Annotated in this window: 50 protein-coding genes, 1 tRNA gene and 1 pseudogene (1 of these 52 cut by a window edge); 33 read left to right on the top strand and 19 right to left on the bottom strand. The window is 71.8% G+C overall.

What is annotated here, in order from left to right; genetic code table 11:
- The 3 genes from D455_RS0120355 to D455_RS0120345 form a co-directional block, all read right to left on the bottom strand.
- On the bottom strand, positions 1-333 hold the 5' portion of the coding sequence (locus D455_RS0120355) for a fatty acid desaturase family protein (protein WP_017572546.1). Its footprint begins 729 nt before the window's first position; 333 of the gene's 1,062 nt are visible here — the first part of the coding sequence; the start codon lies at positions 331-333; its stop codon lies off the left edge, out of view.
- Complete coding sequence (locus D455_RS0120350) at positions 323-1,216, bottom strand: DUF5994 family protein (protein ID WP_017572545.1); 894 nt, start codon at positions 1,214-1,216, stop codon at positions 323-325. Before D455_RS0120350 ends, D455_RS0120355 begins: the two co-directional genes overlap by 11 nt.
- A gap of 313 nt (positions 1,217-1,529) precedes the next feature.
- Positions 1,530-1,907 (bottom strand): MerR family transcriptional regulator, encoded by a 378-nt coding sequence (locus D455_RS0120345; protein WP_017572544.1) that lies wholly within the window; start codon positions 1,905-1,907, stop codon positions 1,530-1,532.
- Between the two features lie 505 nt (positions 1,908-2,412).
- Between D455_RS0120345 and D455_RS0120340 the strand changes: the two genes are divergently transcribed.
- The 4 genes and pseudogenes from D455_RS0120340 (at position 2,413) to D455_RS31135 (ending at position 7,933) form a co-directional block, all read left to right on the top strand.
- The gene (locus D455_RS0120340) at positions 2,413-4,041 is read left to right on the top strand and encodes a pyridoxal phosphate-dependent decarboxylase family protein (RefSeq protein ID WP_017572543.1); all 1,629 of its coding nucleotides are present in this window, start codon (positions 2,413-2,415) and stop codon (positions 4,039-4,041) included.
- Positions 4,038-5,477 (top strand): lysine N(6)-hydroxylase/L-ornithine N(5)-oxygenase family protein, encoded by a 1,440-nt coding sequence (locus D455_RS0120335; RefSeq protein ID WP_017572542.1) that lies wholly within the window; start codon positions 4,038-4,040, stop codon positions 5,475-5,477. The genes D455_RS0120340 and D455_RS0120335 overlap by 4 nt, the downstream gene beginning before the upstream one ends.
- On the top strand, positions 5,474-6,103 hold the full coding sequence (locus tag D455_RS0120330) for a GNAT family N-acetyltransferase (RefSeq protein WP_017572541.1): 630 nt from the start codon (positions 5,474-5,476) through the stop codon (positions 6,101-6,103). The genes D455_RS0120335 and D455_RS0120330 overlap by 4 nt, the downstream gene beginning before the upstream one ends.
- Positions 6,100-7,933 (top strand): annotated as a pseudogene (locus D455_RS31135) (IucA/IucC family protein). Before D455_RS0120330 ends, D455_RS31135 begins: the two are co-directional and overlap by 4 nt.
- Positions 7,934-8,151: 218 nt before the next feature.
- On the opposite strand, the gene D455_RS0120320 reads toward D455_RS31135, so the two are convergent.
- The 3 genes from D455_RS0120320 to D455_RS0120310 form a co-directional block, all read right to left on the bottom strand.
- On the bottom strand, positions 8,152-8,931 hold the full coding sequence (locus D455_RS0120320; RefSeq protein WP_017572540.1) for an alpha/beta hydrolase: 780 nt from the start codon (positions 8,929-8,931) through the stop codon (positions 8,152-8,154).
- A gap of 384 nt (positions 8,932-9,315) precedes the next feature.
- Positions 9,316-10,269: a dTDP-glucose 4,6-dehydratase gene (rfbB, locus tag D455_RS0120315; protein WP_017572539.1), complete on the bottom strand. Its 954-nt coding sequence runs from the start codon at positions 10,267-10,269 to the stop codon at positions 9,316-9,318.
- 13 nt (positions 10,270-10,282) lie between these two features.
- Positions 10,283-11,350: a glucose-1-phosphate thymidylyltransferase gene (locus D455_RS0120310; protein ID WP_026122814.1), complete on the bottom strand. Its 1,068-nt coding sequence runs from the start codon at positions 11,348-11,350 to the stop codon at positions 10,283-10,285.
- A 253-nt stretch (positions 11,351-11,603) separates the two neighbouring features.
- Here D455_RS0120310 and D455_RS0120300 point away from each other — a divergent pair, with 253 nt between their 5' ends.
- Genes D455_RS0120300 through D455_RS0120230 form a run of 14 tightly spaced genes read left to right on the top strand, consistent with a single transcriptional unit; the run spans position 11,604 to position 29,798 of the window.
- Positions 11,604-12,956 carry an aspartate aminotransferase family protein gene (locus D455_RS0120300; protein ID WP_017572537.1) on the top strand — a complete coding sequence of 451 codons (1,353 nt, stop codon included), beginning with the start codon at positions 11,604-11,606 and terminating at the stop codon, positions 12,954-12,956.
- Complete coding sequence (locus D455_RS0120295; RefSeq protein ID WP_017572536.1) at positions 12,953-13,975, top strand: ABC transporter ATP-binding protein; 1,023 nt, start codon at positions 12,953-12,955, stop codon at positions 13,973-13,975. Before D455_RS0120300 ends, D455_RS0120295 begins: the two co-directional genes overlap by 4 nt.
- Complete coding sequence (locus tag D455_RS0120290; protein ID WP_017572535.1) at positions 13,972-14,787, top strand: ABC transporter permease; 816 nt, start codon at positions 13,972-13,974, stop codon at positions 14,785-14,787. Before D455_RS0120295 ends, D455_RS0120290 begins: the two co-directional genes overlap by 4 nt.
- Positions 14,784-15,581, top strand: coding sequence for an ABC transporter permease (locus D455_RS0120285; protein ID WP_017572534.1), 798 nt, complete (start codon positions 14,784-14,786; stop codon positions 15,579-15,581). The genes D455_RS0120290 and D455_RS0120285 overlap by 4 nt, the downstream gene beginning before the upstream one ends.
- A gap of 5 nt (positions 15,582-15,586) precedes the next feature.
- Positions 15,587-17,053, top strand: a complete 1,467-nt coding sequence (locus tag D455_RS0120280) for a hypothetical protein (protein WP_017572533.1) — start codon at positions 15,587-15,589, stop codon at positions 17,051-17,053.
- 14 nt (positions 17,054-17,067) lie between these two features.
- Complete coding sequence (locus tag D455_RS0120275; protein WP_040685010.1) at positions 17,068-19,221, top strand: glycosyltransferase; 2,154 nt, start codon at positions 17,068-17,070, stop codon at positions 19,219-19,221.
- Entirely contained in the window at positions 19,214-20,338 is a 1,125-nt protein-coding gene (locus tag D455_RS0120270; protein ID WP_017572531.1) for a sugar phosphate nucleotidyltransferase, read from the top strand. Before D455_RS0120275 ends, D455_RS0120270 begins: the two co-directional genes overlap by 8 nt.
- On the top strand, positions 20,335-21,273 hold the full coding sequence (locus D455_RS0120265; protein ID WP_017572530.1) for a carbohydrate kinase family protein: 939 nt from the start codon (positions 20,335-20,337) through the stop codon (positions 21,271-21,273). The genes D455_RS0120270 and D455_RS0120265 overlap by 4 nt, the downstream gene beginning before the upstream one ends.
- Entirely contained in the window at positions 21,270-24,146 is a 2,877-nt protein-coding gene (locus tag D455_RS33125; RefSeq protein ID WP_017572529.1) for an HAD hydrolase family protein, read from the top strand. The genes D455_RS0120265 and D455_RS33125 overlap by 4 nt, the downstream gene beginning before the upstream one ends.
- Positions 24,146-26,311 (top strand): 4-alpha-glucanotransferase, encoded by a 2,166-nt coding sequence (malQ, locus tag D455_RS0120250; RefSeq protein ID WP_017572528.1) that lies wholly within the window; start codon positions 24,146-24,148, stop codon positions 26,309-26,311. The genes D455_RS33125 and malQ overlap by 1 nt, the downstream gene beginning before the upstream one ends.
- A complete protein-coding gene (locus D455_RS0120245; RefSeq protein ID WP_017572527.1) occupies positions 26,283-27,491 on the top strand; it encodes a sedoheptulose 7-phosphate cyclase in 1,209 nt (402 codons plus the stop codon). Before malQ ends, D455_RS0120245 begins: the two co-directional genes overlap by 29 nt.
- Positions 27,488-27,865: a cupin domain-containing protein gene (locus D455_RS0120240; RefSeq protein WP_017572526.1), complete on the top strand. Its 378-nt coding sequence runs from the start codon at positions 27,488-27,490 to the stop codon at positions 27,863-27,865. The genes D455_RS0120245 and D455_RS0120240 overlap by 4 nt, the downstream gene beginning before the upstream one ends.
- Positions 27,865-28,869 carry an ROK family protein gene (locus D455_RS0120235; RefSeq protein ID WP_017572525.1) on the top strand — a complete coding sequence of 335 codons (1,005 nt, stop codon included), beginning with the start codon at positions 27,865-27,867 and terminating at the stop codon, positions 28,867-28,869. Before D455_RS0120240 ends, D455_RS0120235 begins: the two co-directional genes overlap by 1 nt.
- The gene (locus D455_RS0120230) at positions 28,866-29,798 is read left to right on the top strand and encodes an SDR family oxidoreductase (protein WP_017572524.1); all 933 of its coding nucleotides are present in this window, start codon (positions 28,866-28,868) and stop codon (positions 29,796-29,798) included. Before D455_RS0120235 ends, D455_RS0120230 begins: the two co-directional genes overlap by 4 nt.
- Before the next feature lie 80 nt (positions 29,799-29,878).
- Here the strand turns inward: D455_RS0120230 and D455_RS0120225 are convergent, their stop codons facing one another.
- On the bottom strand, positions 29,879-31,348 hold the full coding sequence (locus D455_RS0120225) for a glycoside hydrolase family 43 protein (protein ID WP_026122812.1): 1,470 nt from the start codon (positions 31,346-31,348) through the stop codon (positions 29,879-29,881).
- Between the two features lie 59 nt (positions 31,349-31,407).
- A complete protein-coding gene (locus tag D455_RS0120220; protein WP_206539280.1) occupies positions 31,408-32,292 on the bottom strand; it encodes a helix-turn-helix transcriptional regulator in 885 nt (294 codons plus the stop codon).
- Positions 32,293-32,401: 109 nt separating this feature from the next.
- Between D455_RS0120220 and D455_RS0120215 the strand changes: the two genes are divergently transcribed.
- Together D455_RS0120215 and D455_RS0120210 are read left to right on the top strand one after the other, a co-directional pair.
- Positions 32,402-33,286, top strand: a complete 885-nt coding sequence (locus D455_RS0120215; protein ID WP_026122811.1) for an aldo/keto reductase — start codon at positions 32,402-32,404, stop codon at positions 33,284-33,286.
- 11 nt (positions 33,287-33,297) lie between these two features.
- Entirely contained in the window at positions 33,298-34,287 is a 990-nt protein-coding gene (locus D455_RS0120210; RefSeq protein ID WP_017572520.1) for an aldo/keto reductase, read from the top strand.
- Between the two features lie 125 nt (positions 34,288-34,412).
- On the opposite strand, the gene D455_RS0120205 is transcribed toward D455_RS0120210, so the two are convergent.
- The 6 genes from D455_RS0120205 to D455_RS0120180 form a co-directional block, all read right to left on the bottom strand.
- Positions 34,413-34,486 (bottom strand) — tRNA-Pro (locus D455_RS0120205).
- 98 nt (positions 34,487-34,584) lie between these two features.
- On the bottom strand, positions 34,585-36,444 hold the full coding sequence (locus tag D455_RS0120200) for an outer membrane protein assembly factor BamB family protein (protein WP_017572519.1): 1,860 nt from the start codon (positions 36,442-36,444) through the stop codon (positions 34,585-34,587).
- A 142-nt stretch (positions 36,445-36,586) separates the two neighbouring features.
- Positions 36,587-37,891, bottom strand: a complete 1,305-nt coding sequence (locus tag D455_RS0120195; protein WP_017572518.1) for an erythromycin esterase family protein — start codon at positions 37,889-37,891, stop codon at positions 36,587-36,589.
- 36 nt (positions 37,892-37,927) lie between these two features.
- Positions 37,928-38,587 (bottom strand): dienelactone hydrolase family protein, encoded by a 660-nt coding sequence (locus D455_RS0120190; RefSeq protein ID WP_017572517.1) that lies wholly within the window; start codon positions 38,585-38,587, stop codon positions 37,928-37,930.
- A 93-nt stretch (positions 38,588-38,680) separates the two neighbouring features.
- Positions 38,681-39,355, bottom strand: a complete 675-nt coding sequence (locus tag D455_RS31130; RefSeq protein WP_241480292.1) for a phosphoribosyltransferase — start codon at positions 39,353-39,355, stop codon at positions 38,681-38,683.
- A 235-nt stretch (positions 39,356-39,590) separates the two neighbouring features.
- The gene (locus D455_RS0120180; protein ID WP_017572515.1) at positions 39,591-40,208 is read right to left on the bottom strand and encodes a TetR/AcrR family transcriptional regulator; all 618 of its coding nucleotides are present in this window, start codon (positions 40,206-40,208) and stop codon (positions 39,591-39,593) included.
- Positions 40,209-40,325: 117 nt separating this feature from the next.
- Between D455_RS0120180 and D455_RS0120175 the strand changes: the two genes are divergently transcribed.
- Positions 40,326-41,861: an MFS transporter gene (locus tag D455_RS0120175; RefSeq protein WP_017572514.1), complete on the top strand. Its 1,536-nt coding sequence runs from the start codon at positions 40,326-40,328 to the stop codon at positions 41,859-41,861.
- A gap of 58 nt (positions 41,862-41,919) precedes the next feature.
- Here the strand turns inward: D455_RS0120175 and D455_RS0120170 are convergent, their stop codons facing one another.
- Positions 41,920-42,285, bottom strand: coding sequence for a VOC family protein (locus tag D455_RS0120170; protein WP_017572513.1), 366 nt, complete (start codon positions 42,283-42,285; stop codon positions 41,920-41,922).
- A 170-nt stretch (positions 42,286-42,455) separates the two neighbouring features.
- On the opposite strand from D455_RS0120170, the gene D455_RS0120165 reads away from it, so the two are divergent.
- The 5 genes from D455_RS0120165 to D455_RS0120145 all read left to right on the top strand — a co-directional run bounded on the left by D455_RS0120165 (position 42,456) and on the right by D455_RS0120145 (position 45,970).
- Entirely contained in the window at positions 42,456-43,052 is a 597-nt protein-coding gene (locus tag D455_RS0120165; RefSeq protein WP_017572512.1) for a TetR/AcrR family transcriptional regulator, read from the top strand.
- 114 nt (positions 43,053-43,166) lie between these two features.
- Positions 43,167-44,381, top strand: a complete 1,215-nt coding sequence (locus D455_RS0120160; RefSeq protein WP_169552650.1) for an MFS transporter — start codon at positions 43,167-43,169, stop codon at positions 44,379-44,381.
- A gap of 110 nt (positions 44,382-44,491) precedes the next feature.
- On the top strand, positions 44,492-44,884 hold the full coding sequence (locus D455_RS0120155; RefSeq protein WP_017572510.1) for a DUF2267 domain-containing protein: 393 nt from the start codon (positions 44,492-44,494) through the stop codon (positions 44,882-44,884).
- A gap of 280 nt (positions 44,885-45,164) precedes the next feature.
- Entirely contained in the window at positions 45,165-45,494 is a 330-nt protein-coding gene (locus D455_RS0120150; RefSeq protein WP_017572509.1) for an ArsR/SmtB family transcription factor, read from the top strand.
- Positions 45,491-45,970, top strand: a complete 480-nt coding sequence (locus tag D455_RS0120145) for an SRPBCC family protein (protein ID WP_017572508.1) — start codon at positions 45,491-45,493, stop codon at positions 45,968-45,970. Before D455_RS0120150 ends, D455_RS0120145 begins: the two co-directional genes overlap by 4 nt.
- 25 nt (positions 45,971-45,995) lie before the next feature.
- Here D455_RS0120145 and D455_RS0120140 read toward each other — a convergent pair whose 3' ends face one another.
- A complete protein-coding gene (locus D455_RS0120140) occupies positions 45,996-46,820 on the bottom strand; it encodes a universal stress protein (RefSeq protein WP_017572507.1) in 825 nt (274 codons plus the stop codon).
- A 41-nt stretch (positions 46,821-46,861) separates the two neighbouring features.
- Between D455_RS0120140 and D455_RS0120135 the strand changes: the two genes are divergently transcribed.
- Positions 46,862-48,334 carry a potassium/proton antiporter gene (locus D455_RS0120135; protein WP_026122808.1) on the top strand — a complete coding sequence of 491 codons (1,473 nt, stop codon included), beginning with the start codon at positions 46,862-46,864 and terminating at the stop codon, positions 48,332-48,334.
- Between the two features lie 84 nt (positions 48,335-48,418).
- Here D455_RS0120135 and D455_RS0120130 read toward each other — a convergent pair whose 3' ends face one another.
- From D455_RS0120130 to D455_RS0120120, 3 genes are all read right to left on the bottom strand, one after another.
- A complete protein-coding gene (locus D455_RS0120130) occupies positions 48,419-49,288 on the bottom strand; it encodes an urea carboxylase-associated family protein (protein WP_017572505.1) in 870 nt (289 codons plus the stop codon).
- Between the two features lie 8 nt (positions 49,289-49,296).
- Positions 49,297-50,031: a GntR family transcriptional regulator gene (locus D455_RS0120125; protein WP_017572504.1), complete on the bottom strand. Its 735-nt coding sequence runs from the start codon at positions 50,029-50,031 to the stop codon at positions 49,297-49,299.
- A 294-nt stretch (positions 50,032-50,325) separates the two neighbouring features.
- Positions 50,326-51,327 (bottom strand): LacI family DNA-binding transcriptional regulator, encoded by a 1,002-nt coding sequence (locus D455_RS0120120; RefSeq protein WP_017572503.1) that lies wholly within the window; start codon positions 51,325-51,327, stop codon positions 50,326-50,328.
- Between the two features lie 151 nt (positions 51,328-51,478).
- On the opposite strand from D455_RS0120120, the gene D455_RS0120115 reads away from it, so the two are divergent.
- From D455_RS0120115 to D455_RS0120095, 6 genes are all read left to right on the top strand, one after another.
- Positions 51,479-52,018 (top strand): TRAP transporter small permease, encoded by a 540-nt coding sequence (locus tag D455_RS0120115; RefSeq protein WP_051064670.1) that lies wholly within the window; start codon positions 51,479-51,481, stop codon positions 52,016-52,018.
- Positions 52,015-53,289 carry a TRAP transporter large permease gene (locus D455_RS0120110; RefSeq protein WP_017572501.1) on the top strand — a complete coding sequence of 425 codons (1,275 nt, stop codon included), beginning with the start codon at positions 52,015-52,017 and terminating at the stop codon, positions 53,287-53,289. Before D455_RS0120115 ends, D455_RS0120110 begins: the two co-directional genes overlap by 4 nt.
- Positions 53,290-53,354: 65 nt before the next feature.
- Entirely contained in the window at positions 53,355-54,362 is a 1,008-nt protein-coding gene (locus D455_RS0120105; protein WP_017572500.1) for a sialic acid TRAP transporter substrate-binding protein SiaP, read from the top strand.
- Positions 54,363-54,392: 30 nt separating this feature from the next.
- Positions 54,393-55,697 carry a TIM barrel protein gene (locus D455_RS31125; protein WP_449289313.1) on the top strand — a complete coding sequence of 435 codons (1,305 nt, stop codon included), beginning with the start codon at positions 54,393-54,395 and terminating at the stop codon, positions 55,695-55,697.
- A complete protein-coding gene (locus tag D455_RS35525) occupies positions 55,651-56,280 on the top strand; it encodes a VOC family protein (RefSeq protein WP_241480289.1) in 630 nt (209 codons plus the stop codon). The genes D455_RS31125 and D455_RS35525 overlap by 47 nt, the downstream gene beginning before the upstream one ends.
- On the top strand, positions 56,277-57,140 hold the full coding sequence (locus tag D455_RS0120095) for a shikimate dehydrogenase (RefSeq protein WP_017572499.1): 864 nt from the start codon (positions 56,277-56,279) through the stop codon (positions 57,138-57,140). The genes D455_RS35525 and D455_RS0120095 overlap by 4 nt, the downstream gene beginning before the upstream one ends.
- Positions 57,141-57,160 lie beyond the last annotated feature (20 nt).

The following is a 57,160-nucleotide window of genomic DNA, read 5'->3' as shown; positions in this document are numbered from 1 at the left end:
CAGGTTGCCGTGGATCCGTCCGATCAGGGTGTTGATCCGCCGGTTCGCGGAGATCTGCTGGTGTCCGGCGTCGTGTCCGATGAAGGCCGTCTGGGTGAAGAGCACCGCGAGCGGCACGGCCGTCAGCAGCTGCCACCAGGAGGGGCCGATCAGCACGAAGACCGTCCAGGCCGCGATGAGCAGGAGCAGCGTGATACCGATGCGTACCGTGTAGTGGCCCGGGCGCGTTCCCAGCAGTCCGTGCTCGCCCACGGTCCGGGCGAGGACGGCGAAGTCGCTTCCCCGCCGCTGCTGCGTTCGTGTGGCGGGGCTCGTCTTCTCATCACCAGGCATGGGACAGGGCTTCCTCCACTGTGGTGTGAACCGGTGGGAGCTTGTACGGCCCGGTGTGTTCCAGGAGCCAGCGCACCCGTGCCGACCGTGTGACCAGTCGCAGGTCCATGCCCACCAGTTCGGCCCGGGCTCGGGCCGCCGTCAGGAGGGAGATACCCGCCGAACCGCAAGAACTCACGCCGGACAGGTCGACGACGACCTTGTCGGCGTCCGTGTGGAACACGTCGAACAGGGGATCCCAGCGTTCGGGCTCCGTCGTCACGTCGATCTCGCCGGAGATCCGGACGAGCACCTGTTTCGGACCGGCCGGTTCCACCCGCAGGGCGAACGCGTCCGTCCCGCGCCTCACGGACGTCCGTGGGGGAACCCCGTCCTCGTGGAACCACGCGCTCTCGGGGTCCCCGTCCGACTCCACGGACGTTCTGGGCGGAGGCGGCAGCAGGCTCGCGATGTCCATGACCTCCGAGGCCCGCGCGGTGTTCGTGGTCAGGGCCGCCAGATCCAGGGCGGACCACGCGGTGAACGCCCCCACGCCGGGGGGCACCACCAGCAGGCGGGTGCGTGAACCGTTGCGGCCGACCGCGACCAGGAGGTCCGGCGGCATGTCCGGGGACCAGGAGATGTGGACCGCGCGACCGGCCACCGCGAGCAGGTCCGGCCTGTTCCGCCAGCCCGTCACCCCCATTTCGAGTCGGTGGACGGGGCCCCGGCGGTCGTCGAGGGCCAGGATCAGCCCGGGAAGTTCCGCGACGGGATCGCCGGATCTGGGCCACCACCCCCCGGCCAGGATCGCGCCGCGGTGCGGGATGGCGTTCAACCTCAGTCTGGGAACCGAGGGAGGGGTGTCGGAGACGGCGGGTGGGTGGTGCGTGAAAGGAGCCATGGGTGAGAGGTGCTCCGCAATCCCCGAAGCGGGCGGGCGTGCGTACGCCGCTTCGGACGAGGAAACGTGAGCGCGGTACGCGCGTCACGGCATGCGGGAGAGGACACGGTCTCCGGGCCCGTACCGGAAGGGCACGGCGCCCTGGGTCTCGCGGCCCGAATCGTGCGTGGTCGTCACGCCCCGGGCCGGCGGTCCGGGCTCTCCCGGAACGGGTTGTCGTCTCCGCTGTCCTCCAGCCTACACGCACGCCCCCTCCCCGCCCGGGCGTGACCGTGAGCGGAGGGGAGGGGCCTGTGGGAGGCGTGTGGGGCGATCAGGCCGGAACACCCGACCGCAACTGCTCCCGGTAGGCGCGGGCCTTGGCCATCAGGTCGTCGAGCACGTCCCGCGTACGCACCAGGTCACCGATGTGCTCGGTGAGGCGGTCGCGTTCCTGCTCCATGCGTTCCAACGCCGCGTCGGAGTTGCGCTCACTGGGCGCGTCGGCACAGGGCAGCAGTTCGTAGATGGTGCGGCTGGAGAGCCCGGCGGCGTACAGCTGCTGGATGAAGGTGACACGCGCGACCTGGGCGTCGGTGTAGTGCCGCTGCCCGCTGGCGCTGCGGCTGCTGGTGAGCAGGCCCTGCTCCTCGTAGTAGCGCAGGGACCGGACGCTCACGCCCGTCCGTGTCGCGAGCTCTCCGATACGCACGCTTCCTCCCCCGTGGTCCGCACTGCCGCGCTCGTCTCTCACACTGATGTCAGGTTTCAGCGTAGCCGCTGGCGCGGCTCTTCCGGCCGTCTCCGGGAAGGGCCGCGCCAGTGCGTGGTGCGCGTCGGGCCGCGGCGACGCAGCGACGATGGGCCCCTCGGCACCGACTGGGCGGTCGCCCCCTGGGCAGCGCGGCGACCAGGCGCGGCGACCCGTGTGCCCCCTCCCTCTTCCGGACACGTTCCCCGCGACTTTCACGACCGCTGAGCGCCCCGGAACTCCCCCCACGACCGGAGTTCGCGCTGGCCAGACCCCCTACTACCACTCCAGGTAGCCAAACATGCCGCTCCTGTAATCCTCCTCACACTGTACGAGTTCGATCAGTTAGGCTAGCCTCCCCTTAGTTAGGGCGCCCTACATCAGTGTGTTCGCGACACTTCCTACCCCCATGCCCGCATCCGGTTTCCGGATGCTGTCGTCATGCCCGTTTCCAGGAGGATGATCCATGAACTCCCTCGCGCGGTCCGTACAGGACCCGCCGTACGGGGACGCCGGTGCCGCCGACACCGAACCCGAGCCGACGCCTTCCCTCGGCTCTGGCCCCGGGCCCGACCTCGACGCCGGGCCCGCCCACCCGTCCCCCCTCTCCCACCTGTTCGACGGTGGGAGCACCGAGCGCTACCGCGACCTGACCGGCGACGCCGTGGACCGCGTCGCCCGGCGGATCGCCCGGGTGGAGCGCCCCCTCACCGGTGCCACGGCCGAGGACCTGCGCCCCGCGATCGGCAAGGTCGACCTGGACGACCCCCTCCGCGATCCGGCCGCCGCGCTGGACGAGCTCGAACACCTCTACCTCGACGACGCCGTCTACTTCCACCACCCCCGCTACATGGGCCACCTGAACTGCCCGGTGGTCCTGCCCGCCCTCCTCGGCGAGACCGTCCTGTCCGCCGTCAACTCCTCCCTCGACACCTGGGACCAGAGCGTCGGCGGCACCCTGATCGAACAGCGCCTGATCGACTGGACCCGCGAGCGCATCGGCTTCGGCGACACCTCGGACGGGGTCTTCACCAGCGGCGGCAGCCAGTCCAACCTCCAGGCCCTGCTCATGGCACGCGACGAGGCCTGCCAACGCGCCGGAACCGGCTCAGGAAACGGCTCCGGGAGCGCCCGCATGGCCGACCTCCTGCCCCGGATGCGCGTCCTGACCTCCGAGGCCGGGCACTTCAGCGTCGCGAAGTCGGCCGCTCTGCTCGGCCTGGGCTACGATTCCGTCATCACCGTGGCCTGCGACGACAGGCGGCGCATGCGCCCGGACGCCCTGGCCGCCGAGCTGCGCGGGTGCCGCGCCGAGGGGCTCGTCCCCATCGCCGTCGTGGCCACCGCCGGGACCACCGACTTCGGCAGCCTCGACCCGCTCCCCCAGATCGCCGACCTGTGCGAGCAGCGCGGCGTGTGGATGCACGTCGACGCCGCCTACGGCTGCGGCCTGCTGGTCTCGCGCCACCGCCACCTGCTCAACGGGATCGAGCGCGCCGACTCGGTGACCGTGGACTTCCACAAGTCCTTCTTCCAGCCCGTCAGCTCCAGCGCCATCGTGGTCCGCGACCGCGCCGTGCTGCGCCACGTCACCTACCACGCCGACTACCTCAACTCGCGCTCGGACGGCAGCACGCCCCTCCTCTCCCCCAACCAGGTCGACAAGAGCCTCCAGACCACGCGCCGCTTCGACGCCCTCAAACTGTGGCTCACCCTGCGCGTCATGGGCGCCGACGGCGTGGGCGCGCTCTTCGACAGCGTGCTGGACCTGGCCGCCAGCGCCTGGTCGCTGCTGGACGAGGACCCCCGTTTCACCGTCGTCACCCGTCCCACGCTCAGCACCCTGGTGTTCCGGTGCGTTCCGCCCGGCGCCGGCCCCGAGCTCACCGACGCCGCCAACCGGTACGCGCGCGAGGCCCTGATGGCCTCGGGCCGGGCCTTCGTGGCGCGCACGACGGTCGACGGACGGCCGCACCTGAAACTCACCCTGCTCAACCCGAGAACCACGCTCGAGGACGTCGCCGAGGTCCTGGACCTGCTCGCCGACCACGCCGACCGCTTCGTGTCCGCGCCCACCCCCGGGAGTGCCCGTTGACCGCCGACATCCGCCCCAACCAGGCCACCGTCTCCGACCGGATCCACGACTTCGCCGCCGTCGGCGTCGGCCCCTTCAACCTCGGGCTGGCCTGCCTGACCGAGCCCATCCCCGATCTGGACGGCCTCTTCCTCGACGAGAAACCCGAGTTCGCCTGGCACACCGGCATGCTGCTGGAGGAGGCCGAACTCCAGACCCCCTTCATGTCGGACCTGGTCACCCTCGCCGACCCCACCTCGCCGTTCTCCTTCCTCAACTACCTCAAGGAGACCGGGCGGCTCTACCCCTTCTACATCCGCGAGCGCTTCTACCCCCTGCGCGCGGAGTACGACGACTACTGCCGCTGGGCCGCCCGGCGGCTGGGTGACACCGTCCGCTTCGGCCAGCGGGTCGAGACCGTGGAGTACGACACGCGGGAGTCCCTCTACCTGCTGCACGCCACCGACACGGCGACCGGGGAGCGGCACACGCACCGCGCGCGGCGGCTGGTGCTGGGCACCGGCACACCGCCCCACGTGCCCGAACCCTGCCGGGAGCTGCCCGACGACGCCGTGCACAGCTCCGGCTACCTGCCCGCGAAGGCGGGGCTCCAGGGCAGGCGGAGCGTGACGGTCGTCGGGAGCGGGCAGAGCGCCGCCGAGATCTTCCACGACCTGCTCCAGGACCTGGACGGCCACGGCTACGAGCTGAACTGGGTCACCCGGTCCCCGCGCTTCTTCCCGCTGGAGTACACCAAGCTCACGCTGGAGATGACCTCCCCGGAGTACGCCGACCACTTCCACGCGCTGCCGGGCCCCACGCGCGACCGGCTCGTGGCGTCGCAGAAGAGCCTGTACAAGGGGATCGACTCCGACCTGATCAACGCGATCTACGACCTGCTCTACGTCAAGAGCCGTCTGGGCCCGCCGCCCGTGCGCATGCTGACCAACACCGAGGTCACCGGCGCCCGCCACGACGCGGAGCGCGGCGAGTACGTCCTGGACCTGCGCAACACCGACCAGGGGCGCGACTTCACGTTCACGACCGAGGGCCTGGTGCTCGCCACCGGCTACCAGTACCGGGTGCCGCGCTTCCTGGACCCCGTCGCCGACCGGCTGGACTGGGACGGTTCGGGACGCTTCGCGGTGCGCCGCGACTACCGGATCGACCGCCTCGACCACCAGGATCCGGACACCGACGGGAGCGGCGGCGCGGGGTGCCCGCCGGGCGCCGTCTTCGTGCAGAACGCCGAGCTGCACACGCACGGCTTCGTCGCCCCCGACCTGGGCATGGGCGCCTACCGCAACTCCTGCATCCTGCGCGCGATGCTGGGCCGGGAGCCCTACGCCGTCGAGCGGTCGATCGCCTTCCAGGAGTTCGGCGCGCCACCGCAGGACCCGCAGGACTCCCCTGCCTCCGCGGACTCCGGCGAGGCGCTGGAGGTCGCGCACCGATGACCGGCCAGGCACGACCCGGGCCCGGAGCCGACCGCGGCCCCGCACCCGTCTTCACCCGCACCGACCCCCGGCTCGGCGAGTTCCGCGTCCGGCCCGTCGACCCGGAGACCGACGTCCCGCTCCTGCACGGCTGGCTCACCCACCCCCGGTCCCACTTCTGGATGATGACCGAGGCCAGCGAGGACGACGTGGCCCGCGAGTACCGGAGGATGGCCGCCTCCGAACACGAGCACGCCTACGTCGGGGAGTGGCGGGGCGGCCCGTGCTTCCTGGCGGAGCGCTACGACCCCGGCCACAGCGAGCTCGCCGCGCACTACCCGGTGCTCCCCGGCGACACCGGGATGCACTTCCTGGTGGCGCCCCCGGACACCCCCGTGCACGGCTTCACGCGCGCCGTGATCACCACCGTCATGGAGCTGCTGTTCTCCGATCCGGGGACCGAACGCGTCGTCGTCGAACCGGACGTGCGCAACCACGCCGTCCACGCGCTCAACGCCGCGACGGGGTTCCGCGTCGACGCGACCGTCGCGCTGAAGGACAAGGACGCCCACCTGAGCACATGCACCCGAGCCCAGTTCCGGGCCGCCCTGGCGGCGGCCCCGACCACCGGAGGAGCCAGCAGATGACCACGAGCGCGCACGGACCCGGAACCGGGGCGCCCAGGGACCCCCGGGACGCGGCCGCCCACCTGTCCCCCGAGTCGTGGAGCCGCGCCAACCGGCTGCTCGTCCGCAAGGCGCTGGCCGAGTTCGCCCACGAGCGGCTGCTGAGTCCCGAGCCCGGCCCCGACGGGCTGTTCTCCGTACTCAGCGACGACGGAACCACCGAGTACCGGTTCGCGGCCCGCGTCATGGCCCTGGACCACTGGCGGATCGACGCCGACAGCATCGTCCGGCGCGACCTGCGCCACGACGGCGCGCCCCTGCCCCTGGACGCGCTCGACCTGGTCCTGGACCTGCGCGAGACGCTCGCGCTGAGCGAGGACGTCCTGCCCGTCTACCTGGAGGAGATCACCAGCACCCTGGCGAGCAGCGCCTACCGCATGTCGGGCGCGCGGCGGAGCGCGGCGGAGCTGGCACGCGCCGGGTTCCAGGAGATCGAGGCGGGGATGACCGAGGGCCACCCGTGCTTCGTCGCCAACAACGGCCGCCTGGGGTTCGACGCCGAGGAGTACCGGGCCTACGCCCCCGAGGCCGCAGCTCCGGTGCGGCTGGTGTGGATCGCCGCGCGGCGCGAGCACACGACGTTCAGCTGCTCGGCCGACCTCGACCGCGACGAACTGCTGCGGAGCGAGCTCGGCCCCGAGGTCCTGGACGTCTTCACCGCGCAGCTGTCCGGGCTCGGCCTGGACCCGGACGACTACCACCTGATCCCGGTCCACCCGTGGCAGTGGTGGAACCGGNACCTTCGCCGCCGACGTGGCCCGCCGCGACCTGGTGTGCCTGGGGTACGGCCCGGACGAGTACCGCGCGCAGCAGTCCATCCGCACCTTCTTCAACACCTCGGCGCCCGAACGCCACTACGTGAAGACGGCGCTGTCGGTGCTGAACATGGGCTTCATGCGCGGACTGTCCGCCCGGTACATGGAGGCCACCCCGGCGATCAACGACTGGGTCGCCGGGCTCGTGGCGGACGACCCGGTCCTGCGGGGGACGGGGGCCGAGATCCTGCGCGAGCGGGCGGCGGTGGGCTACCGCACCACGCACTACGCGCGGGCCACTCCGGAGGGTTCGCCGTACCGGAAGATGACGGCGGCGCTGTGGCGGGAGAGCCCGGTGGGGCGGCTGCGGTCGGGTGAGCGCCTGGCGACGATGGCCTCGCTGCTGCACACCGACGCGGAGGGCGGTTCGTTCGCGGGGGCGCTCATCGACGAGTCGGGGCTGGAGCCGACGGACTGGCTGCGCCGCTACCTCGACGCCTACCTCGTCCCCCTGCTGCACGCGTTCTACGCCCACGACCTGGTGTTCATGCCGCACGGGGAGAACGTCATCCTCGTCCTTGGGGACGGGGTGCCGCGGCGGATCCTGCTCAAGGACATCGCCGAGGAGATCGCGGTGATGAGCGCGGACGCGGAGCTGCCCGCCGAGGTGGAGCGCATCCGCGCCGAGGTGCCCGAGGACATGCGGGTACTGTCGCTGTTCACCGACGTCTTCGACTGCTTCCTGCGCTTCCTGAACGGCGTCCTCGCCGGTGAGGGGCGCGTGGAGGAGGCCGACTTCTGGCGTACCGTGGCCGCCTGCGTCGCCGACTACCAGGCGTCGGTGCCCCATCTCGCCGACCGGTTCGCACGCGACGACCTGTTCGCGGAGCGGTTCGCGCTGTCGTGCCTGAACCGGCTCCAGCTGCGCGACAACAAGCAGATGGTCGACCTCCAGGACCCGTCGGGAGCCCTCCAGTTGGTGGGCACGCTGGAGAACCCGATCGCCGGTTTCCGTCCGGAGGGCGGGCCCCGGTAGCGCGGTGACCGGAAAGGCCCCAGTCCGCCGTGATCTTGTACTTATAGCGCATCTCGGCGCTCCAACCTCGCTATAAGTACAAGATCAGCGCAGGTCAGAACCCATGCGGTTCCGGCCAGCCCGGTGGGGCTTCCGGGGGGACCGGCGGCGGGAACGCTCCCCGGCCCGGTGTCGGTGGCACCGGGCCGGGTCGCGTTCCCGGTCAGCGTGGGAGGGCGTCAACCGTCCAGGAAGCCGCTCATCACGTCGGCCAGGCGATGGTGGGCCTCGTCGTCGCTGATGGCGGCGGGGTTGTCACCGGCCTGCTCGCCGTAGGCGCCGAACTGGGCGTGGTTCATCCCCGACACCTCGTACATGAGCGCGTCGGACGGCAGATGGGCGCGGTTCTCCTCGATCGTCGCCGGGTCGGACAGGCCGTCGCGGCTGCCCGAGACCGAGATGACCGCGAGGTCCTCACGCCCGGCCAGGCCCGCGCCCTCGGTGGCGTAGGAGCCCCACAGGACCAGCCCGACGACCGTGTCGTCCGTGCTCTCCCCGAGGTGGGAGGCGGCCATCGCGCCGCCCAGCGAGTGTCCGCCCACGTACCACTCGTCGACGCCTCCGTCGTGCTCGGCGATGGCGCGGTCGGCGCGGTCAGCGTCGAACACCGCGAGGTTCAGCGGCATCCGGGGGATGACCACCCGCACCGCGCTGTCGGCGGCGATCTCCGCCCAGGGCGCGGTGTAGGCCTCGGGGGCGACGCGCCCGCCCGGGTAGAACACGATCCCGGTGTCCGGCGGTGTGTGGGTGGAGGTGACGACCACGGCCTCGTCGGTCGTGCTCACCTCCACTCCGGGGGTGTCCAGCGCCTCCCGCAGGGCGCGCGGCTGCGCCTGGTGGGGGTTGAGCGCCCAGACGGCGAAGCCGCCGACCGCGAGGACCAGCAGGAGCGCCAGCACGAGCGCGGTGATCCCCAGCAGCCGCTTCGCATGGCCGCGTTTCCGGTTCTTCTTCTGCACGCTTTCCAAGATACTTGCTTACTGAGGGAACTTGGGAACCGGCGACACGGAGCGGCGGACGAGCCAGTGAGGACGCCACCGGAGAAGGCGGGGAGTCATGCACTTGGCACCACTTTTCCCTTACACCACAGCGGCCGAACCGGACCCTGCACAGCGACGCCCAGCTCATCCTCGTCCCGCCCCCGGGAAGTTCAACTCGCTCGTCCCGGAGCTGGTGCTGGCCTCCGCCGCCGTCGCGGCCTGGGCCGTCGGGTCCCTGCTGGAGTCGCTGGCCGTGGCGGACGCCTCCCCGTCCCGGGCGTTCCCGGCGTCCCTGCGCCCAGTCGACCGCGACGCACCCCTGCCCCTCTCGGGCCGCGACCGCGCTGGACACGGCGAGGGCACTCAGCAATACCAGTCGAAGGTGCGTTTCAGGCCGTCCTCGAAGGACACCCGGGGCCAAAAGCCCAGTTCCTCGGAGATCTTCGTCGCGTCGACCGCGTAACGCCGGTCGTGCCCCTTGCGGTCCGGCACGTGCTCGATCCTCTCCCGGCCGGTCCCGAAGCGGGCGATCAGCCGACGCGCCAGCTCCAGGTTGGTCATCGCCTCCGTGCCGCCGACGTTGTAGACCTCGCCCGGAGCGCCGAAGGAGCGTACGGCCTCCAGCGCACGAACGTGGTCGTCCACGTACAACCAGTCGCGCGTGTGCCGCCCGTCCCCGTAGATCGGCAGGTTCCCGCCCTCCAGGAGCCTGGTCAGCAGGATCGGGACGAGTTTCTCCGGGTACTGGCGCGGCCCGAAGTTGTTCGCGCAGCGGGTGACGCGCACGTCCAGGCCGTGGGTGCGGGCATAGGAAAGGGCGACCAGGTCGGCGGAGGCCTTGGACGCGGAGTAGGGCGAACTCGGGCGCAACGCCGCGTTCTCGTCGGCGGCCCCCTCCGCCAGGGAACCGTAGACCTCGTCCGTCGAGACCTGGAGGAAGAGCTCCGCGCCGTGGCGGACGGCCGCGTCGAGCAGGGTCTGCGTACCGAGGACGTTGGTGCGCACGAACGCGCCGCCGTCCCGGATCGAGCGGTCCACGTGGGATTCGGCTGCGACGTTCACGATCTGGTCGTGCCGTGCCACCAGACCGTCCACGAGGTCCGCGTCGCAGACGCACCCCCGGACGAACGCGAAGTCCGAATGGTCCCACACGGCGCTCAGGTGATCGGTGCTGCCCGCGTAGGTGAGCCTGTCCAGAACGGTGACGGCCGTGCGGCCGTTCCCCCCGGGGCCGAGCAGGGCGTCGACGTAGGCCGAGCCGATGAAACCCGCGCCTCCGGTCACCAGGATCCGGGTGGTGTCGGTGTCCCTTCTCATTCGGTGTCCCTCCTCATGAGGCCAGCCACACCCTGCTGTGGTCGCCGAGGACGAGACGGTGTCCGCCCCCGCCCGTGGACGGGCCGGAGACCACGGCTCCCCGGCCCAGGAACGAACCCGTCAGCGCGTTCACCCGCTCCACGGACGCCTCCGCCATGACGACCGAGGCGCCGACGCGGCTGCCCCGGATCCCGCACCCGGCTCCGATACTGGTGAAGCCCTCGACGGTGGAGTCGTCGATGACCGCCCCCGGGCCTATCACGGCGGGGCCGTGCAGGTGCGACCGGCGGACCACGGCCCCTTCGGCGACGTGGACAGGACCCACGACGGTGCTCTCGGAGTCGATGTCCCCCTCCATGAGCCCCCGCGTGGCGCCCAGCGCGACGCGGTTCGCGCCGAGGAGGTCATCGACGTCGCCCACGTCGCACCACGCCCCCGTGACGGGCTCGGCGCCCACCGGCAGCCCTTGGTCGATCATCCACTGGAGGGCGTCGGTGATCTCCAGTTCCCCCCGGGAGGAGACGGGGACGGAGCGCACCGCTTCGTGAACGGCGGGCGTGAAGGCGTAGACGCCCACGAGCGCGAGGTCGCTCCGCGGGTTCGGGGGTTTCTCCTCGACGCGCACCACCCTGCCGTGCCCGTCGATTTCGGCGACGCCGAAACGGGAGGGGTCCGTGACCCCGTGCACGAGGAGGTTCGCGTCGAAACCACTCTGACCTGCACGGGAAACGAAATCGATGAGGCCTTTTTCGAGGTAGTTGTCCCCCAGGAACAGTAGGAAGTCCTCGTCCCCGAGAAACCCCCTCGAAATGTGGACCGCGTGGCCGATACCGAGCGGTTCCCGCTGGTCGAGGTAGGTCACGCTCACACCGAATCGCGAACCGTCCCCCACGGCCTCCCGTATCTGGCCGCTGGTCGCCCCGACGACCACTCCGACGTCCTTGACGCCGGACAGGGCCACGGCTTCCAGAACGTGAAAAAGAACCGGTTCGTTGGCGACGGGCAGCAACTGCTTGGCGGTGGTGTGGCTGAACGGACGCATGCGACTTCCCGTCCCACCTGCAAGAACGAGCGCCTTCACGGTTATCTCCTCGCATGGATCAGGAGCGCGTCTCCTGCCTGGCTGGGATCGGGGCAACCCAACCACACCCCCAAAGGACAACGCAAGATATTTCAGATCCTTGCGCAAACCATTGACACAAATATCGTTCCCTGCTTCACTCTGTCCCGCCGAAGTCCGAAACACCGGGCCAGCCATCCGACCTTCCGGCCTCGCGTGAGAGCGCTGTTCGCCGGCTCTGAAGTGCGATAATTCCAGCTGAAGGGATGCCTGAATGCAGGAGGCCAGCCAGGAGGAAAGCCCTGACCAGGCACTGCAAGGTCTTTCATTCCCCGACCTTGGAAAACAGGAACGGTGGCTGGAGCGCGAGAGCGCGCACGTCGCTCCCGGCGCCACCGACGAGGCCGCGTTCGGCCGTCGGGTCTTCACCAGCGGAAACGGGTCCACGCTGACCGACATGGACGGTGGCACCTACGTGGACCTCGCCGCCGGAGCCCTCACGCAGTCGCTCGGGCACGCCCACCCCGAAACCGTCGAGGCCCTCAGCGCACAGGCCCAGCGGCTGTGGAACGTCCACGACTCGGCGTTTCCGGAAAGGGCCGAGCTGTGCGAGCTGCTGGCCCGGCTCCTGCCCTCCGAGCTCGACACCTACGCCTTCTTCTCCACCGGGGCCGAGGCCGTCGAGGCGGCCCTGCGCCTGGTCCAGCGGACCGCTCCGCCCGAACGCAACCGGATCGGCGCCCTGCGCCACGGCTTCCACGGCAAGACCATGGGCGCGCGGATGCTGGTGCACTGGGACGTCGGCACCCAGTCCTTCGCCGGGAACAGCGTGCTGGGGTACGCGCCCCACTGCTACCGGTGCCCCCTGGAGCTCGAACACCCCTCCTGCGAGCTGCGCTGCGCCTCCCTCGTACGCCGCCACATCGCCGAGAAGCCGAACGTCTCCGCGCTGGTCTTCGAACCCGTCCAGGGCGCGGCCGGGGTGATCACGCCGCCCCCCGGCTACTGGGAGACGGTGGCGCGGGCCTGCCGGGACAACGGCGTCCTCCTGGTCGCCGACGAGGTCCTCACCGGGGGCGGCCGCACCGGCTCCTTCCTCGCCAGCGAGGAGGTCGGTGTGCGCCCGGACCTGGTCGTCATGGCCAAGGGCACCGCCAACGGATTCCCCTTCTCCGTGCTCGCCGGTCCCCGGGAGCTCATGCACCACCCCGCGGCCTCCGAACCCGGCGCCTACGCCTCCACCTACGGCGGCAACCCCCTGGGCGTCGCCGCCGCGACCGCCACGCTCGGGGTGGTCGAACGCGAGGCCCTGGCCGCACGCGCGAAGGAGCTGGGCGCGGTCGTGGGCGAGCGGCTCACCCGGATGCGGGACCGCTTCCCCAGCGTCGGGGACGTCCGGGGCCTCGGTCTCCTCCACGGGGTGGAGTTCGTCCGCGGCCACGCCTCGCGTGAACCCGCGCCCGAGACCGCGCGCGAGGTCTACCGGGCCGCGCTCGACCTGGGGGTGCGGACCGCCCTGGGCGGCCACGTGATCCGCCTCAGCCCGCCCCTGAACATCGACGAGGGGACCCTGGACTCGGCCCTGGACTCCCTCGAACGCGCCCTGGAACGGGTGGAGGGCGCGTGATCGTCGTCGAGAACCTCGTCAAGGAGTTCCGCGTGCCCGAGCGCGAGGAAGGTCTGTCGGGGAGCCTGCGCACGCTCCTCACCCGCAGGTACCGTACCGTCCGGGCCGTCGACGGCGTCTCCTTCGATATCCCCGCGGGCTCCAGGACGGCGTACCTGGGCGCCAACGGCGCCGGAAAGTCCACGACCGTCAAGATGCTCACCGGAGTCATGACGCCCACCTCGGGGCACTGCCTGGTGAACGGTCTGGAGCCCTACCGGAACCGTCGGCGCACGGCCCGCCGGATCGGCGTGGTGTTCGGGCAGCGCAGCCAGCTCTGGTGGGACCTGTCCGTTCCCGACTCCTTCCGTATCCTGCGCCGCATCCACGACATCCCCGACGCTGTGTACCAGCGCAACCTCCGGCTCTTCCGGGAGCTGCTCGACATCGACGCGCTGGCGACGACCGCCGTACGCCAGCTCAGTCTGGGCCAGCGGATGCGCGCCGAGATCGCGGCCAGCCTCCTGCACGACCCCGAGGTGCTGTTCTGGGACGAACCGACCATCGGACTCGACATGGTCCTCCAGGAGGCGGTCCGTGAGCTGGTCAACCGGGTCAACCGGGAACTCGGCACGACGGTCCTCCTCACCAGCCACGACCTCGCCGACATCACGAGCATCTGCGACACAGCCCTGGTCGTCGACCACGGGCGGGTGATCTACCAGGGGCGGATCGACCAGCTGCTGAGCACCGCGGGGCAGCGCTGTGTGATCTTCGAGTACCGGGGCGGCCCCAGCCCGGAGGCGGTGGCCGCCGAGGTGGAGCACGCCCTCCCCGGGACCCGGGTACGCCTGGACGGCCAGCGGGTGAGGATCGACCACCCGGTCGGCCTGCTCTCGTCCCGGGAGGTCCTGTCCTTCCTTCTGGAACGCGTCGACCTGACCGAGTGCTATGTGCCCGAGCCCGACCTGGGCACGGTCCTCAAGGAGCTCTACACCCGGAACGGACACCGGGGCCGCGCACCGGGCGGGGCGGCGTGAACCCCCTACGCCCGGCCTTCCGCTACACCCCGTTCGTCACCGGGAGCCTCCAGTCCCTGCTGCGCTACCGCTCGATGTTCGCCATCTCGGCGGTGACGGCCGCCGCGAGCGCGGCGATGATGATCTTCCTGTGGCGGGCGGTCCACTCCAGCTCACCCGACGGGCCGCCGGGGGGATTCGACACGGCGGAGCTCACCACCTACCTGCTCGTCGCCCAGATCCTCGGCCTCCTGCACGCCAACCGCGTGGACGACGAGGTCTCCGCCGAGGTCTACCGGGGCCACGTGGCGGCCATGCTGCTCAAGCCGGTCAGCTACCCGGCGGTCAGGGCCTTCGCCTGCCTGCCGGTCATCGGGACCAACGCGCTGTTCGCCGGTCTGCCCGTCCTCCTGCTGTTCGCCCTCCTGGTTCCGCTCAACGTGCCCCGCCCCGTCGACGCCCTGCTGTTCGCGGTGTCGGCCGTGCTGTCCGCGGCGGTCGCCTACCTGGTCAACCTCCTGGTGGGCATGGCCGCCTTCGTCACCACCAACACCTGGGGGATCCGGCTGATGAAGCAAACCGTGGTGGCGTTCTTCTCCGGACAGATGGTTCCCGTCGGGCTGATGCCGGACGCGCTCGCCGCGGTGACGCGCCTCCTCCCCTTCCACACGATGGTCGACAGCCCGCTGACCCTGCTGCTGGGACGGTACGACGGAGTCCCGGGGATCCTCGGGGTCCTGGGCCTCCAGCTGCTCTGGACGGCCGTCATGTGCGCGGTCGCCGCGCTGGTGTGGCGGTTCGCGGTCCGTCGCCTGGAGGTGCTGGGCGGATGAGGGAGTTCCTGCGCCACGCGCGTCTGGCCTGGTACCTCGGCGGGATCGGGCTCCAGCGGCTGATGACCTACAGGGCGGACTTCGCCCTGGGCGCCGGCGCCTTCCTGGTCCGGGTGGGCGTGCAGACCGCCGTCGTCGGCGTGATCTTCCAGTTCACTCCGGCCGTGGGCGGCTGGACGCTGCACGAGATGGTCTTCCTCCTGGGTTTCTCCCTGCTGCCGCGTTCCCTCGACCGCCTCTTCACGGACCAGTTGTGGGAGTTGGGCCGGCGCCTGGTCCAGCAGGGCGAGTTCTACCGGTACCTCATTCGTCCCGTGAACCCGCTGTTCGCCCTGCTGTCCGAGCGGTTCTTCCACCCCGACGGCTTCGGGGAGCTGCTCGTGGGTGCGGCGCTGGTCGCGTGGGCGGGACACCATCTGGACCTGGAGCTCACTCCGGCACAGTGGCTGGCCGCCGCCGTGCTCGTGTTCCTCGGGGCGCTCATCCACATGTCCGTGAAGCTCCTGTTCGCGTCCCTGTCCTTCTGGACGGTCACGAGCTTCCCCGCCATGCACGCGGCCAACCAGATCTCGGAGTTCGCCGCGTACCCGCTGGAGATCCTCCACCCCGTCATGCGCGCCTTCACGACGTGGTGCCTTCCCTTCGCCTTCACCGCCTACGTCCCCTGCACGTACCTGCTGTCCGGCGACGCCGGGCTGGTCGTCTGGACACCCGTGGTCACGGCGGCGGCCCTCGCCGTCTCCCTGACCGTGTGGCACCGGGGACTCGCCACCTACGAGATGACCGGGAGTTGAGCCCGATGAAACGGCACACGGATCCCTCGGCCGGACCGGCCCCCTTCCCCGCCGACGCGGAGGAGGTGGTGGACCAGGCGGAGCTCGCGGACACGGGTGTCCGGATCCTCGTCCTCACCGAACCCTCGGGCTCCCACACCTGGCGCCTCGCCCCGTCCGGCGTCGGGAACTCCGAAGAACCCGACGCGTCCCGCTTCGACGCCGTGGTCGTGGAACTGCTGAGGGCCCGACGCCGCGTCCCCACGGGGCGCGGGGGCGTGATCGAGTTCCGCGCGGGCGCGATCCCCGAGGGCGCAACGCTCCCCCGGGGGTTCGACCTTCAGCCGTCGTCCAACTCCCTCGCCCTGGTGGACGTCGCCGGAACCGCCTACGTCCACAAGAGGTACCGGCGGATCAGCCCGCCCGCACACGAGCCCGAACTGCTGCGGCGCCTCGGCCGCACGGGACACACCCCGCGCTGGGCGGGTGACTACCGCTACGTCAGCCCCGACGACGGAGCCGAGTACCCCCTCGGTGTGCTCTACGAGCACGTCACGGGCGAGGGCCTGGACGCCCCTCTGCGCGAGAACCTGCGTTCCCTGTGGCCGAAGCTGCGGTCCTCCCCCTCCCCCGACGCGACCGCCCGCGAGGGGCTGCGCCCCCTGGAGGGGGTCCTGCGTGAGGCGGGCGCCTCCCTGCGCCGGTTCCACCGCGACCTGGCCGCGGCGCTCGGGGGCGACGGCCCCGGGGACGCCTACCCCGTCGGCTCCGCGCTGGAGGCCGCCTCCAGTTCCCTGGCCGCGCTGGGCCGACGCCCTCCGGTGAGCGAGGAGATCCCGGTCGGCCTGTGGAACGCGGCACTGGATGCCCTGCGCGTCGAGGCCGACGACCTGTGGCTCCGTCACTCCGAGGGCACGGCCTTCCACGAGGAGGGGGAGGCCGGTCCCTGCCACGGGGACCTCCACCTGTCCCACCTGATCCTCGAGCCCCGGGCGTACGCACCGCACCCCGGGAGCGTCCGCGTCATCGACGTCTCCACCCCCTCCCCCGCGGATCCGGGCTGGCGGTTGCAGTCCCCGCTGGCGGACCGCGTCGCCCTGCGCCGCGCCCTGGAGTACTTCACCACCGACGAGGCCCTCGACCACGGTGCGCGGCTCCTGGGCAGGGAGAACACGGACGCGGCCGTGGCGGCCGTGCTCGACGCGGCCCGGCGTCCGCGCCCGGAAGCTCCCTGGCCCGAGGCGGACCTCACGGTCCTGCGCACGGTGTGCCGGGCGGCCGACGTCTGGCGGGACCGGGTGAGCGAACTCCTGCTGGGATCCCCCGGCGGCGGAAACGAGGGGCGGCGGTCCCCGCTGTACCGCCTCCTGTACCTGCACCGCCTTCTGCACGAACTCACCTACAACCAGGACCACGCACGCCTCTACCACACAGCCATGGACCTTCGGCACGCGCTCGCCCGCGCGACCGAGCCCTCCACCGCGAGGATGTGATCACCGTGTCCCAGATGCACATCATCGAGACCTACTTCGAGTGCTGCGGCTTCGACCACACCATGTTGCAGGGCGGGACCTCCGTCTACCTCTGGAACCTCTCCCGCGCGTTCGCCCGCGAGGGCCACCGGGTCTCGATGGTCTCCCCCGCGCACGGGCGCCTGGACGACCTCCGCGGCCGTCACGAGGTCGAGGACCTGCCCTACGAGGACGTTCACACGCTCCCGCTCGTGCTCGACCCGCGCGTCTGGCAGGGATTCGAGGAGACCGCGTACCTGGACCTGAGGACGACGGCGCACCGGATCCGCAAGGAGGGCGTCGACCTGTACCTCCTCTCCAACGAGTACCTCGACCGGTTGCCGGACTCCTTCTACCCGCCTTACTCCGCCAAAGGCCGGGACCTCACCTTCCTCAAACCGCTCGTGTTCCAGGCCGACTGCGTCCGCTTCCTGCGCGCGTGGTTCGAGGACGAGAGAGCGATCGTGCACATGCACGAGCCCTACTACCACTACCTCCTGCCCGCGGCGCTGAGGGACGACCCGACCAAGCAGGTCGTCAGCACCGTGCAGAGCAACATGCCGATCACGAAGAAGGTCCACGCCCCCCAGGTACACCGCCTGCTGGAGGCCCTCGACGCTCCCCTACCCGCGGGGGCGGACGGCGAAGGCGACCCCGAGGGGGAGCCCGGCACGGGCGGAAGTCGCGGTACGGGCGGGGACCTCGCCGCGATGAGCCAATACCAGCAGCGCACCCACCTGCACTACGAGTACCCGAGGGACCACGTCGGCGTGTACGAACTGGTCGCCGAGCACGCCGACCTGGTCGACTTCCTCTCCCCGGGGCAGCGGGACTTCTACACCACCTTCCGGGACACTCCCTTCGAACGCCTCTTCCGGGAACTCGACGTGTACGGGACGGTACGCCGCAACGCGCGCAAGGGGTTCGTGGGCGGCTGCGCGATCTCCGACACCTGGCTCGCGGACCACGGTGACGAGGCCGACCGGGAGGGGGTCCTCGACGGTCTGGGGCTGGACCCGAACCTGCCGACCTTCTTCCACAACGCCCGCTACGCGGTCGAGCACAAGGGACAACGCGAACTGCTCCGCGCCGTGGACCGGGTGCTCGGCGACGGTTTGTCGGCCAACTTCGTCCTGCGCTGCGTCTCACCGGTGGGGATCGACGACCCCCTCTTCCACGAGGTGGAGCGGCGCTGGCCCGACCGGGTCCGGATCCAGTCCGCCCGGGCGGAGGAGGGCGCCGTCCGCGCGTACGCCGCCGCGGCCGACTTCTGCGTCTTCCCCTCGAAGTTCGAGATGGACACCTTCCTCATCGCCCAGGGGGAGGCCATGGCGCACGGGGCCGTCCCCGTGGCCACCGACCAGTGCGGGACCTCCCACTTCCACCACGCCTCCCCCGAACCGCTGACCACGGGCCTTTCCGTCCCACGCTCCTTCGCGGAGGACGACGACCTGCTCGTGGCGGCACTCGCGGAGAGGCTGCGGGAGGCGGCCGAGCTCCTGGAGAAGGACCCGGAGCGGTACGGGGAACTGTCGGCCCGGTCCGCCGCCGTGGCCCGGAGGTTCACCTGGGAGGACTGCGCGCGCAGGCACCTGGAGGCGTTCGCGTCGCTGTGGCGCGGAGAGCGGCCGGTGCTGAAGGCCCAGGACGCGCTGCGGTGGGGATGGTTCGATCTGCTCCCCGAACACGCCTGGACGGAGCACCGGGAGGAGATCGCCGAGGCCGCGCTGGAGCTGGGGGATCCGGAGGTCTACGCCAGGTGCGCGCCGGTGGACGGCGGGGCCGCGCGGCGGCTCTTCCGGTCCGCCTGGCGGCGCGCCGACTTCGCGTCCTGCGAACGCCTGCTGCGGGGCCACGGCGGCCACGTTCCCGCCGAGGAGGCCGACCTCCTGCGGTCCCGGCACGGGTCCGGCGGGGACGACGGAGCCGTCTACCGGTTCGCGCACGCCCTCAGGGTCGAGATGGTCGTACCCGGCGCGGACGTCGACGGAGAGCGCGCCGCCGCACGGGTCGTCCCACTGACCAGGATCGGGGCGGGCGAGTTCTCGCTCCCCCAGGCGCCCGGGGAGGACGGCACGTCCGCGTCGGCGATGTTGCTCCTGACCCTCGACTCCGGACGCTCCGCCTGGGACACGGTGCGCCATGGCTGACACCACGGACGGGGTGAGGGCGGTCCTGCTCGCGGGCGGTGAGGGGCGCCGAATGGGCTGGCTGGGGGACGGCCTGCCCAAACCCCTGGTCCCCTTCGGGGGCGCGTGCCGTCTCGTCGACTTCAGCCTCGCCAACGCCCACCGGACGGGCTTCGGGGAGGTGCTGCTGCTCTCACAGCACGAGGAACGGCGGGTCATGGACGCCCTGCACCTGGACTGGAACACGACCCCGGGGGTCAGGGTGCACTTCGGTCCGCACGACGCGGCCTATCGGTCCTCGCGCGATGGCGCACTCCCGCAGGGGCCCCTGGCTCCCACGGGACCGCGTGAGAGGGGCACGGCCGACGCCCTGATCCGCAAGGCGGAGTACGTCTTCGGAGAGGGGACGTCGGAGGTGCTCGTCCTGCACGCCGACCACGTCTACCACCACGACTACGGGCGCCTGATCGCCGAGCACCGGGCGTCGCGGGCCGCGCTGACCATCGCCTACCAGCGCATCGAACGGCGTTGGGTGCACCTGTTCGGCATGGTGGGGTTCGACGGTCGCGGGAACCTCACGGACTTCGTGGAGAAACCCCCGGAGCCGACCAGCGACCTGGTCTTCGCCGCGTTCTGCGTCTTCGACGCCACCGTGCTCCACCGCTACCTGGAACTGCTCGACGGGACCTCCTGGCAACACGACCTCAGCAGGGACGTGATCCCCGCGATGCTCGCGCGGGGGGAGCGGATACGCGGGTACGAGGTGCGTGCCCACTGGGAGGACATCGGCACCGTCGAGCGGTACCACCGGGCGCACCTGGCCCTGGCGGGGCCGCACGCCCCCCTGCCGGTCGCCGGGATGCCCTGGACGCTCTCCCCCGGCACGCACCGGTCCTTCGTGGAGCGCGCGGAGGGGGTGACACGGAGTGTCGTCCCCGACGGCCTGGCCAACGGGGGGAGCCTCGACCGGAGCGTCGTGTTCCCCGGAGCGCGGATCGGTACCGGCGCCCGGGTCCATCGCAGCGTGGTGATGCCGGGAGCGCGTGTACCCGACCACGCCCGGATCGACTCGTCGGTGGTCCTGGGAACCGGAGAGACACACGTCATCGAGCACGAGAGAACGGAGCGGATCACATGAACGAGCCCGAGTACGACGTCCTGGTCGCCGGAGGAGCGGGCGTGGACACCATCGTCCGCGTCGACGAGCTGAGGGTTCCCGAGGGTGACTCCACGGGCGTCCCGCCGGTGTACGACTACGTCGCCCACACCGGGAACGGGGTGGCTCTCGGCTGCCACACGCTGGGGATGTCCACCAAGTTCATCGACTTCCTGGGGGACGACGCCCAGGGCCGGATGATCCTGGACGCCTACGCCGAGACGGGTCTGGACTTCAGCCGGATCGTCTCAGAGCACGGCACGCCCCGGGGAGTCAACCTGGTGGACGCCGAGGGGCGCCGCTTCTCCTTCTACGACGGTCGCCACCCGGCCGACCTGCGCCTGCCCCGCACGTTCTACCTGCCCCACCTGGAACGCTCCCGGCACGTGCACATGTCCATCATCGGCCACAACAGGGACATGTACGAGGACATCGCGTCGCTCGGCGTCAGCAGTTCCACGGACCTGCACGACTGGGACGGGCAGAACCCGCACCACCTCTTCTACGCGCTGCGCTCGGACCTGGTGTTCCTCAGCGCCGCGTCGATCCGCGACCGCGTCCACCGGGTACTGCACGAGGTCATCGACCGGGGTCGGGCCCGGGTCGTCGTCGCCACCGACGGGGAACGGGGCTGCCACGTGCTGGTGCGCGGGGAGTCGACCCCCCGGCACTACCCCGCCGTGCCCCCCGAACGCCCGGTCGTGGACAGCAACGGCGCGGGCGACGCCTTCGTCGCCGCGTTCCTGTACTCCTACCTGGAGGACCGGGAGATCAGTGAATGCGCCCTGTCGGGGGCGGTGGCGGGCGCGTTCGCCTGCGGCAGCGCCGGTACCCACGCGGAGTTCGCGGACCCGACCGTGCTGCGCGGGGCCGGGGAGCGGGCCCGCGCGGCCTTCCTCGGGGCGGTGAGCCCGTGAACATCGTGCTCTTCTCGTTCGAGTGCGGTGGCTACGACCACCGGCTGATGCGGGGCGGGCTCTCCCCCCTGGTGTGGAACCTGGCACGGGAGTACGCCGGAGCCGGACACCGTGTCAGCGTGGTCACTCCCGCGCACGGACACCTGGACACCCTCCGGAGCGCTCACCGCGTCGAGGAGCTCGACTACCGGCACGACCACGATTTCCCGCTGGTCCTGGACCGGCGGACCTGGCCGGACCACCCGGAGCACATGGGGCTCCCGCTGTCCACCAGGGCTCACGGGATCCGCGTTGACGGTGTCGACGTGTACCTGCTCTCGAACTCCTTCCTGGACCTCCTGCCGGACCGGATCTACCCGCCGCCCGCCTTCGAGGGGCGCGACCTGGCGTACTGCAAGCCGCTGGTCTTCCAGGCCGAGGGCGTGCGGTTCGTCGACTGGCTCCACGCCGGGGAACCCGCGGTGGTCCATGCGTTCGAGCCCTTCTACCACTACGTGCTACCGCTCGTGTGGGGCGGGGACCCGCTGCGCCGCACCGTGAGCACCGTGGCGGCCAACGCCCCGATCACGCAGAGCGTGTACCGGCCCCAGGTGGAACGTCTGCTGGAGTCCTTCGGAGTCACCGGCCTGGACCTGGCGGCCCTCGAACCCGTCCCTCCGGTCCCCGGATCACCGGACGACATCGTGGAACGCACCCTGGCCGGGACCAGAATGCACGAGAGGCGCGGGGACGACCACGTGGCGTTCCTCCCCCTGGTCGCCGCCCACGCCGACCTCGTCGACTTCGTCTCGCCCGGCCAGCGGGAGTGGTTCACCAGCTTCGAGGGGTCGCCCTTCGATCCCCTGTTCCGCCGCCTGCCGGTCTCCCGGCTCCTGCGGGACTCGCCCGAGCGGCTGCTCGACGGGGGCTGCGGTGTCTCCGACAGCTGGTTGGCACGCGATCCCGGCGCGGTGGACCGTGCCGACGTCCTGCGTTCCCTGGGGTTGTCTCCCCGGCGCCCGACGTTCTACCACGCCTCCCGGTACGCCGTGCACCACAAAGGGCAGCTGGAGCTGATGCGCGCGGTGGAGAACGTGCTCGCCGAGGACCGGGACGTCAACTTCGTCATCCGTTGCTCCACCGGCTCCGCCGCGCGCGGCGCCGAACCGGCCAACGCCCACTTCCAGGGAGTGGCCGACCGCTATCCGGACAACGTCCACCTGACCTGGGAACTGGCCGACGAGGACCTTCTCTTCCGGCACGCCGCCGTCGCGGACTTCTGCGTCTACCCGTCCAAGTACGAGCTGGACGGGTTCCTCATCGCCCAGGCCGAGGCCATGGCCTGCGGGTCCGTACCCATCGGTTCGGCCCAGCGGGTCACGGACCACTTCGGGCACGCGCTCCCACACGACGACCCCCGCTCCACGGGCTTCGCCGTGCGCCGCTCGTTCCGGGACGGGGACGCCGACCTCACAGGGGAGCTCACCGCGCGGATCCGCGAGGCCCTGAGGGTCTGGCGCGAGGAACCGGACCTGTACCAACGCCTGTCGGACCGGGCCAGGAGCACCGCCCGTTCCTTCACCTGGGAACGCAGCGCGCGGACCCGGCTCGACGGGTTCGCCCGGATCCTCGAGGGGGACACCCGGCGTGCGTCCGCTCCCGTCACGGCGTCCAGGGCCCCGGTGGTCCCCGCGCCAACGGACCCCGGAGAGGAGACGGGGATGGCACCGCGCCGGTGCCGGACCAGGCGGGGGCCGGACGGACTCGTCCACGTGGAGTACCAGGCCCCCGGTGTCGAGAGGGTCGAGGCCGTGGCCTCCTCCTCCGGGGAGGACGGCGGTCCCCGTTCCCCGGGCCAGTCCGCGGCGGAGGCCCGGGCCTCGGACGAGGCGGTGCCCGCGGACGCGAACGCGCCCGTGCTCGTCCCCCTGGAGCACTCGGAAGGGCTCTTCCACGGGTCGGTCACCCCTCCGCCCGGCGGACACCTCGTCCTACTGCTGACCCGGGGTTCGGGAAGCACCGAGTGGGAGTCCGTTCCCGCCCCCCTGCGGGCGGGCCGCCCCCGCGCGGTCCCGCCCTACCGGCTGGTCGCGACCGACCTCGACGGAACACTCCTGCGGGACGACCGCTCGCTGTCCCCCCGGAACAGGAAGGCCCTCGCCCTGGTCGCGGAGGCGGGCGCGCACCACCTGGTGGTCACCGGCAGACCGGCCTCGGCCTGCCGGCGGCTCTTCGGGGACATCGGCTACCGGGGACTGGCGGTCTGCGGCCAGGGGGCGCAGCTCTACGACGCCGCACGAGACGCACTGCTCTTCTCGGCGGAGCTCGACCGGGACCTGGCGCGGAGCGTGGTGGAGGGCGTCCAGACCCTGTTGGGGGAACCGGAGATGGAACTCGGGGTCGTCACCGCCGCACCGGAGGGATCGTGTGTGGTCACCGGTGGCTTCCGGCCCCGGATCCGGCACGGCTGGTCGGTCACCCGCGACCGCTCCTCCCTCTGGAAGCGGCCCATCGACAAGGTCCTGCTCCAACAGCCCAACGTGGCGGACGAGAAGGTCGTCGACGCGGCCACACGGGCCGCGGAGGGGAGGGTGTCCGTCGTCCACTCGGACCACGGGATCGTCGAACTGCTGCCCTCCGGCACCGACAAGGCGCGGGGGCTGGCACGCGCGGCCGAACTGCTCGGGTGCGGCCCCGAGCACACCGTGGCCTTCGGGAACATGCCCAACGACATCCCCCTGCTCGCGTGGGCCGACCACGGCGTGGCGGTGGCCGACGCGCACCCGGACCTCCTCGCCGTCGCCGACGAGACGGTCCCGGCCCACGATCGGGACGGCGTGGCCGTCGCCCTGGAGTGGATCTTCGCACCCCACCACCACGCGGAAGGCAAGTGATGGCCCCCACCGACCCCCTGCGCGAACTGGCACGGGAACACGGCGTCGCCACGTCCTACACCACCGACCGGGGAGCACGACAACAGGTCCACCCGGACACCCTGGTGGCGGTCCTGGCCGCCTGCGGGGTGGACGGTTCCACGCCACGGGCGGCCCGTGGCGCGCTGGAGGCCCGGCGCGCGAGGCTGCGCCAGCGCCTCCTGCCCGCGTGCACGGTGGTCCGGATCTCCGAGGAGTCCTCGGACACGGAGCCGTACCTGTGGCTGCCGGAGGGTTCCTCCGGCGAGATCGTGTTGGAGGACGGCGGCCGACGCGAGTTGGCGCCCTCCGGTTCCGAGCACCGAGCCGGGCGGCTCCGGTACGGCGTTGGGCCGCTGCCCCACGGACGCCACGGACTGCGCGTCCAGGGTCCTGACTCGGCCTCCAGCGGACACCTGCTGGCCGTACCCGACCGCGTCCGCGTTCCGGACCGGCGTACCTGGGGCCTCACGGTGCAGCTGTACTCCCTGCTCTCGCGGAGGTCGTGGGGGATGGGCGACCTGTCCGACCTCACCACCCTGGCCCGCTGGTCCGGCTCCGACCTGGGCGCGGACTTCGTCCAGCTCGGTCCGCTCCACGCCACCGACCCGAGCCTGCTCGCCGACCCCTCCCCATACCGGCCGAGTTCCCGTCGCTTCGCCGACCCCATGCACGTCCGTGTGGAGGACGTCCCCGAGTACCGGAGCCTCTCCGCCGCCGAGCGCGAGGAGGTCGACGCCCTGGCCACACGTGCACGCGCCGACAACGCAGCGGTGCTGGACGGCTCCGCGCTCATCGACCGCGGCACCGTACGAGACCGCAAGCTTCGTGCCCTCCGGCTGCTCCACCGGGCACGTGCGCGCACACCCGCTCGCGGGGAGGCGTTCGGGGAGTTCTCCCGCGCAGAGGGAGGGGCTCTGGAGGACTTCGCGACCTGGTGCGCCCTGGCCGAGGTGCACGGCGGCGCGTGGCGCTCCTGGCCCGCCGAGCTGCGCGACCCGCGTTCGCCCTCCGTGTCCCGTGCCCGCGAGGCACTGCGGGAGCGCGTCGACTTCCACATGTGGGCGGTGTGGGTCACCGACGAACAGCTGGCCGGAGCGCAGCGCGGGGCCCTCGACGCGGGCATGCGCGTCGGACTCGTGCACGACCTGGCCGTGGGTGTCGCCCCGGAGGGAGCGGACACCTGGATGGAGCAGGCGAGCATCGCCTCCGGGGTGAGCGTCGGCGCCCCGCCCGACGACTTCAACCGCCACGGGCAGGACTGGGGCCAGCCCCCCTGGCTTCCGGAGGCTCTGGCCGAGGCCGCCTACGAACCGTTCGCCGGGCTGCTGCGCTCCGCTCTGCGCCACTCCGGCGCCCTACGGGTGGACCACGTGATGGGCCTGTTCCGGCTCTGGTGGATCCCCCAGGGATGTCGCCCCTCGGAGGGAACCTACGTCCGCTACGACCACGAGGGCATGCTCGGCGCGCTCGCGCTGGAGGCCCACCGGGCCGACGCGGGTGTGATCGGGGAGGACCTCGGCACGGTCGAGCCCTGGGTGGGCGAGGAACTGGACCGGCGGGGCTTCCTGGGCACCTCCGTCCAACGTTTCGAGTTCGCGGACCATGCGAAGCGGGACCGAAGGCCGCTGTCTCCCGAGCGGTGGCGTCGGCGCTGCCTCGCGACGCTCACCACGCACGACCTGCCGACGACCGCGGCGTGGCTGAGCGGAGAGCACGTCAGAATCCGCGCCGAACTCGGGCTACTCACCCGGCCGGAGGAACGGGAGGCCGCCGACGCGGCGGCCGAACGCGACGCCTGGCTCCTGGAGCTGTCGCGCCTGGGCCTGATCACCGAACCGCTCCACGTGGGCGACGAGGAGGCGGTGCTCGCGCTGCACCGGTTCCTGCGCCTGACCCCGGCCCTGATGCTCGGTGTCTGGCTGCCCGACGCGGTCGGCGACCGCAGACCCCAGAATCTCCCGGGAACCGCGACCGTCCACCCCAACTGGCGGCTGCCCGTAGCCGATCCCCGGGGGCGCCCCGTACCGCTGGACGAACTTCCCTCGGTGCCCCTCCTCCGGAGGATCGCCGAAGTGTTCGCCGACCTCGATCCCCACAGCGTTGGGAAGGAAAGAGATGCTGACTCCCTCCTCCGTGCGGAGTGACACCATGCCGGGGGTCCGTGAGGACACCGGTGGTTTCGACCTGCTCGCCCCCGACGGCACGACGTACCGGGTGGACCTGGTGGACGACGTCCTCGCGCCGGAGAACACCCTTCTGGCCGAGAGGCTGGAGGGGCGCAGGACCGTCGCGTTCGTCAGCCCGAACGTCGAGCGGCTCTACGGCCACCGTCTGCGGACCTACCTCGGAACGCACATGGGCACCTCGGACTGGAGCCTCACCGTCCTGCCGACGGGAGAGCGCAACAAGACTCTGGCCTCGGCCGAGCGGGTGTGCGAGGTCGCCAGGCGGTCCGGCCTCGACCGTAACGGCGTGATGCTGGCGGTGGGCGGCGGCGTCCTCGCGGACGTCGTCGGTTTCGCGGCGTCCGTGTACGCCCGGGGTGTGCGCCACGCCCGGGTCAACACGACCCTGGTCGGCCAGGTGGACGTCGGGGTCGGGGTCAAGACCGGGGTCAACGCCTTGGGCGCGAAGAACATGCTAGGCACCTACCACCCGCCTCACGCGTCCCTGTGCGACCAGGGACTGCTGGCGAGTCTGCCCGAGCGCGAGATCAGGTGCGGGTTGGCGGAGATCGCGAAGCTGGCGATGGTCCTGGACCCCGAACTCCTGACGGCCCTGGAACGGTGCCCGGACGTGTTCCTGCGCGGCGACGCGGCCGGTCAGACCGAGACCCGCGTCATGCGCGCGTCCATGCGCCTCATGATGGAGCAGTTGTGCCCCAACCTCCGGGAGCACGACCTCGCACGGCTGGTGGACTTCGGCCACACGTTCAGCCCGGTGATCGAGACCGCCGGAGGGCACCGCCTCAGGCACGGGGAGGCCGTCGCCGTCGACATGGCCCTCTCCTGCCTGATCGCCCGGCACCTGGGGCTGCTCCGCGCGGACGAGTGCGAACGCGCGTTGGACCTGATCAGGCGGTTGGGGCTCCCCCTGTACGACCGGAGCACATGCACCCCCGAACTCATGGCGGACGCGGTGCGGACCGCCTGGCAGCGCAGGGGTGGCCGTCTGAACCTCGTCGTACCCTCCGCCCTCGGCTCGGGCGCCTTCCTGGAGAACCGCGAGGACGTACCGGAGCGGCTCCTCACGGCGGCCCTGGCCGAGCTGGAGGAACGGGGAACGGCCGAGGCCGCGAACGGAGCACGGGAGTTGGCACGGTGAACGCGTTCGGCAACCTCCACCGCGACCTGCTCGGCGAGAAACCGCACGACCACGGCGGCGCGGGCACCGTCCTGGCACACCGCTTCCACGCCGCGCCGCCGACGGCCGGTGCCGTCACGCACATCGACGTGGCCGTCCTGCCGCCAGGGGTGTCCATCGGCAGGCACCGGCACGGGAGCGACCGGGAGACCTACGTCGTCCTGCGCGGCGGCGGGGTGATGCACGTCGACGGAGCCGACGTGCGCGTCGGTCGCGGCGACGTGGTCGTCAACCGCCCGTTCGGGGAGCACGGCCTGGTCAACGACGGGACCGAGGACCTGGAGATCCTGGTCTTCGAGGTCGCCGTGGCAGAGGAACACACCGAAAGGACATGATGAGTCCTCATCCCGACAGCACCGCCGTGGTGGACGTGGGCGGCACGACCCTGCGCGTGGCCACCGGCACCGACGGCGTCCGACCGCCGAGCCGCGTACACCGGGTCCGCACCGCGGGACTGGAGTCGGCCCCCCACGCCCCCGTCGACGTCCTCCAGAAGCGCGTCGTGGACCAGATCGTCCACGAGGTGCGAGAGCTGTGCCCGGGTTCCCTGGAGCGGGTCGGCATCGCCTTCGCCGGGCCCGTCACCGCCGACGGGCTGGTCACGGCCGCCCCGACCGTGTGGGGGGAGGGAGGCCTCCCCCTCCCCCTGGGCGAGCTGGTCGAGGAGCGGCTACAGGTCCCCGTCACGGTGGTCAACGACCTCACGGCGGCGGCCTGGCGCTACTCCGCCGTCGAACGGGAGCCGTTCTGCCTGTGGACCGTCAGTTCGGGGATCGGCAACAAGGTCTTCCGCGACGGCGGGGTGCTGGTGCACCCGGACGGCCACGGAGGCGAGATGGGGCACTGGGTGTGCGACACGTCGGCCGAGGCGCCCCTGTGCAACTGCGGCGCGCGGGGACACCTCGGCGCCCTGTCCTCCGGCCGCGGTGTGCTGGCCTCCGCACGCGGGGAGGCGGCCCGTCGGCCGGAGGCCTTCGCCTCGTCCGGGCTGGGGGACCTGTGCCGGTCAGGCCCCGACAGCATCGACAACCCGGCCCTGGTGACGGCCGTGCACGCGGGCGACCCCTTCTCCGTGGGGATCCTCCGGAACAGCCTCGCCCACCTCGCGTCGGCCGTCGGCGCGGTGTTCACCTCCACCGGGGTGCGACGCCACGTGATCATCGGCGGTTTCGCCCTGGCGGTCGGGAAGCCCTACCGCGACCTCCTGGTGGAGGAACTGTCCCGGCAGGGCTGCTTCGGGGTCGACACGACGGAGATCGGCACCATGGTCTCCCTCGGCTGTGAGGACGACGCCCACTCGCTGGTCGGCATGGCCAGGATCCTGGAGGAGAGGCGATGACGACACCCCGGGCCCTGATCGTGGGAAGCGGTTTTCTCGGCCGCGCCCTCGCCGACACCCTCACCGACGACGGCTGGAACGTCGCCCTCGCGTCCCGGCGCCCCCCTCGCCAGGGGGCCCGGTACCCCAGCCGGACGTGGTTGCCCCTGGACGCGACGGACCGGGACGCCTGCCTGCGCACGGCGGAGGGGTTCGCTCCGGACCGGACCGTCCTGGTGCACGGCCCCTCCGACGCCACCTGGTGCGCACGGCACCCGGCGCGGGCCCGGGCACTCCACGGGGCGATCACCGCCAACATCGCCCTCGCGGCCCCGGGTACCCGGCCGCTGCTCATCTCCACGGACAGCGTCTTCGACGGAACCGACCGAAATCCCACGGAGGAGACGCCCGTCCGCCCGGTCAGCGGATACGGAAGGGCCAAGGCGAACGCGGAGGGAGCTTTGCGCACGGCCGCCCGTGACGGAAGCGTGCTCCGGGTCAGCCTCGTGTACGGATACGAGCCCCCGGACACGGACAAGTGGCTCAACTTCTTCTCCGCGTGTGCCCACCGCCTTGCCCGTGGGCGCACGGTGCTGGCGCCGACGGACCAGTGGACCACCCCCGTACACGTGGACGACGTGGCCCGGGTAGTCGGCGCGCTGCTGGAGCCGGGTGTCCCGCCCCCTCACCCGCTTCTGCACCTGGGAGGCCCCGAACGGGTGAGCCGGGCCGCGTGGGCGGGAACGATCGCCGACGCGCTCGGGGCCCCGCGTTCGCTCGTGCGCGCCGTGCCGCGGGCCGAGAGCAGGTACGCGTCCCGACCCGAGAACACCTGCCTCGGCAGTGCCCTGCTGCGTGAGGTCCCGGCGGTTCGCGACAGGCCGCCCAGAGGGGTGGAGGAGGTCGCCCGGGTCCTGGCCCCCCTGTTCCCGTCCGGGGCCCGCCCCTGACGGAGCGGCCGGTACGCCGCTCCGGGTCCGGCGCCGTTGCCGGGAACGGGCCAAGCCGCCGAAAACCCCTCCCGGTCCTGTCAGGCGTCACCTCGGTACTCGACGAAACGCACACCGATCCCACCCGAGGCGCAACTCACCCCGACCATGCGGCCGGTGAACCCACCGGCGACCTCGGTCGACAGGTAACGTCCGTCCAGCCGGGCCAACTCGGTGGTCCCCTCGGGGGTGCGGACCGCGGCGACGATCACGTCCGGACCCCGTTCGCGGCTGTACTCGGGCGCCGTTGACGCGACCACCCGCAGTTCGAGCACCGTGTCCGCAGTCAGGGGCGCCTCCCCGAGCACGGTGACGAGCGGCCCGGCGCACGCGACGGCGCGCACCCGCCCGCCCTCGGCCTCCAGGGCGATCCTGTGTCCCGGGTCGACACGGATCTCCAGGGCGCCCGCGCCCCGGTCCGCCTCGATCCCGGCCCGGGCGGTCATGGTCGTGTGCTCCTGGCGGCGGCCGACGAACACCCGGCCGGTTCCACCGGACGACATCCGCCACCGGTCCCGCGACCACCGCAGCACCCGGTCGGGGAAGACACCGGCGCCGACCCACTCGGGGCCGGGCGCCCCCTCCCCCAACACCGACCGCGCCGGGGGACGCGCCTCCGGTTCGATCGGCCCGGTGACCACGGGCCAGCCGTCCCGCCAGGCGACGTCGACGGCGAACGTCTCCCTGCCCAGCACGTGCCATCCGGGGAAGGAGCCCGAGGGACGCACCCCCAGGAACACCATCGCCCACGACCCGTCGGGCCGTTCGACCAGGTCGGCGTGGCCGGTGTTCTGCACCGGCCCCGGCGTGCCCCTGGCGGTCAGCAGGGGGTTGTGCGGGCAGGCCTCGAACGGTCCCTCGGGCGAGGGCCCCCGGGCGATCGTCACGGCGTGGCCGGGGCCGGTGCCGCCCTCGGCGACCAGCAGGTACCACCAACGCCCGACCCGGTAGAGGTGCGGTCCCTCGGGATCCCTACCCCCGGTTCCGCTCCACAGCTGGCGCGGTTCGGACAGGAGTTCACCGGTGGCCGGGTCGAGGGCGGCCTGGCGTATCCCGCCGTCCGACCACGTGAGGAGGCACCGGCCGTCCTCGTCCCACACCAGGTCCGGGTCGATCCCGCCCGCGCCGCGGATCCGGACCGGGTCGGACCACGGTCCGCTGGGGTCGGTCGCCGTCATCAGCAGGTGTCCGGGCCCGTCGGAGACGTTGGTCGTCACGAGGAAGAAGGTGCCGTCATGGTGGCGCAGGGTCGGGGCGTACACGCCTCCGGACGGCGCGGCGTCGGGCAGCACCAGCTGGGAGGGCCGGTCCATCACCGCACCGATCAGCTCCCAGTTCACGAGATCCGCGGACCGAAGCAGCGGGACCCCCGGCGCGTACTCGAAACTCGAACACGCCAGGTAGAACACGTCGTCGACACGGCACACCGTGGGGTCGGGGTGGAAACCGCCAAGAATCGGGCGCGTCGGTAGGACACCGCCCCTGGGGGGAACTGCCTCGGGCTCGGTCACTCCACGAGTGTGGCACGCCCTCCGCCACCCCTGGAAGACCGAGTGGGCCGGGCGCCGCGTCAGTGAGCGGTCGAGGCCTGTTCGGTGGGGAGCCGCTCCTGGCTGGCGGCCCACGAGGCCAGTAGCTTGAGGCCGTCGGCCGCCGGGGAGTCGGCGGGCGCGGTGTAGACGTTGAGCTGTAGACCGGGCTCGGAGGGGAGTTCCATCGCCTCGAAGTCGAGGTCGAGCTGGCCGACGGCCGGGTGGCGCAGCCGCTTGTGTCCGGAGCGGTGGAAACGCACGTCCTGGGAGGCCCACCGCTGCCGGAACAGCTCGCTCCGGGTCGAGAGCTCACCGACCAGCGCGATGAGCGCCCTGTCGTGCGGATTGCGGCCCGCCTCCAGGCGCAGCATCGCGGCGGCGTCGTTGGCGATCCGGTCGTAGTCGACGAAGAACTCCCTGGCCGCCTCGGGGTCGAGGTAGACGAACCTGGCGGTGTTCGCCGGACGTCGCGGGTCGGCGAGTACCGGGGAGTACAGGGCCCGGGCGAGCCGGTTCATCGCCAGCACGTCGTGACGGCCGTTGCGGATCCAGGCCGGTGCTTCGGTGATCGCGTCGAGAACCTGGTGCAGCACCGGCCGGATGGTCGTCGGGGCGCCACGCCCCCGGCGACCGCCGCGTGTTCCCGACTCCCGGGCGAGCGCGAACAGGTGGTCGCGCTCGGCCTCGTCCAGCATCAGCGCGGAGGCCAGGGCGTCGAGCACGCTTTCGGAGGCTCCGGCCAGACTGCCCCGCTCCATGCGCACGTAGTAGTCCACCGAGACGCCCGCGAGCATCGCCACCTCCTCGCGGCGCAGGCCCTTGACGCGGCGGTTGCCGCCGTACGCCGGAAGGCCCGCCTGGTCCGGGGTGATGCGAGCCCGCCGCGAGCTCAGGAATTCACGAATCTCGCTGCGCAGGTCCATCGTTCCCATACCCCCACGGTAGGCGTGCCCCGCGCGGGGTGGGAGGTACTGCCGTTACCCCGAACAAGCGTGCCTCCCCCTCGGGCCGCGACCGGCCTAGCGTGGGGACATGAGCATTCCAAGCGTCACCCTGAACAACGGCGTGGAGATGCCGGTCCTCGGTTACGGCGTCTTCCAGACCCCGCCGGAGCAGACCGTCACGGCCGTCGAGGCGGCGTTGTCGACCGGGTACCGGCACATCGACACCGCCGCGGCCTACGGCAACGAGCGCGAGGTGGGTGAGGCGGTCCGCCGTTCCGGCCTCGACCGCTCGGAGGTCTTCCTGGAGACCAAGGTCTGGATCACCGACTACGGCTACGACGAGACCCTGCACGCCTTCGACAAGTCCGTCGGAAAGCTCGGCGTCGAGCAGCTCGACCTGCTGATCCTGCACCAGGCGCTGCCCGGGGAGTTCGAGCGCACCGTCCAGGCCTACAGGGCCCTGGAGAAGCTCCTCGCCGACGGCGGGGTGCGCGCGATCGGCGTCTCGAACTTCATGCCCGAGCACCTCGACCGGCTGTTCGGCGAAACCGAGGTCGTGCCCGCGGTCAACCAGATCGAGGTCCACCCCTACTTCCGGCAGTCCGGGCTGTTGGCGTACGACGGCGAGCACGGCATCCTCAACCAGGCCTGGTCCCCGATCGGCGGCATCACGTTCTACCGCGACGGGTCGAAGGGGTCCACGCTGGAGGATCCGGTGATCGGCGAGATCGCGGCCGCGCACGACAAGACGCCCGCGCAGGTGATGCTGCGCTGGCACATCCAGCAGGGCCGCCAGGTGATCCCGAAGTCGGTGACGCCGTCGCGGATCACGGAGAACTTCGACGTGTTCGGCTTCGAGCTCACCGAAGAGCAGCTCACCGTCATCGACGCCCTGGACACCGGTGTGCGCGGCGGCCCGGAGCCCGCCGACGTCACCCGTGAGAACTTCGGCGTCGAGATCCCCGAGGCCTGAGGAGGCACCAGATGCACACACGTACGCTCGGTCAGGGCCTGGAGGTCTCCGCCGTCGGTCTGGGCTGCATGGGCATGTCGCAGAGCTACGGTCCCAACCCGGGTGACCGCGACGAGATGGTCGGCGTGATCCGGTACGCCGTCGAGGAGGAGGGCGTCACCTTCCTCGACACCGCCGAGGTCTACGGGCCCTACGTCAACGAGGAACTCGTCGGCGAGGCGCTGGCGCCGCTGCGCGACCGGGTCGTGATCGCCACCAAGTTCGGCTGGGACATCCGGGACGGCGGAATGGTCGGAACCGACTCCCGGCCCGAGCAGATCAGGCGGGTCGCGGACGAGTCGCTGCGGCGGCTCGGCACCGACGTGCTCGACCTCTTCTACCAGCACCGGGTCGACCCCGACGTGCCGATCGAGGACGTCGCGGGAACGGTCGGCGAACTCGTCGAGGCCGGCAAGGTACGCCACTTCGGGCTGTCGGAGGCGGGCGCCGGGACGATCCGCCGGGCCCACGCCGTCCATCCGGTCACGGCGGTGCAGAGCGAGTACTCGCTGTGGACCCGCGACCCCGAACCGGAGGTGCTGCCGATCTGTGGCGAACTCGGTATCGGGTTCGTCCCCTTCAGCCCGCTCGGCAAGGGCTTCCTGACCGGCACCGTGGGCGCCTCGACCGAGTTCACCAAGGGTGACGTCAGGTCCACCATCCCGCGGTTCGCCGCCGACAACATCGACGCCAACGAGGCCCTGGTGGGGCACGTCCGCGCCCTCGCCGAGGCGAGGAACGCCACGCCGGGGCAGGTGGCGCTCGCCTGGCTGCTCGCCCAGCAGTCGTGGATCGTGCCGATCCCCGGCACGCGCCGCCGCGGCCGGGTCGAGGAGAACTCCGGCGCCACACGGGTGGCGCTCTCGGCCGACGAGGTCGCCGACCTGGACGCGCTCGCCGCGCGGGTGGGCGTTCGGGGGGACCGGTACAACGCCGCCGGAATGGCGATGGTGGGCCTCTGACAGGTGGACTTCTGACGGTGGTGTGAGACGGGCCGTGCCCCGGGCACGGCCCGTTTCCGCCCCGCAGGAGAAACGGCGAGGGGCCCACCCTCAGGTGGACCCCTCGCCGAACCGCTGCTTCTCTGTCGGGACGGCGGGATTTGAACCCACGACCCCTTGACCCCCAGTCAAGTGCGCTACCAAACTGCGCTACGTCCCGTCCGCTGAGCGGCGCCGTCCCCGGCGTCGCCAACAGGTGAAACTGTATCGCATTCGGCGGTGCGCTCGAACCGCCGTCCGGCACGCGCACGGCCTCCGTCAGGGCACCAGGCCCTCCACGAGGGGCTCCTCGTAGTCACCGTCCGTGTGTACGACGACCGCGCCGGGAACCGCGAGCATGTCGACCAGGAACCGCCCGTCGGGGTCGAGCCACTGGACCGTGTCCCAGGTCACCGTCTCCCCGAAGGGTGCGACCGCCACCTTGGTCTGTTGGTCCTCCAGGTCGTAGGGATCTCGCATGCGCGGGATGAGCGCCATGTCCTCCAGCGCGACGATGTCGTCCACCGCGGTCTCAGCGTTGATATCGCCCAGGTCCGCCGTCGCGGTGATCTCGCCGGAGGCGTCGGCGCGGTGGATGAGCGCACCGTAGCCGGGGATCTCGTGGACCACGCTGCCCTCGGTGTCGATCCGCACCACGCCCCCGTAGTCCTCGGATCTGGTCCCGTCCTCGTCGAGCATGAAGTCAGGCAGGTGGTCGAGCCGCTCCCCGGTGGCGGCGTCGAGCAGGAGCAGTTCCGGGTCTCCGTCCCACCGCTCCAGCGCGATCACCGGGGTACCGTCTCCGACCGGGGAGTGACCTCCGACCAGGTCGGCCGGCCACTCCTCCGGCTCGGTCACCCACTCGTGCCGCCAGGCCTCCTCACCGGTGGTGACGTCCACGGCGGTGACCGTGGCCTCCACAGGATCCTGCTGGAGCAGGAAGACGTCACGGAAGGGCACGTACCCCCGCTCCTCCCACAGCCCGGACGCGCACCCGTGCAGAGTGACCAGGAGGTTCCCATACCGTCGGGGGTCGTCGTGGCGACACATCTGGCCCTCGCCAGGTGTCACCAGCGTGCGCGACCACAGCTTCCCGTCGCCGTCCAGGGAGCTCCCCCTCAGCACGACTTCGCCTCCGGGGTAGGTCACGAACCGCTCGATCCGGGCCTCGGGCGTCACCGCGACGAGCCTTCCCTCGTCCGGTTCGAGAGCTGTGAACTCATCGAGGACCTCCCCGGTCGCGATGTCGAGCACCACCGTCGTCCGCTCAACCGGCCCCGCGTCGGTTTCGGTCTCCTCTTCCGGCGGCGGGTCGCCCTGGGCATAGCGCACGTACACGTGCTCGTCGTCGACCCACACGTTCCTGTCCCAGTCGCGCGGACGCCGGAAGGACCACAGTTCCTCTCCGGTGGGCCCGTCCAGGGAGACGACTCCGTCTTCGAGCAGCACGAGGGGCCCGTGGGTACCGGCGCGTACCTCCTCGACACCCACTCCCAGCGGAGGCGACCAACTCCAGCCCACGCGGCTGACCGACTCCGGGACCGATGCCGGTTCCCCCATCTCCCCCGCGACGGTGTGCGGCTCCCGGGGGAACGCGACCATCGACACCAACCCGGTGACCAGTACGACCGCGAGAACACCCGCTGTGGCGAAGGACAGCGAGACCCTGAAGGGGCGGAGCCTGGGCGGGCGCGCGGACGGCAGCATGAGCAGGCAGCCCAGGGCGACCATGCAAACGACGAGCCACATACTGGCCGCCGCGGGCGAGGGGTCGTACTCCCGGGCTCCGTCCGCGGTCGTCGCGAAGGAGTGCCCGGGAAAGCCGACGTAGACGAGGATGGGGCCCACGAGGGAGAACAGGGAGATCCAGAAGAGGTAGCTCCACTCGTACTCGTCGTCGGCGACCAGGGAAAACGCGGGAGGCCCCCACCGGATACCGAAGTACAGGACCAACGAGGCGATGATGACCGAGAACATCCACCAGCCGTCGACCTCCTCCAGCAGGCCGTCCTCGTACTGACCCCAGGTCACGACCACCGTGACGACGGCCAGGGCGAGGGCGCCGACGAGCAGTCCCGCGCCGAGCCACGCCAGGGCGTTCCGTACACGTCTGTTCCACGGCCGTGCCGTCCCGTCCACTTCCGCCCCGCCTCCGGTCCGCGCTCGGGATACGGCCGTGCCGTGTCCCCACGGCCGCACCGTCCGTTATGTCCGCGGACAACCTAGCAGCGGGCGGGACCCCGCTCACTGGTGGCACCTGACCCGGAAAGACGCGGTCCGGTCACTGGCCGGTGGGCCAGGTCTCCTCCTCACCCGAGTCCCGTTCGACCGAGTGCAGCGGGGTGAGCGCGTGGGTGTGGTCGACGAACACGAAGGCGTCGTAGCGCTCCCCCAGAACGGTCGGGACGTAGTTCCTCCGCCGGTCACGACCGGGGTGGTAGACGACCCCGATGGCGCGGTGCGGGAGGATCTCGTCCCCGAACGGATCGTTGGCCTCCTCACCCGTGAGGATCAACAGGCCCGCGTCCCCCTGGACGGCGCCGTGCAACAGGTCCTCGACGCTCCCTTCACGCGCCGCGGAGACCGGCATCGGTTCCGGGGTCTCGCCCCACTCCCGGGCCGCCGTCACCCTGCCCTCGTAGGTACCGAAACCGACGATGACGACCCCCTCCTCCTCGTGCCGCTCGCGCACCAACTGCCCCACGTTGACCAGGCCCGCGGCGGACATGTCGGTCGCACGCGCGTCGCCGACGTGGGTGTTGTGCTCCCACACGATCGCCCTGGCGTCGGGGCCGTGGTGCGCCATGAGCCGGTCGAGCGTGTCGGCCATGTGGTGGTCGCGGACGTTCCACGACTCGGCGCCCCCGCGCACCATCGACCGGTAGTACCGCTCGGCGCCCGCGAGCACCTCGGCGTTCTGGCGCGCCGCGAAGTCGGCCAGGCCGTCGTCGGTGGGTCCCCCCACCTGACCGCGCAGCCCGGCCAGCAGGTCGACGACCTCCGCCTCACAGCTCTCGGGCACCAGCCGCGTCGCGTGGGCGTAGGACTGGGGATCCTCCCCGTAGGGTTCGAAGCACCGGTAGGCCCTCAGTGCCGGTCCCACCTGTTCCGGCATGTTCTCGCGCAGCCACTCCAGCACCGCGTACAGCGACTCCCACAGGCTGTACACGTCCAGACCGAAGAACCCCGCGCGCCGCTCCTCCGGGAGTCGGAGGTTGTGCTCGCGCAGCCACCGCGCGAACTCCACCACCTCGGTGTTGGCCCACATCCACTGCGGCCACCTGTGGAAACCCTCCAGGATCTCCTTCGGGTCCCCGGGGGCTCCCGGCGCGCCCACGACACCGCAGTGCAGCGCCTGGCAGTCCGGCCAGTCCCCCTCCACGGCGACGAAGGAGAACCCCTCCTCGTCGATCAGGCGCCGGGTCAGTTCCGCGCGCCAGCGGTAGAACTCGGCGGTGCCGTGCGAGGCCTCGCCCAGCAGCACGTACCGCGCGTCGCCGATCCGTTCCACGAGCGGGTCCAGCGACCTCGGCCCGGTCAGTGGCAGGACCGCGTCCGGGTCGATCCGCCGTCCGTCCGTCACCATCTCAGTCCTCCCAGTTCGGGATCGGGGGCGGCACGTTCACCTCTCCCGCTCGCCGAGGATGCCCGCGAACCAGCCGGAGGCGGCGTCGGCCACCTCCTCCAGGGCCCCCTCCTCCTCGAACAGGTGGGTGGCGCGGGGGACGACGTGGACCCGGCTGGGCCCTCCGAGCCAGTCGGCCGCCTCCTCGTTGAGCCGGAGGACGTCGGTGTCCGCCCCTCCGACGATGAGCAGCGTCGGGGCCCGCACCAGCTGGAGCGCCCGCGTGCCCGCGAGGTCGGGACGGCCACCGCGCGAGACGACCGCCGAGACCATCTCCGGGCGCTCGGCCGCCGTCCGCAGCGCCGCGGCGGCTCCGGTGCTGGCGCCGAACAGGCCGATGGGCACCCCCGCGGTGCTCTCCTGGGCGGCAAGCCACTCCACCGCACCGGTGAGGCGCCTGGTAAGCAGGTCGATGTCGAAGCGCTGCCGCCCGGTCACGTTGTCGGTGCGCTCCTCCTCCGGGGTCAGCAGGTCGAACAGGAGCGTGGCGACGCCCGTCCGGCGGAGCTCGTCGGCCACGGCCTGGTTGCGCGGGCTGTGCCGTGAGCTTCCGCTGCCGTGGGCGAAGGCCACGACCGCGGTCGCTCCGGGGAACATGGCCAGCTGCCCGTCGAGCCGCGCGTCCGGGGTGCGTACCGTCACGTCGACGGCGGTCATGGTGATCTCCCTTCGTCGGGGCCGGGCGTCCGGGCGCGGGTCCTCGGACCCGCGGTGTCCACCGTCCGCCGGGGCACGGTGGTGGTCGGGGGGTCAGCCGGGAGGGGCCCCTCCGGATCCGTCGGGGCCGCCGGGGCGCCGTGCCATCAGCTCGCGCACCTCGTCATCGGTGACCTGCGGGAACTCCTCGTACCACAGACTGACCGCGCCGAAGTCAGGAGGCGTCTCCAGGCAGATGACGCGGTCGGACACGTCGGCGAGCGCGTGCACCGCGTTCGGGGAGCCCACGGGAACGGCCAGCACGACGGACGCGGGACGCCGGGAACGCACCGCGGTCAGCGCCGCCCGCGCGCTCATTCCGGTCGCCAGGCCGTCGTCGATCACCACGACGTCGCGCCCGGTCACCTCCGCTTCGGGGGCGTCCCCCCGGTAGGCCCGCACACGTCGCCGCGCCTCCTCCCGCTGCTCCTCGGCCATGTCGGCCAGGCGCTCCTCCGGGATTCCCAGCAGGTCCAGTGCCCTCTGGTCGAACAGAGGAGGGTCGTCGGCCGTGACCGCCCCGATCGCCGTCTCCGGGCTTCCGGGCGCGCCGATCTTGCGCACGACCACGACGTCCAGCGGTACCCCGACGGCCTCGGCGACGCGCTCGGCCACGGGGACCCCGCCGCGCGGCATCGCCAGCACGAGCGGGTTCGGGCCCAGTTGCGCCCGAACCACGCGGGCCAGCCGTTCGCCCGCGTCTCGCCGGTCTCGGAACACGTCCCTCACCCCCGTCGCGTCCTCGCGGTGCCCGGAGCCCGTACCGCCGGGCTCCGGGGCGCTGCCCCGGAACCCCGCGGGATGAACCGCCCGCCCGGTTCCCCGGACGGGCCGGACCAGCCGGTCGCCCCGGGACACGCGATCGCACGCGTTCCCGCAGCTCACCGGCGCTTACGGGTCCTACAGCGGGCGCTACCCCCCTGCCCCGGCCGCACACATGACCGGAGCGTCACGGCTGGGAGGATCACAGCGGGGATCGGCCCGCCCGCGCGGTCCCGTCGCCGCCGTCATGCCCGGCCTCCGCCTCCAGCACGGAGAAGTCCCGCGCCAGCCCTCGCAACAGGGTCGCGACCGCACGGGAGATCTCCTCCCCGTCCACCGGCGCGTGCCCGAAGAGCAGTCGATAGTGGACCAGGGAGGCCAGGGTGTCGACCGCCAGGGTGAGGTCGACGTCGTCCCGCAGATCTCCGCGATCGCGCGCCCGTTCGAGGGCATCACGCACCGCTTCCCGAGGAGGCGTGAAGAGGGTGTCCATGAACCTGCGGTGCAGTTCGGCGTCGCCCGAGCAGTCGGCGAGCAGCGGACTGAGGAACTCCGGCCCCATGCAGGTGAAGGTGCGCGCGAACAGGGACAGGGCCTCGTCCAGGTCGCACAGGGTGCAGCCGCTGTTCGGCGGTTCCACCCGTCCCATGCGCCGCTCCAACTCGGCGAGTACGAGCAGCTGCCGGTTGGGCCACCGCCGGTAGACGGCCGCCTTGCTCACCCCCGCCCGCCTGGCCACCCGTTCGATCGCCAGGCCCCGGTAGCCGCCCTCCTCCAGGAGGTCGGACACGGTGTCCAGGACCGCCGTGTCGATGTTCACGTCGCGTGGCCGCCCGCCTCCGCCGGAACTCCCACCCATTGACGTCCTCCCCTCCCCTGCCTAGGATCAATTTCGATTCGGTCCGTACCGTATCTTAATTGGAAACGGAGACCAAGCATGGTCGCGGACGTACCGCCACGCGCGGGTCGACGCCAGTGGCTCGGGCTCGGCCTGCTCGCCCTGCCGCTGTTCGTACTGGCCATCGACGCGAGCGTCCTGTTCCTGGCAGGGCCGCACATCAGCGCCGACCTGGAACCCAGCCCGACCCAGTGGCTGTGGGCCATGGACGTCTACGGCTTCATGATCGCCGGTCTGCTCGTCACCATGGGCTCGGTCGGCGACCGCATCGGGCGCAGGCGGCTGCTGCTCACCGGGTCGGTCCTGTTCGCCGCCGCCTCGCTGTGGGCGGCGCTGGCGAGCAGCCCGACGTCGCTCATCGCCGCGCGTGCCGCCCTCGGCGCCGCCGGGTCCACCCTGATGCCGTCCACGCTCGCGCTCATCCGGACGATGTTTCGCGACGACCGCCAGCGCACGACCGCGGTCGCGGTGTGGATGACGGTCTTCTCCGCCGGGTTCGCCCTGGGACCGCTCATCGGCGGCGTCCTGTTGGAGGCGTTCTGGTGGGGATCGGTGTTCATGCTGGCCGTACCGGTCATGGTGGTCGTGGTGCTGCTCGGCCCCGTGCTGTTGCCGGAGAGCCGCGACCCGTCCGCGACGCGGATCGACCTGGTGAGCGTGGCGCTGTCGATCGGAGCGGTGCTCGGCGTCGTCCACGGCCTCAAGGAGTTGGCCGCCTCCGGGACGAGCCCGCTGAACACCGCCGTCCTCGCCGCCGGTGTGCTCCTCGTGTTCGTGTTCGTGCGTCGGCAGCGGAGCCTCGCGACACCGCTGGTGGATCCGGTGCTGTTCCGCTCCCGGACCTTCCGCGCCTCCCTCGCCCTCCTGGTCGTGGGGATCTTCACCGTCACCTCGGTGAACTTCCTCGTACCGCAGTTCCTCCAGTCCGGCGCCGGATTGTCCCCGCTGCGGGCGGGCATGCTGACCGCGCCCATCGCCCTGTCCGCGATCGCCGGTTCCCTCACCGCGCCCGCGCTGGCCGCCCGGTGGGGAACGTCAGCGGTGATCACGTGCGGCGCGCTGCTCTCCCTGGGCGGATACGTGGTACTCGCACAGGTCGGCACACGGGATCCGCTGTGGATACTGGTGGCTGGGGGCGCGCTCGCCGTGCTCGGGCTGAGTCCGACGACGATACTGACCACCGACCTCGTGGTGGCGTCCGCACCCGAGGAGCGCGCCGGGTCGGCCTCGGCCCTGACGGAGACCAGCGGGGAGCTCGGTGTCGCCCTGGGCGTGGCGGCCATGGGCAGCCTGACGTCCGCCGTCTACCGGATGCGGGTGGAGGAACTGCTGCCCCCGGACCTGCCCGCCGACACCGTCGTCGCGGCACGGGAGGACATCGGCTCCGCGGGGGAGGCGGCCTCTCGGCTGCCACCGGACGTCGCCGGGGACGTTCTCACCGCCGCGCGGGAGGCCTACGGCTCCGCCTTCACCACCGTGGGATACGTGTGCGCCGCCATCACCGTCGGGCTGGCCGTGATCGCCGTCGTCGGACTGCGCCCGCGCCGGGTGGGCCGAGAGGCGAGCTCCTCATGAACCCGGTCCGACCCCTGTGCCGCCACCCCTCCCGGTCGACGTCGCGGCGGGTGCGCCGCTACTCCCCCGTGGCCCCGTCGAGCTGCTGGACCACGCAGAACTCGTTTCCCTCGGGGTCGGCCATGACCGCCAGCAGGTGCCCGTCCTCCTCGAAGGTCGGGCGCAGCACCCGGGCGCCCAGGCCGCGTACCCGGTCGATCTCCGCCGCCACGTCGGGCACGACCATGTCCAGGTGCATCCGGTTCTTGCCGGACCGGGGCTCGGGCACCTTCTGGAGCAGGAGGTTGGGCCAGCGCCCGTCCGGGTCCCTGAGCGTGAGGTAGGTCGGGTGCTGGCCCTCCTCGCGTTCGAAGCCGAGCACCGCGCACCAGAAGTCGGCCTCGGTGTGAAGGTCGTTGACGTCGAGGACGTAGAGCAGGCGCACGTGGAGATCCCCTCGGGTCGCCGGGTGGTGCCGCGAGGGTTCGCGGCCGTACGGAACCCACACCCTACGCGTAGGTGACGACAGTCACACGACCGCCGGTTCCGCGCCGCCCCGGAGTAGCGCGCACATTTTATGTATCAATCAGTCCATAAGGTGCTACCCTCTCCCCCATGGGAAGACCACGCCAGTTCGACGAGGAGCGGGTGATCCGGGCCGTCTGCCAGGAGTTCTGGGCCAAGGGTTTCGACGGGACCTCCACGGCCGACCTGTGCCGGGTGACCGGGTTGACCCGCAGCAGCCTCTACAACACCTTCCACTCCAAGGAGCACCTGTTCCGCCGAGCCCTGTCGTACTACGTCAGCACCATGACCGCGCGTCAGGCGACCGTCCTGGACACCCCCGCGGCCAGCGGCCTGGAACGCGTCCGAGCGCTGCTCGCCGTGATCGTGGACGAAGAGACGGCCAACCGGGAGAGCGGGCGCGGTGCCGGGTGCTTCACCGTCAACACCATCACCTCGATCGCCTCGCGCAACCCGGACGTCGCCCGGGTCGTGGAGGCGGACCTGGACAAGCGCCTGTCCTCCCTGCGCCTGGCCCTCATGGACGGCCAGCTCGACGGCTCCGTCGCCGCCGACCGCGACCCCGGCGACCTGGCCTGGTACGTGACCTCCCTCGTGTCGGGCATGAGGGTCGCGGCCCAGTCGGGGGCCGGGCGCACGGTGCTGGAGGGCATCGCGTCGACCGGAATCGAGGCCCTCACACCCTGACGCACTGACCCCCGCCCCGCCACCGCGTCGGCCTCCTCCGGCAGCGCGGCCCGGCACGGACGCTTCGTGCGCCTTCGTTTTGTATCTAACATTCCAAAAAGAAGGGGAAGCCCCTTGCCCAGATCCGTGTACCTCATGGCGCTCGGCATCTTCACCATGGTCACCAGCGAACTCCTCGTCGGCGGCCTCATGCCGCAGATCGCCGAGGACCTGGAGGTCACCATCCCCCAGGTCGGCTACCTCATCACCGCGTTCGCGCTGGCGATGGCGTTCGGCGGCCCGCTGGCGACCCTGGCGGTGCTGCGGTTGCGCACCCACCACGCCCTCCTGGTCCTGTTCGCCCTCTTCCTCGCGGGCAACACCCTGGCCGCCGCGGCCGACTCCTACGGGAGCATGGTCCTCGCGCGCGTCGTCACCGGGGCGGCGTCCGGCGCCTTCTTCGGCGTCTCCCTGTCGGCCGTCGCCCAGGTCACCGCGCCGCACCTGCGCGGACGCGCCACCGGCGTGGCCCTCCAGGGCCTGATGGTCGGAACCCTGCTCGGACTCCCGCTGTCCACGCTCCTGGGCAACCAGTTCGGCTGGCGGGCCGCCTTCGTCGCGGTGGGAGCGCTGACCGTGGCCGTGGCGGTGGCCACCCTGGTGGCCCTGCCCAGGTTGGAGAAGCCCGCGGAGGCCGGTGGAGCGCGCACCGAACTCGCGGTGTTCCGCAGACCGCGCCTGTGGGCCGTGATGGCCACCTCCACGCTCATCATCGGCGCCACCTTCGCGGCGTTCTCCTACTTCACGCCGATCCTCACCGAGGTCACCGGGTTCCCGCGCGACACCGTGCCGCTGCTGCTGCTCGGCTACGGCGGTGCGACGGTCATCGGCACCATCGTGGTCGGCCGGATGGCCATGTCCCACACCGTGACCGTCATCGTGGCCGGACTCGCGCTCAACACGGTGTTCCTGGGAGTCTTCGCCCTCTTCGCCGACCTGCCGGTCCCCGCGCTGCTGGCGATGGCGGGCATCGGCCTGGTCGGCATCACCCTGAACCCGGCGATGGTCACCCGCGTCCAGCGCGCCGGGAACGCGCGCGCCCTGGTCAACACGGCGCACTCCTCCTTCATCACCCTGGGCGTGGTGGTCGGCTCCTGGGCGGGCGGCATGGGCATCGACGCCTTCGGCCTGCGCGCACCGCTGTGGACCGGCGCCGCCCTGGCCGTGCTCGCGCTGCTGGCGATGGTGCCCGCCGTCCTCGCGGCGCTCCGGAGGGGCCGGGAGGACACCGACGCCCTCTCCCCCGTACCCCGCCGGCCACCGTCGGACGTCCGCCCCACGGGAACGTGACCAGACGGGGCGCGCGCCGCGCCGAACTCGGGCCGGGCCCTGGAGATTCCCTTTCCCCGGGAGTGGGCAGGGGACCCGGACAGCCGCCGACACGTGGTGAGGAGGTCGGGATGCACTACGACGAGTTCCTGAACGAGGTCCGTGAGCTGGGCGAGTACGCCGACCGGGACGAGGCCGAGAAGGTCAGCCGCGCGGTGCTCGGCGTGCTGGCGCCCCGTCTCCAGGCCAACGGGGCCGAACACCTGGTCGCGCAGCTGCCCGACCAGTTGGGCGACGCGATACGGCAGGGCGAACTCCTGGAGGCGGAGTCCTTCGGCCTCGAGGAGTTCCTCACCAGGGTGGCCGCCGCCACCGGCGCCAGACCCCGGACCGCCGAGTGGGACGCCAGCGCGGTGCTCACCACCGTGGCCCACCGGATCACCGGCGGCCAACTCAACCACATCCTCAGCCAGCTGCCCTCCGGCTACGCCGTGCTGTTCGGCAAACCGGAGCTGAGCGACTGACCGGCTCCGTGCGCCCCGCCGCCGGGTTCCGGCGCACCGGCGGCGGGGCGCACGGGCCTCCGAACGGCGACGTCCCCGGAACGGACGGGAGGCCGGGTGGGCTGAGGGAAGGGTGCCGTTCACGACTCCGGGGCACGGCCGCCCCCGCCCACCGGCCCAGCCGGTCCCCTCGGTGACCTGACCCGGTCGTGGGGACGCTCCTCCTCGAAGAGCGCAGGGCAGGGACCCGCCCTTCTACATGCCTTGACAGTTATATAACTGCTGAGGAATACTCGCCTCCATGTCCGACCTGTTCGCCGTCCTCGCCGAGCCCAGCCGACGCCGCATCCTGGACGCGCTGCGCCGGAGCGAGGGCCTCCTCGTCAAGGAACTGGTCTCCGGGCTGGGGATGAGCCAGCCCAACGTCTCCAAGCACCTGCGCGTGCTGCGCACCGCCGGGTTGGTCTCCGAGACCGCCGAACGGCAGGGGCGGCGCTACCGCCTCCGGGCCGACGCGCTGCGGGAGATGGACGACTGGCTGCGCCCCTACCGGGCGTTCTGGACGAACAGGCTGGACGAACTGGGCGACTACCTGGACTCCACGCATCCCAACGAAGGGCCACAGCCATGACCACCCAGGCCCGTGTCGACACGAGCACACCGGGCACACCCGTCCTGCACTTCACCCGCCGCTATCCGCACCCGAGGGCGGCGGTCTGGACCGCCCTGACCGACGACGAGGCGCTCAGCCAGTGGTTCCCCTGCCGGGTCGCGATCGACGCGCGCGAGGGCGGCAGTCTCACACTGACCTTCCCCGACGAGGAACCGCAGGTCGTACCCATCACCGAGTTCCTCCCACCGCACACCCTCGCGTTCCGCTGGGACGGCGAGGACCTGCGCTGGACCCTGGAGGAGGACGGCGACGCGTGCGTGCTCCACCTCTCCAACACCGTCGCCGACCCCGCGTGGACGGCGAACACGGCGGCCGGGTGGGACGTGTGCCTGGACACGCTCGCCGCCGTCCTCGACGGACGCCCGGAGCACACGAGGGCCGGCCCGGACGAGGAGCTCATCGCTCACTACCGCAAGGCGTTCGCCGACGGGTGAGCGTGTGGGAGAGCGGGGTGGGCGGTCAGGACGAACGGGTGAGGAGAAGGGGGCGGGGACTGGATTCGAGGATCCTCGAACTCACGCTCCCCAGTACGAGCCGCGGAATCCCCACCCGGGCGTGGCTGGCCAGCACCGCCAGGGCGTCCGGACGCTGGTGGAGCAGCTCGGTGACGTCGCTCGCGGGGTCCGTTCCGGTCAGCACCGTCGTCCGGACCGCCAGCCCCTCCGCCCCCAACCGCCCGGCGATCCGGGACAGCCGGGCTCCGGCGACGGCGGACCCGCCGGGCGAGGCCACGTGCACCAGCTCCATCTCCAACCCGAGCTGCCTGACCCAGCTCTCCCCGAGGGCGATGCTGGTGGCGTCGCGGGAGCCGCCGTCCAGGCACACGACGGCGCTGCCACCGGGACCGGTTCCCCCGTCCCGCCTGTACCCGGGACCTATCATGAGGACGGGGGCGGCGGCCTGGCGCAGCACGTGCCCGGTGACGCTCCCCGCCACCAGGCGTGAGAACCGGTCGCGGTTGTGGGTGGCCATACACACGACCGTTCCGGGCTGTTCGGCGACCGCGTCGACGATCACGTCCCCCGGCCAGCCGGAGCCGACCATGGAGACCTCGACGCGTCCGTAGCGCAGGCCCGCGGCGATCTCGTCCACGTCCTCGGCCCACCGGCCGTTCACCCGGTCGTGCACGGTCAGCAGCTCCAGGGGGACCCGCAGGGCGCGGGCGAGGCGCAGCGCGGGACCGACGGCGACCAGCGCCTCCGCCGTGCCGTCCAACGGCACGAGGAAACGGGTGACGGCGCAGGTCAGGGCCCGTGCGGCACCATGATCACCACCGGTGGCCACCGATACACTCCCTCCCATCGCGGAGCCGACGACGGGGGACCATGACAGTTCAACTACCCGCCGACGGGTGGATACTGGCAGCCGGACTGCTCCTGGTGGCGGCGATCCTGGCCTCGGGTTTCGCCAACCGCATCCGGTTGCCCGGCCTGTTGCTCTTCCTCGCGCTGGGCATGCTCATCGCCGACGAGGGACTCGGGCTGTTCCGGCTGGACGACCCCGAGGTCGCCCAGATCGGCGGGACCGTCGGACTGATCCTCATCCTCTTCGAGGGCGGCCTGACGACCAAGCCCGGTGACCTGCGGCGCGCGGCCGCACCCGGGTTCCTGTTGGCCACCGTGGCCGTGGCGGGCACGGCGCTGCTCCTGGCGGCGGGGACGTACCTTCTGTTGGACGTGCGACCGCTGACGGCCCTGCTCATCGGCGCGGTCGTGGCCTCCACTGACGCCGCGGCGGTGTTCGCCATGCTACGGAGGGCTCCGCTGCCCCGCAAGGTCGCGGCCCTGCTGGAGGTGGAGTCGGGGGCCAACGACCCGATCGCCATCCTGCTCACCATCGGCCTGATCTCCACCTGGCAGGACACCCCGACACCGGCCGAATGGGTGTTCTTCGGGTTCATGCAGCTGGTGGGCGGTCTGGCCGTCGGGGGCCTGGCGGGCCTGTCCGGAAGCTGGCTGCTGACCCGCGTCAACCTGGGCCCGGCGGGGGTCTACCCGGTGCTGGCCCTGGGAGTGGCCGGGGTCTCCTACGGCGTCGCGGCGATGGTGGGCGCCTCGGGCTTCCTCGCGGTCTACGTCACCGGGCTGATCGTGGGCGCCCGCGCTCCCCTGCACCGGCGCGGCATCCGGACCTTCCACGAGGGACTGTCCAACACGGCGGAGGTGGGCCTGTTCATGCTGCTGGGCATGCTGGTCTTCCCCTCCGACCTGCCCGGCGTGGCGCTCTCGGGGCTGGTCGTCAGCACCGTCCTGGTCCTGGTGGCCCGGCCCGTGACGGTGATGCTGTGCCTGATGTGGTTCGACTACACGTGGCGGGAGATCACGTTCGTCAGCTGGGTCGGGCTGCGCGGGGCGGTGCCGATCGTGCTGGCCACCTTCCCCTTCGTGGCGGGGTATCCGGAGGGTGCCCTGATCTTCGACGTCGTCTTCTTCGTCGTGCTGGCCTCCGCCGCGTTGCAGGGAACCAGCATCCGCCTCGCCGCGCGTTGGCTCGGCCTGACCCGGGGCGGCCACTCGCTCGACCCCGTGGCGGCGGACGTTCCGATCAGCGACCTCAACACCGAACTCATCGAGGTCCGGGCGACAGCGGAGCTCTACATCGTCGGCCGGCGGCTCGGCGAGCTGGATCCGCCGCACGGCCTGGTCACCACGATCGTGCGGGGCAAGCGGGTGCTCGTGCCCACCGGGCGCACCCGGGTCCGCGAGAACGACCTGCTCATCGTGGCCATGCCCCGCCGCCCCGACGCCCAGCGGCTCGTCACCGCCTGGGCCAAGGGCGAGGAACCCGGCAAGGGCTGATCCGGGTCCGCGCGCCTTCGGTACCTCCGGGTTCGGAACGCGTCCCGGTGCCCAGAGGCACCGGGACGCGTGGGAGGAGGGGCGTCACCCCTCCCCGTCGCGTGAGGCCTGCCGGTCGGACCAGGACGGCGGCGTCATGCCGTGCATCCCCCGGTACGGGGCGGTGTGCGGCGTGCTCCAGCCCTCGGTCAGCTCCGGGGCCGGACGGTGGACCTCCACGGCCAGCGGTCGGCACACGTCGACGGGATCACGGGCGTCGGGACCCCAGAACGGAACGGAGAGGTCGCCCGCCGGGCAGGTCGACAACGCGCACAGCAGGTCCTGCTCGGCGAAGAACTCGACGAAGTCCCCGGCCCGGGCGGGCGAGGGCTTCATGTAGTACCGGTCGTCCCCGTCCAGGCCGGTGACCGTGAAGAGGTTGAGCACGTCGTGCACGTCGAACTCGGTGAGGCCGTAGGGCAGCACCGCCCGGGTCAGGTTCGAGTGGCAGTGGAAGTCGAAGTCCTCACCGGTGAGGATGCGGTTGACGTAGGGGTCGCAACGGGATCCGAGCAGGTCGTGTACCCGCGCCCCGTCCTCGTCCACGCCGTACCACTCCAGGGAGTCGTTCGTGATCGTCAACAGCGGGCGCAGGTAGGGCAGGGTCGACCACAGCCGGTCGTGGCGGGTCACGTGCGCGCCCTGGAGCTGGCGCGTGCGCGCCGCCCACAGGCGTTCCCGGGGATTGTGGCGGTTCCAGACGTTGAAGTCCCCGGCCTGGGCCCCCTCCGGGGTGATCACCCGGCACAGGTGTCCCGCGGGCACCTCCCAGGCGCGACCGGAACGGATCGGGATCACGAAGCGTTCGACGAGCTCCCGACCGTCGGTGTCCCCGGCGAGCCGGTCGTAGAAGGGCACGTCGACATCGAGGATGCCGTCCCTGGTGGGCTGGTACGAGGTGGTGACTGGACTCATCCCGCTCCTCACGTGGCGTCGGCGCGCGGGGACCGGCCCCGCGCGTTCCTCTCACTGCGGTCGTCGGGTGGTGCGCCGCGCGCCTGGCGGAGTCCGTCGAGCACCTGCCGTTCGGAGTCCTCCAGGTAGACCAGGAGCACCCCCACGCTCTGCGTGCGGTGTCCCCGCCGCAGCAGCTCGAACAGCTCACGGTCTCGGGCGGCCCAGCCCCGTTGGAACCGTTCCTCGTCGCGGGAGGCCGCCCACGCCAGTCGCAGCTGGGCGAGCAGCGTCCGGAAGAACTCGTCGATCCGGTGGCTGCCCAGGACCGCGACCAGCGCCTGGTGGAAGTGCAGGCTCGCGGTGCCCGCCTCCGTCCAGCGCCGTGCCCGCTCGGCCCGCTCCTTGGCGGCGACCGCGTCCGCCATGGCGGTGAAGTGCGCCTCGTCCGCCACGGCACTCTCCGTGGCAGCCTGCGTCTCCAGGACCCGACGGGTGCGGTAGATGTCGCGCACCTCGGCGGCGGTGAGCGCCCTGACGGACACGCCCCTGTTCGGCGTCTGGACGACCAGGCCCTCGGAGGCCAGCGACCGCAGGGCCTCGCGCAGGGTGTTGCGCGAGACCTCCAGCTCGGCGGCGACCGCCACCTCGCGCAGCGCCGTCCCGGGTGGCAGGGCGCCCTCGACGATGCGTTCGCGCAGCACGTCCGCCACCCGACCGGTCGTACTCAGCTCCTCCGTGGAGCCGCTTCCGTCACGCAGCATGCGCACACCCTAAGCTGCAACTGTTCAACAATCAAGGCGCAGACATCTCCCATCAGCACGGCGACCGTCAGGGACCACCGGCCGCACCCACTCGCCGTGATCCTGCGCCCAGAGCGGGGTTGGAGCGCGGAGACTCGCCATGGGTACGGGATCAGCGCAGTCCAGACCTCCCGTGTCACACCGGCGACACATCCGGTGAGCCCACTGGCACCACTCATGAGAAAGGTCGACGCTTCTCCATTGACCCTTGTTGAACAATCCTTGGCGAGGTTCCGGGCGCAACCGACCGCTCCCTCATTCGGGGGCCTGCCCCGTGGACTCGCGGATGACCAGGTGCGAGGGGAGCATGACCCGCCGGTCGGGCGTGCGGGCGGTCGAGCGCGACCTGTTCTCCAGCAGCAGCTCCACGGCCGCGCGGCCCGCCTGGTCCTGGGGCCCGGCCAGGGTGGTGAGCGAGGGCACGCAGAAGTCCGCCCCGAAGATGTCGTCGTAGCCCACCACGCTGATCCGCCGGGGCACGTCCACGCCCCGTTCGGCCAGGCGGCGCAGGACCCCGATCGCCAACAGGTCGTTGTGCGCCACGACGGCGGTGGCCCCCGTGACCAGGACGGCGTCGGCCGCGGCTCCGCCGCCGACCAGACGGGGAGGGAAGGGGCCCAGGCGCACGGCCCGGATCCCGTGCCGCTCGGCGCCGTCGCGGAGCGAATCCCACCGCTCCCCGGCCAACCAGGACTGGTGCGGACCCGACAGGTAGACCAGCGACCGGTGCCCCAGTGAGGCGAGGTGCTCCACGATCTGGCGGCTGCCGACACTGGTGTCGACCACGGCGCTGGGCAGGCCCCGCACCTCGCGGTTGACCAGGGCCAGGTTGTGCTCCTCGGCCAGCTCCAGGATCCGCTCGTCGGACATGCGGCTGGCGGCGAGGATGAACCCGTCCACCGAGCGCGCCAGGTGCTCGATCTTGGTGAGCTCGTTGTCGGCGGACTCCTCCGTGTCGCTGAGGATGAAGGTGATCCCCGCCGCGGAGGCGCGGCGCTCGGCGCCCCGGATGGTACCGAAGAAGTGCGGGTTGGTGATGTCGGGCACCAGCATCGCCACGGTCGCGGTCCGACCGGACTGCAACGCGGTCGCCAGGGGGCTGGGCCGGTAGCCGAGGCGCTCGGCGACGGCGAGGACGTGCTCGCGCGTGGCGGCGTTGACGCGGCGCGGGTTGCGCAGGGTCCGCGAGACGGTCGAGGCGGCCACACCCGCCTCCCGCGCCACGTCGTAGATGGTGGTGCGCTTCGGAGAGGTCATGGAGCCCTTCTACGCGGTATGGCAACTTTTGGCAATCGCTTGCCATCGCGAGAACGGCAAACCTAGGGTTCACATCACGTCTTCCGCGTGACCCCATCACGCCCCCTGACCTGCACCGACACCCCCTGATCGTTGAGTGGAGCCCGCCCGGATGGCAGAGAGCCCCCCGTCCCCCCGACCACCCCGCCCCGCACCGGTGCGGTGGCTGGAGACCGCCGAACTGGTCACCGGAGTCGCGCTGCTCGCGCTGATCCTCGTCCTCATGCTCACCCAGGCCACCCAGCGTCACCTGCCCGCGGGCGGCTGGGTCTGGACCGGCGAACTCGCGCGCCTCGGCCTGGTCTGGTTGACGTTCTCCCTGGTCGGCCACCTCCTGGGGCGCGACGAGCACATCACCCTCAAGGTGGTGGACTTCGTACTCGACGGCCGCGCGCTGCGCGTGGTGTGGAGCGCGGCCAACCTCGTGGTCGCCGCGGTGGGTGTGATGTGCGTACTGGAGGCCGTCGAACTCGTCTTCGGCGGATCGCCCCAGTCCACACCGGCCCTGCGGATCCCCGTGTCCTGGACCTACGTGATCCCGCTCGTCGGCCTGACCCTCATGTCGCTGCGTGCGCTGGCCAACGCCGTCCTCGTCCCCGGGCCCCCGCGGCGTGAGGGCCGCACCGCCGACTCCGGGGAGGCCGCCCGATGAGCGCGCTCCTGGTCGTCCTCGGCATCCTCGTCCTGCTGGTCCTGCGGGTGCCCATCGCCTTCGCGATCCTGGGCCCGTGCCTGACCTACATGGCCGTCGGCGGGCAGTCCACCGGACTGAGTCTGCGCACGGCGGCCGAGGAGGTCAACAGCTTCCCCCTCCTGGCGGTCCCGCTGTTCATCCTGCTCGGGGTCGTCGCCAACCACGCGGGGATCGCCGACCGGCTGTTCGGCTTCGCCCGGGTGCTGATGGGCCGCGTGCGCGGCGGCCTCGGCTACGTCAACATCGGCGTGAGCGTCGGCTTCTCCTGGATCAGCGGGTCGGCCCTGGCCGACGTCGCGGGCATGGGCAAGATGATGGTCCCGGCGATGAACAGGGCGGGCTACCCGCGACGCTTCACCCTGGGCCTGACCGCGTCCACCAGCCTGATCAGCCCCATCATGCCGCCCAGCATCCCGGCGATCGTGTACGCCTCCGTGGCCGCGGTCTCCACGGCCGGACTGTTCGCCGCGGCGGTGGTCCCCGCGCTCCTGCTGGCGGGCGGGCTGGTCCTGGCGGTGTTCCTGTGGACGCGTAACAGGCCCGAGCTCGCGGGCGAGCGCGCGCGGCCGGGCGAACTGCGCACCGCGGCACTGCGCGCGCTGGGTCCGCTGGGCGCCCCCGTCATCCTGCTCGGCGGCATCCTCAGCGGTCTGTTCACCCCCACCGAGGCCGCGGCGGTCGGCGTCGCCTACGTCCTGTTCCTGGGTCTGTGCTACCGCACCCTGAACCCGCGCACCCTGTGGCGCATCGGTGTGGAGACCGCCACCACGGCCGCCTCCATCACCATCATCCTCGCCGCGTCCGGACTCCTGGGCTGGGTACTCGCCCGTGAGCAGGTGCCCCAGCAGGTCGCGTCCCTCCTGCTGGGCCTCACCGACGACCCGGCGCTCCTCATGCTGCTGACGTCCCTGGTCCTGCTCCTCATCGGAACGGTGCTCGAACCGATCGCCGCGCTGGTCATCACGGTCCCGGTGCTGCTGCCGGTCGCCGTCCAGGTGGGGGTCGACCCGGTCCACTTCGGGATCGTCACCATCATCAGCCTGATGATCGGCCTGCTCACTCCCCCGATCGGCGGCGTGCTGTTCGTGCTGGGGTCGGCGACCCGCACACCCATGCACGAGGTGTTCCGCGGCACCGCGCCCTTCCTCGTCCCGCTGGTGGTGGTCCTGCTCCTGCTGACGCTGGCGCCCGACCTGGTCCTGTTCCTGCCCGGGCTCCTGGACCTGTGACACCCCCGCGCACTCCGACCGACCCGCACGTCCCCGACGCCCCCTCACACCAGAAGGAAGTCCCCATGCGCACCCCCACCCGTTGGACGGCCCTGATCCCCGCCGCCGCGCTCGCCCTGACCGCCTGCGGCACCGGCGGCGGCTCCGACGACGCGACCACCCTGACCTTCTCCAACAGCTATCCCGAGGACCACCCGCACACCCGCTGCGGCATCAACATGGTCGCCGAACGCGTGAACGAGGCGGACGCGGGCTTCACCGTCGAGACCTTCCCCAACAGCCAGCTCGGCGACAACACCGAGACCTTCGCCTCGGTGATGTCGGGCGACATCGACATGGACGTGCAGGGCTCGGCGGCGCTCGGGGCCTCCTACGAGCCGATCGGCGTGCTGGACGCCGCCTACGCCTTCCAGGACGTCGACCAGCTGTTCTCCTACTTCGACTCCGAGCGCTCCCAGGAGCTCAGGGACGGCTTCGAGGAGGCCACCGGCGCCAGGATCCTGGACGTCTGGTACTTCGGCGACCGCCACTTCACCGCCAACCAGCCCATCCGGCGGCCCGAGGACCTGGAGGGCCTGCGCATGCGCTTCCCGGACTCGCCCATCTACCTGGCCAACGCCGCCGCGCTGGGCGCCGAGCCGACCACCGTGGCCTTCGAGGAGGTCTACCTCGCCCTCCAGCAGGGCACCGTCGACGGCCAGGAGAACCCGGTCCCGACCATCGAGGGCGACAACTTCGTCGAGGTCCAGTCGCACATCAGCCTCACCGGGCACCAGGTCGGCTCGCAGATGATCGTGGTCTCGGGCCAGACCTGGAACGCGCTGACCGAGGAGCAGCAGCAGGTGCTCCAGGAGGCCGTGAGCGAGGTCCGCGCGGAGAACCGCGCCTGCGTCGAGGAGGCCGAGCGGCGGATCCTGGAGGAGTGGCGCGCCGAGGACGCCATCGAGATCGTCGACGACGTGGACGTCGAGGCGTTCCGCTCCCAGGCTCGGGACCACTTCGCGCGGAACCTGGAGGGGGAGCGGCTCGCGCTCTACGAGTCCTTCCAGGAGAGCGGCCAGGAGACCGAGTAGGCGCGAGGAACGAGAGGGGGAACACGACGTATGCGGCGCTCCATAGCCACCGTGTCACTCAGCGGAACCCTGGAGGAGAAACTCGAAGCCGCCGCCCGGGCGGGGTTCGACGGTGTGGAGGTCTTCGAGAACGACCTCGTCGGATCGGCGCTACCACCCCGCGAGATCCGGGCCCTGGCCGAGTCACTGTCCCTGTCCATCGACCTCTACCAGCCCTTCCGCGACTTCGAGGGGGTGGACGAGGCCCAGCTGGAGCGTAACCTGCGGCGCGCGGAGGCCAAGTTCGCCCTCATGGTGGAACTGGGCGTGGACACGCTCCTGGTGTGCTCGACCGTGTCCCCCGACTCCACCGGGGACGACGCGCGCGCGGCGGCGCAGCTGCGCCGCCTGGCCGAGGCGGCGGAGCCGTTCGGGGTCCGTATCGCCTACGAGGCCCTGGCGTGGGGGCGCTGGGTCGACGACTACCGGCACGCCTGGCGCATCGTCCGGGAGGCCGACCACCCCGGGCTCGGGGTGTGCCTGGACAGCTTCCACATCCTCTCCCGAGGACACGACCCGTCCGGCATCCGCGACATCCCGGGCGAGAGGATCTTCTTCCTCCAGCTCGCGGACGCGCCGCTGATGCCCATGGACGTCCTGCACTGGAGCCGCCACCACCGGTGCTTCCCCGGCCAGGGGTCCTTCGACCTGACGGGGTTCACCGGACACGTGCTCGACGCGGGGTACACCGGGCCGCTGTCCCTGGAGGTGTTCAACGACGTGTTCCGGGCGTCGGACCCCGGGCGCACGGCCGCCGACGCGCTGCGCTCCCTGGCGGTGCTGGAGGACGGGGTCGCCCGGAGGAGGGAGCCCTCCGGGGGCGGTACGGCGGTGGAGCTCACCCGCCTGCCCGCCCCCGTCCGGCCCTTCGGCTACGCGTTCGCCGAGGTCGCGGCGCCCGAGGACACGGCGCACCGGGTGCGCGACACCCTCCGGGGCCTGGGGTTCGTCCACACCCGCGACCACCGTTCCAAGCCGGTGCAGCTGTGGGAGAACGGGGGCGCGCGCGTCCTGCTCAACGCCACCGACCCCCAGTTGGGGCACACCTGGAGCGACGACGCCGCGGTGACGGCCCTGGGGATCGAGGTGGCGGACGCCGACGGGGCGATNGGCCCCGCCGCTGCCCCGGCGCCGCGACCCGGCCGAGGCGGTCCTGCACGCGGTCGCCGCGCCCGACGGCACCTCGGTCTTCTTCTGCCCGCGCGACCCCGCCGGGGGAGAGGACTGGCTGACCGACTTCTCCGTCCCGGTGCGGGACCACGGCGGCGCCGACGGGGACGCCAGCGGGGGCTCTGACGGGCGTGCGGCCCTGACGGGCATCGACCACGTGGGACTGTTCCAGCCCTTCGACCACTTCGACGAGGCGTCGCTGTTCTACCGTTCCGTGCTGGGGCTGGACCCCGACGACGGCACCGAACTGGCCGCACCGGACGGTCTGGTGCGCAGCCGCGCCCTGAGCCTGGACGGAGCGGCGCCGCGCATCGCCCTGAACGCCCCGCTGCTGGGGCGGGGCCCAGGCGACGCGCGGGGAGGCCCGCAGCACGTCGCCTTCGGGTGCGAGGACGTGTTCGCGGTCGCCCGGTCGATGCGGCGCGGCGGGGCCGAGCCGCTGCGCATCCCCGACAACTACTACGCGGACCTGGCCTGCCGGACGGACCTGGAACCGGTGACGCTCGAACTCATGCGCGAGTTCGGCGTCCTCCACGACCGGTCCGGGACGGGCGAGTTCCTCCACTTCTACACGCCGATGCTCGACGGGCGGCTGTTCCTGGAGGTGGTGCAGCGCAGGGGCGGTTACCGCGGCTACGGCGCCGCCAACAGCCCCTTCCGGATGGCGGCCCAGCGGGCGGCGCGGGGAACGAAGGGATCGAACCCGTGAACACGACCTCCTCCCTGGTGGGGCTGATCGGGACGGGGGTGGGACCGTCCCTGACCCCGCCGATGCACGAGCGCGAGGCCGCCGAACTGGGCCACCGCATGATCTACCGGACCATCGACCTCGCGGAGCTGGACCTGCCTCCCGAGGCGGTCGGGGACCTGGTGTCCTCCGCCCGCCACCTGGGCTTCAACGGTCTCAACATCACCCACCCGTGCAAGCAGCTGGTGCTGTCCGCGCTGGACGGCCTCACCCCCGAGGCGGCCACCCTGGGCGCGGTGAACACGGTGGTGTTCCGTTCCGGTACGGCGGTCGGGCACAACACCGACTGGTCGGCGTTCGCACGCTGCCTGGAGCGGGGGCTGCCCGACGCCTCCCTGGGCCGCGTCGTGGTGCTGGGCGCGGGGGGCGCGGGCGCGGCCGTGGTCTACGCCCTGCTCGCCTCGGGCGCGCGGGAGGTGACCGTGGTCGACACCCGGACGGACCGGTCCGGTGAGCTCGTCGAACGGCTCGGCGGGCACTTCCCCGAAGCACACTGCCGGGTGGGCCGGACCAGCGAGCTCGACGGGCTGCTGGCCGCGGCGGACGGCATGGTCAACGCGACGCCGACGGGCATGGCGCACCACCCGGGCACCCCCGTCCCGGCCGCGCTGCTGCAAGCTTCGACGTGGGTGGCCGACATCGTCTACCGGCCCCTGCGTACCGAACTGCTGCGCCAGGCGGCGGAGCGGGGCTGCCCGACGCTGGGCGGCGGGGAGATGGCGGTGTTCCAGGCCAGCGAGGCCTTCGGTCTCTTCACGGGGCTGGCGGCGGACAGCGGGCGCATGCTCGCGCATTTCCGCACCCTGCTCGCGCGGGACTGACCACGCACGTGGACGGTGGT

This window comes from Nocardiopsis halotolerans DSM 44410 (assembly GCF_000341065.1).
In the GTDB taxonomy this organism is placed as follows: domain Bacteria; phylum Actinomycetota; class Actinomycetes; order Streptosporangiales; family Streptosporangiaceae; genus Nocardiopsis; species Nocardiopsis halotolerans.
The sequence above is the reverse complement of the archived record's forward strand: the minus strand, read 5'-3'. Positions and strand labels throughout refer to the sequence as shown.

What these genes read in the sequence shown, in the direction of transcription:
- D455_RS0120350 (WP_017572545.1), bottom strand. Translation starts at nt 1,216, where the DNA reads ATGGCTCCTTTCACGCACCACCCACCCGCCGTCTCCGACACCCCTCCC.
- D455_RS0120340 (WP_017572543.1), top strand. Translation starts at nt 2,413, where the DNA reads ATGAACTCCCTCGCGCGGTCCGTACAGGACCCGCCGTACGGGGACGCC.
- D455_RS0120330 (WP_017572541.1), top strand. Translation starts at nt 5,474, where the DNA reads ATGACCGGCCAGGCACGACCCGGGCCCGGAGCCGACCGCGGCCCCGCA.
- rfbB (WP_017572539.1), bottom strand. Translation starts at nt 10,269, where the DNA reads ATGAGAAGGGACACCGACACCACCCGGATCCTGGTGACCGGAGGCGCG.
- D455_RS0120300 (WP_017572537.1), top strand. Translation starts at nt 11,604, where the DNA reads ATGCAGGAGGCCAGCCAGGAGGAAAGCCCTGACCAGGCACTGCAAGGT.
- D455_RS0120285 (WP_017572534.1), top strand. Translation starts at nt 14,784, where the DNA reads ATGAGGGAGTTCCTGCGCCACGCGCGTCTGGCCTGGTACCTCGGCGGG.
- D455_RS0120280 (WP_017572533.1), top strand. Translation starts at nt 15,587, where the DNA reads ATGAAACGGCACACGGATCCCTCGGCCGGACCGGCCCCCTTCCCCGCC.
- D455_RS0120275 (WP_040685010.1), top strand. Translation starts at nt 17,068, where the DNA reads ATGCACATCATCGAGACCTACTTCGAGTGCTGCGGCTTCGACCACACC.
- D455_RS0120270 (WP_017572531.1), top strand. Translation starts at nt 19,214, where the DNA reads ATGGCTGACACCACGGACGGGGTGAGGGCGGTCCTGCTCGCGGGCGGT.
- D455_RS0120265 (WP_017572530.1), top strand. Translation starts at nt 20,335, where the DNA reads ATGAACGAGCCCGAGTACGACGTCCTGGTCGCCGGAGGAGCGGGCGTG.
- malQ (WP_017572528.1), top strand. Translation starts at nt 24,146, where the DNA reads ATGGCCCCCACCGACCCCCTGCGCGAACTGGCACGGGAACACGGCGTC.
- D455_RS0120245 (WP_017572527.1), top strand. Translation starts at nt 26,283, where the DNA reads ATGCTGACTCCCTCCTCCGTGCGGAGTGACACCATGCCGGGGGTCCGT.
- D455_RS0120235 (WP_017572525.1), top strand. Translation starts at nt 27,865, where the DNA reads ATGAGTCCTCATCCCGACAGCACCGCCGTGGTGGACGTGGGCGGCACG.
- D455_RS0120230 (WP_017572524.1), top strand. Translation starts at nt 28,866, where the DNA reads ATGACGACACCCCGGGCCCTGATCGTGGGAAGCGGTTTTCTCGGCCGC.
- D455_RS0120220 (WP_206539280.1), bottom strand. Translation starts at nt 32,292, where the DNA reads ATGGACCTGCGCAGCGAGATTCGTGAATTCCTGAGCTCGCGGCGGGCT.
- D455_RS0120215 (WP_026122811.1), top strand. Translation starts at nt 32,402, where the DNA reads ATGAGCATTCCAAGCGTCACCCTGAACAACGGCGTGGAGATGCCGGTC.
- D455_RS0120210 (WP_017572520.1), top strand. Translation starts at nt 33,298, where the DNA reads ATGCACACACGTACGCTCGGTCAGGGCCTGGAGGTCTCCGCCGTCGGT.
- D455_RS0120195 (WP_017572518.1), bottom strand. Translation starts at nt 37,891, where the DNA reads ATGGTGACGGACGGACGGCGGATCGACCCGGACGCGGTCCTGCCACTG.
- D455_RS0120190 (WP_017572517.1), bottom strand. Translation starts at nt 38,587, where the DNA reads ATGACCGCCGTCGACGTGACGGTACGCACCCCGGACGCGCGGCTCGAC.
- D455_RS0120175 (WP_017572514.1), top strand. Translation starts at nt 40,326, where the DNA reads ATGGTCGCGGACGTACCGCCACGCGCGGGTCGACGCCAGTGGCTCGGG.
- D455_RS0120165 (WP_017572512.1), top strand. Translation starts at nt 42,456, where the DNA reads ATGGGAAGACCACGCCAGTTCGACGAGGAGCGGGTGATCCGGGCCGTC.
- D455_RS0120155 (WP_017572510.1), top strand. Translation starts at nt 44,492, where the DNA reads ATGCACTACGACGAGTTCCTGAACGAGGTCCGTGAGCTGGGCGAGTAC.
- D455_RS0120150 (WP_017572509.1), top strand. Translation starts at nt 45,165, where the DNA reads ATGTCCGACCTGTTCGCCGTCCTCGCCGAGCCCAGCCGACGCCGCATC.
- D455_RS0120145 (WP_017572508.1), top strand. Translation starts at nt 45,491, where the DNA reads ATGACCACCCAGGCCCGTGTCGACACGAGCACACCGGGCACACCCGTC.
- D455_RS0120135 (WP_026122808.1), top strand. Translation starts at nt 46,862, where the DNA reads ATGACAGTTCAACTACCCGCCGACGGGTGGATACTGGCAGCCGGACTG.
- D455_RS0120130 (WP_017572505.1), bottom strand. Translation starts at nt 49,288, where the DNA reads ATGAGTCCAGTCACCACCTCGTACCAGCCCACCAGGGACGGCATCCTC.
- D455_RS0120125 (WP_017572504.1), bottom strand. Translation starts at nt 50,031, where the DNA reads ATGCTGCGTGACGGAAGCGGCTCCACGGAGGAGCTGAGTACGACCGGT.
- D455_RS0120120 (WP_017572503.1), bottom strand. Translation starts at nt 51,327, where the DNA reads ATGACCTCTCCGAAGCGCACCACCATCTACGACGTGGCGCGGGAGGCG.
- D455_RS0120115 (WP_051064670.1), top strand. Translation starts at nt 51,479, where the DNA reads ATGGCAGAGAGCCCCCCGTCCCCCCGACCACCCCGCCCCGCACCGGTG.
- D455_RS0120110 (WP_017572501.1), top strand. Translation starts at nt 52,015, where the DNA reads ATGAGCGCGCTCCTGGTCGTCCTCGGCATCCTCGTCCTGCTGGTCCTG.
- D455_RS0120105 (WP_017572500.1), top strand. Translation starts at nt 53,355, where the DNA reads ATGCGCACCCCCACCCGTTGGACGGCCCTGATCCCCGCCGCCGCGCTC.